The sequence below is a fragment of the Paenibacillus bouchesdurhonensis genome (assembly GCF_900155685.1).
Taxonomy (GTDB): domain Bacteria; phylum Bacillota; class Bacilli; order Paenibacillales; family Paenibacillaceae; genus Fontibacillus; species Fontibacillus bouchesdurhonensis.
On record NZ_LT732547.1, the window covers coordinates 749,727 to 807,397 of the forward strand.

The 57,671-nt window shown below is 46.1% G+C and carries 49 protein-coding genes, 1 tRNA gene, 3 pseudogenes and 1 riboswitch (2 of these 54 cut by a window edge); of the genes and pseudogenes, 35 read left to right on the plus strand and 18 right to left on the minus strand.

Annotation, left to right across the window (positions count from 1 at the left end; genetic code table 11):
- Positions 1-557 carry the 3' portion of an AAA family ATPase gene (locus CZ379_RS03015; protein WP_110930256.1) on the plus strand. The gene continues 202 nt to the left of window position 1, outside the view, so only the last 557 of its 759 coding nucleotides appear in the window; the start codon falls outside the window, past its left edge; it ends in the stop codon at positions 555-557.
- A gap of 38 nt (positions 558-595) precedes the next feature.
- Here CZ379_RS03015 and CZ379_RS03020 read toward each other — a convergent pair whose 3' ends face one another.
- Complete coding sequence (locus CZ379_RS03020; protein WP_110930257.1) at positions 596-1,102, minus strand: hypothetical protein; 507 nt, start codon at positions 1,100-1,102, stop codon at positions 596-598.
- A 296-nt stretch (positions 1,103-1,398) separates the two neighbouring features.
- Between CZ379_RS03020 and CZ379_RS03025 the strand changes: the two genes are divergently transcribed.
- Complete coding sequence (locus CZ379_RS03025) at positions 1,399-1,878, plus strand: class I SAM-dependent methyltransferase (RefSeq protein WP_234404787.1); 480 nt, start codon at positions 1,399-1,401, stop codon at positions 1,876-1,878.
- Positions 1,879-1,918: 40 nt separating this feature from the next.
- Here CZ379_RS03025 and CZ379_RS03030 read toward each other — a convergent pair whose 3' ends face one another.
- Both CZ379_RS03030 and CZ379_RS03035 read right to left on the minus strand, forming a co-directional pair.
- Entirely contained in the window at positions 1,919-2,152 is a 234-nt protein-coding gene (locus tag CZ379_RS03030) for a hypothetical protein (RefSeq protein ID WP_110930258.1), read from the minus strand.
- Between the two features lie 68 nt (positions 2,153-2,220).
- A complete protein-coding gene (locus CZ379_RS03035) occupies positions 2,221-2,976 on the minus strand; it encodes a hypothetical protein (protein WP_110930259.1) in 756 nt (251 codons plus the stop codon).
- A gap of 420 nt (positions 2,977-3,396) precedes the next feature.
- Between CZ379_RS03035 and CZ379_RS03040 the strand changes: the two genes are divergently transcribed.
- Positions 3,397-3,783: a YmaF family protein gene (locus tag CZ379_RS03040; protein ID WP_110930260.1), complete on the plus strand. Its 387-nt coding sequence runs from the start codon at positions 3,397-3,399 to the stop codon at positions 3,781-3,783.
- A 152-nt stretch (positions 3,784-3,935) separates the two neighbouring features.
- On the opposite strand, the gene CZ379_RS03045 is transcribed toward CZ379_RS03040, so the two are convergent.
- The 5 genes from CZ379_RS03045 to CZ379_RS03065 form a co-directional block, all read right to left on the minus strand.
- Positions 3,936-4,967 (minus strand): ribonucleotide-diphosphate reductase subunit beta, encoded by a 1,032-nt coding sequence (locus CZ379_RS03045; RefSeq protein ID WP_110930261.1) that lies wholly within the window; start codon positions 4,965-4,967, stop codon positions 3,936-3,938.
- A 661-nt stretch (positions 4,968-5,628) separates the two neighbouring features.
- Positions 5,629-7,962, minus strand: coding sequence for a ribonucleoside-diphosphate reductase subunit alpha (locus CZ379_RS03050; protein ID WP_110930262.1), 2,334 nt, complete (start codon positions 7,960-7,962; stop codon positions 5,629-5,631).
- 252 nt (positions 7,963-8,214) lie between these two features.
- Complete coding sequence (nrdG, locus tag CZ379_RS03055; RefSeq protein ID WP_110930263.1) at positions 8,215-8,733, minus strand: anaerobic ribonucleoside-triphosphate reductase activating protein; 519 nt, start codon at positions 8,731-8,733, stop codon at positions 8,215-8,217.
- On the minus strand, positions 8,730-10,706 hold the full coding sequence (locus CZ379_RS03060) for an anaerobic ribonucleoside triphosphate reductase (protein ID WP_110930264.1): 1,977 nt from the start codon (positions 10,704-10,706) through the stop codon (positions 8,730-8,732). The genes nrdG and CZ379_RS03060 overlap by 4 nt, the downstream gene beginning before the upstream one ends.
- A 173-nt stretch (positions 10,707-10,879) precedes the next feature.
- Positions 10,880-11,114, minus strand: a riboswitch (cobalamin riboswitch).
- 149 nt (positions 11,115-11,263) lie between these two features.
- The gene (locus CZ379_RS03065) at positions 11,264-12,094 is read right to left on the minus strand and encodes a MurR/RpiR family transcriptional regulator (RefSeq protein WP_110930265.1); all 831 of its coding nucleotides are present in this window, start codon (positions 12,092-12,094) and stop codon (positions 11,264-11,266) included.
- Positions 12,095-12,304: 210 nt separating this feature from the next.
- Between CZ379_RS03065 and CZ379_RS03070 the strand changes: the two genes are divergently transcribed.
- The 7 genes from CZ379_RS03070 to CZ379_RS03095 all read left to right on the plus strand — a co-directional run bounded on the left by CZ379_RS03070 (position 12,305) and on the right by CZ379_RS03095 (position 17,500).
- Entirely contained in the window at positions 12,305-13,177 is an 873-nt protein-coding gene (locus CZ379_RS03070) for a DUF8171 family membrane protein (RefSeq protein ID WP_234404788.1), read from the plus strand.
- A gap of 20 nt (positions 13,178-13,197) precedes the next feature.
- On the plus strand, positions 13,198-14,802 hold the full coding sequence (locus CZ379_RS03075; protein ID WP_234404789.1) for an ABC transporter ATP-binding protein: 1,605 nt from the start codon (positions 13,198-13,200) through the stop codon (positions 14,800-14,802).
- A 2-nt stretch (positions 14,803-14,804) separates the two neighbouring features.
- Positions 14,805-15,182 carry an ATP-binding cassette domain-containing protein gene (locus tag CZ379_RS26545; protein WP_234404790.1) on the plus strand — a complete coding sequence of 126 codons (378 nt, stop codon included), beginning with the start codon at positions 14,805-14,807 and terminating at the stop codon, positions 15,180-15,182.
- On the plus strand, positions 15,166-15,990 hold the full coding sequence (locus CZ379_RS03080) for an energy-coupling factor transporter transmembrane component T family protein (protein WP_110930266.1): 825 nt from the start codon (positions 15,166-15,168) through the stop codon (positions 15,988-15,990). The genes CZ379_RS26545 and CZ379_RS03080 overlap by 17 nt, the downstream gene beginning before the upstream one ends.
- Positions 15,991-16,035: 45 nt before the next feature.
- On the plus strand, positions 16,036-16,836 hold the full coding sequence (locus CZ379_RS03085; protein WP_110930267.1) for a PHP domain-containing protein: 801 nt from the start codon (positions 16,036-16,038) through the stop codon (positions 16,834-16,836).
- Between the two features lie 209 nt (positions 16,837-17,045).
- Entirely contained in the window at positions 17,046-17,348 is a 303-nt protein-coding gene (locus tag CZ379_RS03090) for an MTH1187 family thiamine-binding protein (RefSeq protein WP_110930268.1), read from the plus strand.
- 80 nt (positions 17,349-17,428) lie between these two features.
- A tRNA-Thr gene (locus tag CZ379_RS03095) sits at positions 17,429-17,500 on the plus strand.
- Positions 17,501-17,733: 233 nt separating this feature from the next.
- On the opposite strand, the gene CZ379_RS03100 is transcribed toward CZ379_RS03095, so the two are convergent.
- A complete protein-coding gene (locus tag CZ379_RS03100; protein ID WP_110930269.1) occupies positions 17,734-18,246 on the minus strand; it encodes an SMI1/KNR4 family protein in 513 nt (170 codons plus the stop codon).
- 62 nt (positions 18,247-18,308) lie between these two features.
- Positions 18,309-18,755 carry an HNH endonuclease signature motif containing protein gene (locus tag CZ379_RS25885; RefSeq protein ID WP_199925427.1) on the minus strand — a complete coding sequence of 149 codons (447 nt, stop codon included), beginning with the start codon at positions 18,753-18,755 and terminating at the stop codon, positions 18,309-18,311.
- Positions 18,756-19,045: 290 nt separating this feature from the next.
- On the opposite strand from CZ379_RS25885, the gene CZ379_RS03105 reads away from it, so the two are divergent.
- The 11 genes from CZ379_RS03105 (at position 19,046) to CZ379_RS03155 (ending at position 30,308) form a co-directional block, all read left to right on the plus strand.
- A complete protein-coding gene (locus CZ379_RS03105; protein ID WP_110930270.1) occupies positions 19,046-19,423 on the plus strand; it encodes a GntR family transcriptional regulator in 378 nt (125 codons plus the stop codon).
- 2 nt (positions 19,424-19,425) lie between these two features.
- A complete protein-coding gene (locus CZ379_RS03110; RefSeq protein ID WP_110930271.1) occupies positions 19,426-20,292 on the plus strand; it encodes an ABC transporter ATP-binding protein in 867 nt (288 codons plus the stop codon).
- The gene (locus tag CZ379_RS03115; RefSeq protein WP_110930272.1) at positions 20,289-20,939 is read left to right on the plus strand and encodes an ABC-2 transporter permease; all 651 of its coding nucleotides are present in this window, start codon (positions 20,289-20,291) and stop codon (positions 20,937-20,939) included. The genes CZ379_RS03110 and CZ379_RS03115 overlap by 4 nt, the downstream gene beginning before the upstream one ends.
- Before the next feature lie 60 nt (positions 20,940-20,999).
- On the plus strand, positions 21,000-21,755 hold the full coding sequence (locus CZ379_RS03120; protein ID WP_110930273.1) for a metal-dependent hydrolase: 756 nt from the start codon (positions 21,000-21,002) through the stop codon (positions 21,753-21,755).
- 319 nt (positions 21,756-22,074) lie between these two features.
- Positions 22,075-22,614, plus strand: coding sequence for a CueP family metal-binding protein (locus CZ379_RS03125; protein WP_110930274.1), 540 nt, complete (start codon positions 22,075-22,077; stop codon positions 22,612-22,614).
- Between the two features lie 194 nt (positions 22,615-22,808).
- Entirely contained in the window at positions 22,809-24,038 is a 1,230-nt protein-coding gene (locus tag CZ379_RS03130; RefSeq protein ID WP_110930275.1) for a cell wall-binding repeat-containing protein, read from the plus strand.
- 141 nt (positions 24,039-24,179) lie between these two features.
- Positions 24,180-24,893 carry a response regulator transcription factor gene (locus CZ379_RS03135; RefSeq protein ID WP_110930276.1) on the plus strand — a complete coding sequence of 238 codons (714 nt, stop codon included), beginning with the start codon at positions 24,180-24,182 and terminating at the stop codon, positions 24,891-24,893.
- Positions 24,883-26,283 carry a sensor histidine kinase gene (locus tag CZ379_RS03140; protein ID WP_110930277.1) on the plus strand — a complete coding sequence of 467 codons (1,401 nt, stop codon included), beginning with the start codon at positions 24,883-24,885 and terminating at the stop codon, positions 26,281-26,283. Before CZ379_RS03135 ends, CZ379_RS03140 begins: the two co-directional genes overlap by 11 nt.
- Positions 26,280-26,474, plus strand: coding sequence for a hypothetical protein (locus CZ379_RS03145; protein ID WP_110930278.1), 195 nt, complete (start codon positions 26,280-26,282; stop codon positions 26,472-26,474). Before CZ379_RS03140 ends, CZ379_RS03145 begins: the two co-directional genes overlap by 4 nt.
- Positions 26,475-26,893: 419 nt before the next feature.
- Positions 26,894-28,369 (plus strand): chitinase, encoded by a 1,476-nt coding sequence (locus CZ379_RS03150; RefSeq protein ID WP_407668591.1) that lies wholly within the window; start codon positions 26,894-26,896, stop codon positions 28,367-28,369.
- A 241-nt stretch (positions 28,370-28,610) separates the two neighbouring features.
- Complete coding sequence (locus tag CZ379_RS03155; protein WP_110930279.1) at positions 28,611-30,308, plus strand: cellulase family glycosylhydrolase; 1,698 nt, start codon at positions 28,611-28,613, stop codon at positions 30,306-30,308.
- Positions 30,309-30,401: 93 nt separating this feature from the next.
- Here CZ379_RS03155 and CZ379_RS03160 read toward each other — a convergent pair whose 3' ends face one another.
- The 5 genes from CZ379_RS03160 to CZ379_RS03180 form a co-directional block, all read right to left on the minus strand.
- On the minus strand, positions 30,402-31,385 hold the full coding sequence (locus tag CZ379_RS03160) for a hypothetical protein (protein WP_234404791.1): 984 nt from the start codon (positions 31,383-31,385) through the stop codon (positions 30,402-30,404).
- 223 nt (positions 31,386-31,608) lie between these two features.
- Positions 31,609-33,345, minus strand: a complete 1,737-nt coding sequence (locus CZ379_RS03165) for a SulP family inorganic anion transporter (protein ID WP_110930280.1) — start codon at positions 33,343-33,345, stop codon at positions 31,609-31,611.
- Between the two features lie 87 nt (positions 33,346-33,432).
- Positions 33,433-33,762: an ArsR/SmtB family transcription factor gene (locus CZ379_RS03170; RefSeq protein ID WP_110930281.1), complete on the minus strand. Its 330-nt coding sequence runs from the start codon at positions 33,760-33,762 to the stop codon at positions 33,433-33,435.
- A gap of 252 nt (positions 33,763-34,014) precedes the next feature.
- Complete coding sequence (locus CZ379_RS03175; protein WP_407668592.1) at positions 34,015-34,278, minus strand: DUF2642 domain-containing protein; 264 nt, start codon at positions 34,276-34,278, stop codon at positions 34,015-34,017.
- Between the two features lie 130 nt (positions 34,279-34,408).
- Positions 34,409-34,567, minus strand: a complete 159-nt coding sequence (locus CZ379_RS03180; RefSeq protein ID WP_110930282.1) for an asparagine synthase — start codon at positions 34,565-34,567, stop codon at positions 34,409-34,411.
- 145 nt (positions 34,568-34,712) lie between these two features.
- Here CZ379_RS03180 and CZ379_RS03185 point away from each other — a divergent pair, with 145 nt between their 5' ends.
- The 10 genes and pseudogenes from CZ379_RS03185 to CZ379_RS03230 all read left to right on the plus strand — a co-directional run bounded on the left by CZ379_RS03185 (position 34,713) and on the right by CZ379_RS03230 (position 52,107).
- Entirely contained in the window at positions 34,713-35,129 is a 417-nt protein-coding gene (locus tag CZ379_RS03185) for a MarR family winged helix-turn-helix transcriptional regulator (RefSeq protein WP_110930283.1), read from the plus strand.
- Positions 35,130-35,180: 51 nt separating this feature from the next.
- Positions 35,181-36,393 (plus strand): annotated as a pseudogene (locus CZ379_RS03190) (MFS transporter).
- A 121-nt stretch (positions 36,394-36,514) separates the two neighbouring features.
- Positions 36,515-38,326 carry a sensor histidine kinase gene (locus CZ379_RS03195; protein WP_110930284.1) on the plus strand — a complete coding sequence of 604 codons (1,812 nt, stop codon included), beginning with the start codon at positions 36,515-36,517 and terminating at the stop codon, positions 38,324-38,326.
- A gap of 25 nt (positions 38,327-38,351) precedes the next feature.
- The gene (locus tag CZ379_RS03200; RefSeq protein WP_110930285.1) at positions 38,352-39,863 is read left to right on the plus strand and encodes a response regulator transcription factor; all 1,512 of its coding nucleotides are present in this window, start codon (positions 38,352-38,354) and stop codon (positions 39,861-39,863) included.
- A gap of 117 nt (positions 39,864-39,980) precedes the next feature.
- Positions 39,981-41,258: an ABC transporter substrate-binding protein gene (locus tag CZ379_RS03205; protein ID WP_110930286.1), complete on the plus strand. Its 1,278-nt coding sequence runs from the start codon at positions 39,981-39,983 to the stop codon at positions 41,256-41,258.
- Positions 41,259-41,287: 29 nt separating this feature from the next.
- Entirely contained in the window at positions 41,288-42,172 is an 885-nt protein-coding gene (locus tag CZ379_RS03210) for a carbohydrate ABC transporter permease (protein WP_110930287.1), read from the plus strand.
- Positions 42,169-42,993: a carbohydrate ABC transporter permease gene (locus tag CZ379_RS03215; RefSeq protein ID WP_110930288.1), complete on the plus strand. Its 825-nt coding sequence runs from the start codon at positions 42,169-42,171 to the stop codon at positions 42,991-42,993. The genes CZ379_RS03210 and CZ379_RS03215 overlap by 4 nt, the downstream gene beginning before the upstream one ends.
- A 265-nt stretch (positions 42,994-43,258) precedes the next feature.
- A complete protein-coding gene (locus tag CZ379_RS03220; protein ID WP_234404792.1) occupies positions 43,259-46,480 on the plus strand; it encodes an RHS repeat domain-containing protein in 3,222 nt (1,073 codons plus the stop codon).
- Positions 46,481-46,520: 40 nt separating this feature from the next.
- Complete coding sequence (locus CZ379_RS03225; RefSeq protein ID WP_110930290.1) at positions 46,521-51,416, plus strand: RHS repeat-associated core domain-containing protein; 4,896 nt, start codon at positions 46,521-46,523, stop codon at positions 51,414-51,416.
- A gap of 19 nt (positions 51,417-51,435) precedes the next feature.
- Positions 51,436-52,107: a hypothetical protein gene (locus tag CZ379_RS03230; RefSeq protein WP_110930291.1), complete on the plus strand. Its 672-nt coding sequence runs from the start codon at positions 51,436-51,438 to the stop codon at positions 52,105-52,107.
- A 184-nt stretch (positions 52,108-52,291) separates the two neighbouring features.
- Here CZ379_RS03230 and CZ379_RS03235 read toward each other — a convergent pair.
- Both CZ379_RS03235 and CZ379_RS26550 read right to left on the minus strand, forming a co-directional pair.
- Positions 52,292-52,453: pseudogene (locus tag CZ379_RS03235) on the minus strand (IS3 family transposase); the annotation flags it as partial.
- 65 nt (positions 52,454-52,518) lie between these two features.
- Positions 52,519-52,665 (minus strand): annotated as a pseudogene (locus CZ379_RS26550) (IS256 family transposase); the annotation flags it as partial.
- Positions 52,666-52,945: 280 nt separating this feature from the next.
- Here CZ379_RS26550 and CZ379_RS03245 point away from each other — a divergent pair.
- Positions 52,946-54,112, plus strand: coding sequence for an outer membrane protein assembly factor BamB family protein (locus CZ379_RS03245; protein WP_110930292.1), 1,167 nt, complete (start codon positions 52,946-52,948; stop codon positions 54,110-54,112).
- 495 nt (positions 54,113-54,607) lie between these two features.
- Positions 54,608-55,099: a hypothetical protein gene (locus CZ379_RS03250; protein WP_110930293.1), complete on the plus strand. Its 492-nt coding sequence runs from the start codon at positions 54,608-54,610 to the stop codon at positions 55,097-55,099.
- A 688-nt stretch (positions 55,100-55,787) separates the two neighbouring features.
- On the opposite strand, the gene CZ379_RS03255 is transcribed toward CZ379_RS03250, so the two are convergent.
- Entirely contained in the window at positions 55,788-56,882 is a 1,095-nt protein-coding gene (locus CZ379_RS03255) for an FAD:protein FMN transferase (protein WP_110930294.1), read from the minus strand.
- Between the two features lie 252 nt (positions 56,883-57,134).
- On the opposite strand from CZ379_RS03255, the gene CZ379_RS03260 reads away from it, so the two are divergent.
- Both CZ379_RS03260 and CZ379_RS03265 read left to right on the plus strand, forming a co-directional pair.
- A complete protein-coding gene (locus tag CZ379_RS03260) occupies positions 57,135-57,530 on the plus strand; it encodes a NusG domain II-containing protein (protein WP_110930295.1) in 396 nt (131 codons plus the stop codon).
- On the plus strand, positions 57,514-57,671 hold the 5' end (the start) of the coding sequence (locus CZ379_RS03265) for a Gx transporter family protein (RefSeq protein ID WP_234404793.1). Its footprint extends 421 nt past the window's final position; 158 of the gene's 579 nt are visible here — the first part of the coding sequence; its start codon is at positions 57,514-57,516; its stop codon lies off the right edge, out of view. The genes CZ379_RS03260 and CZ379_RS03265 overlap by 17 nt, the downstream gene beginning before the upstream one ends.

A 57,671-nucleotide genomic window follows, 5' to 3' on the forward strand; every position in this document is an offset into this window, starting at 1 on the left:
TTGGCTTCAACCCGGAGGGCGGGACGCTGAACTTCAACTTCTCAACCGCCGAGACGCATTCCGAGCTGCATGAATATATTCGTCTGGTGAGAGGCGTGCGCAAGCCGAGAGACGGCTTCTTCTTCCGGGCGGAGAGCTACTATAATCTAGCCACAGAGATTGGACGGCTGGATGCGGAGGCGAGCTTCGGGCCAAATATCGTGGAATCTTATGGGGGCAGACCGCTGCATATGATGTCGCATGGCGAATCGTTTTTTGCGGCGTTTATGAACCGTTTTGGCGGACGGGGGCTGTATATTATGGACGAGCCGGAGGCTGCCTTGTCCCCGTATCGTCAAATGGCGATGCTGTCGCGGATTCACGAGCTTGTGAACGAATATTCGCAGCTCATTATTTCCACGCACTCGCCGATTATAATGGCCTACCCGGACAGCCTAATTTATCAGCTGACCCCGGAGGGGATTCGCGAGGCGACATTGGAGGAAACGGATCATTTCATCATCATGAAGGAATTTATGAATCATAGGGATCGTATGCTGAAGGAGCTGCTGAGGTGAGAAACTCCGGCGGCTTCTTTGTATCTATTTGATAGAGCTTACTGTAAATAAACGACTTTATTGGTACTATAGCTGAATGGCCTGATTACATCGCTTAATTTGATTTCCCCGACAATCTCTTTCGGTTCGCCGTTTACGGTATAATGAATTTCGACCTGAAGGGAATCACGCTTGCGAACGCGGATGTCTTGGATTAGATTGCTGGTATCTGAATATGCTTTGCCGTTAGCGGCATCTGGGAAAGTAAAGGGGTCGCCGGCTTGACTTAGGGACAGAATCATAGTTTCGCCAAGCGAGAATCCGTAACTGATTCCGTCAAAAGATTTATTTTCACCATTGATCTCCAGGAAATGCCCCGTAGTAAACAAAGCGTAGGGAGAAACCGCAACGAGATCAATGTCCCTCAAGTAGAGATCCTCGGTTGCTATATCGAAGGTATATACCGTCTGGCCGTAGCGGAGCTGGTATTGGCTGTAGAAAAAGGATATGGCTGCCCATAGGAAACAGATCGTTATCAGAGCTTTGATTAGTCTGCCTTTTTTCAATTTGTACGACTCCTATCTTTTTCATATTTTGTTAATCTGAGTATAGATGCTGGCTTGAGTCCAGGCAGTTAACTATTTAATACATAAAAGATTTATGAGGTGAGCGATCGATGATATTGGTAAGGGTGATCAAATACGGTACCTGCCCGGTGCAGCTGCAATGTAGCATGTAGCGGATAACCGATTGTACCGGGCGGAAGGGGCTTGTGAATGTTATCCGGCGGCTGCACCTCTCTGTGTTTCAGAATAGATGGACATTTTGCTTCAAAATGAGATGCATGAGAGAGGGATGCCAGATGAATCGTGAGAAATTTAGAGAAGCATGGAAGAAGGAAGAAGAGAGGGGCTTTCAGGGATGGGATTTCTCGCTGCTGACGGAGCGAATGGAGGAGGAGGAGCTGCCCTGGGATTATAAAGCCGCCGTGCTGGCTTATATGAGCGAAGAACGCGTGATGCTCGACATGGGGACTGGGGGCGGGGAGTTCCTTCGATCGCTTCGGCCTCCCAGAGGGAAGACGTATGCGACGGAGGCGTATCCGCCGAATTATGAGCTTTGTCGGGCCGTCTTGCCCGCTTACGGCATTGAGGTTAGGCTGATATCCGATGATGCGAGCCTGCCTTTTGATGACGGGTCCTTTGATTTGGTGATTAATCGCCATGAAGCTTATTCGGTTCAGGAGCTAAATCGAATTCTGAAGCCAGGAGGCTTGTTTATTACCCAGCAGGTAGGCGGACAGAACAATCGGGGGCTGTCTCGGTGGCTGGATTTACGGTGATGGAACAGCATGAGCGTCAGTTGAAGTAGAACAATCCTATTTAATGACCATTTTTCTTTTTCATACTTAAATAATATAAGTATAAACTTACAATAATCATTAACACACCACCAGCAAAAGTTAAATTAGTAATTAGCCATATATAGTTTGGTACAAGTACTTTCAATGAAACGATATCCCCCACTTTGTTAGAAAGCGTTAGATAAATGATAATTTTCTCTAAACCACTTAAAACTACCAAAAATATTCCCATAACAAAGATTGCTATATGCATAGTAATTCCTCCAATTCAAAAAATATGTTGGGATAAAGTCTGCTGACTTAATCCCAACATATCTTGTATTAAATTTCAAATGCTAAAGCAAATATTCCATCAGCATGCCCAGTTGATGTTTTTGTAGGCGATGCCCCCCAAACATCAGTCTTTGTCCCCATTGATTGGCAGCCAGTTATTGGGTAACAGCCGATATAGTGTATATCTCCTTTAACAAAAGTATATCTTGGAGCGAATGTTATATAACCCATTCTATCCTTTGGAATATATAGAGTATAGCTCAATTGTGAGGCAGATGATGATACCCATGTAAAGCCTGCATTTCCCTTAATAAAGTTTTTATCACCTGCAGTTAATCCTACTGACCAAGTTTCAGTAGAAGTAATTGTTTCAGTTGAACTAATTGGGCACGGGCTGGCTGAGCCCCTGCAATCAACTGAAGCGCTTGCCCGGCGAGGAGTCATTGCTTCAGTCCAACTTTGTTTTTTTTGAAAGTAGCTCGCATCCAGGACGTTTTGAGGAGTAAATTTATTATCTAAGGTTTTCTCAGTGCTTTTATTAATTTGAAGTTGATTTAAAAGTGAGCGACCTGATTGTAAGCTTGCCATGTATTCTTCTAATGTAATAGGTGTACCATCTGCTAAGAAAGCCTGTGTATAGACAAGACCATTTTGCGTATCTTTTAGTATTTTATCTCCCTTTTCATCATAGACAATACTTAAACCAAAGTTATCTTCTGCATTAATTTCTTGGAGATTGGCAGGGAGAATTATGATTCCAAACAATAAAGTAACAAGAAGGGTGTGAAATAATCTTTTTTTCATATACTTCTCCTTTAAGGGGATTTGATTGCCAGCCAGCAATATTGAGCGCTCATTAGAAATAATATACTTTCGTACATTTTTTTACCATAGTTAGGAAGTCGCTAATTCATAAATTCTAATTTTTAATCAATAGAATTATAACAAGATAAATATGGGAATATGGTAAATACGATAAATCAGAAAGAAAGGTGACCAAGATTGAAGAGAAATCTGATGAGTCATTGAGCCCAAATTTAGGAGTGAAATCATCTAATACTATTCTATGCCGCTACACTTTTTGCGATTTTCGATTTATAGACTCTTAACGCATGTGTTACATTGGATGGATGACGGCGAACTACCAGCAAAGCTTTAGGTTACTGCACCCTCCAATTCTCCTCAGCATACAATTCAGTATCTCAATGAAAAGGGGAGTTATTGTTGGAGATACCTGTGACTGGCTTTGTTGTTCATCGGGAGGATGGTTCCGATTCTGAGCACTCGCATAAGCTGTACATTACTTCTTGGAATGGGAGACCTGTGCATGTTCACCCTTTTGCAGGGGAGACATCCTTTGATGTTGGACATAAGCACCATTATGCGGGCAGAACGGAGCCGGCTCCAAGCGGAGTTCAGCACGTACACAATTACTGTGCAGTGACCTCTTTTAATGCTGGCCACGCGCATAAGATTAGAGGGACGACAGGACAAGCGATCCCACTGCCTGGGGGCGGACATTACCATTACTTCGAAGGATACACGACAGTAGACGGAAGTACGCCGCATCGGCATCACTACTGCGGGAAAACGGGCAACGAGGAAGGATAATTGCACATTAGTCCGGCATTGGCGAGCCAGGATATGGAGTCAACCTAGAAATCTAGCCAATTCTAAAAGCACCCCAGTGAAGCTTTATTGGAAATCCCTTGTAGCGGAAGTTGCCAATCTAAGCTCATGGGGTGCTTAATTATCGATTGCGATTACAAATCGTCGAATCCGTTGTCGTCGCCGACTTTGCCGTAGTTGCGGGATTTGGCTTCGAAGAAGTCCGTCTTCGTCGCGTTCAGCGCCTCGTCCGAGAACGGCTTGATCCATGGCATGCAGTTCACGTCCACACCTTCGTAGGCTTTGTCCAGGCCCATGAGGCCTAGGCGCTTATTGGCAATGTACTTGATGTAATCTCCGAGCTCGTTCAAATCGATGCCGCGGACTTCCTTGAGCGTGTAGTGCGCCCAGTTCGTCTCCAGCTCTACCGCCCGATCAATCGTACGGTATACGTAATCGATGTTTTCTTTCGTATTCAGCTCCGGATAGTCGAGCAGCAGCTGCTTGAACACCTCAGCGAAGAAGTAACAGTGCTGGTTCTCGTCCCGCTGGATATAGGAAATCATTTGGCTCGTGCCCATCATCTTCTGGTCGCGTGCCAGATTGTAGAAGAAAGCGAATGTGCTGTAGAAGAAAATCCCTTCTAGAATGAGATCCGCTACCAGCGATTCAAAAAACGTCTGAGGCGTTTGCTCATTACGGAAGTTCTGGTAAATTTCCGAGATGAACTTGTTCCGGTCGAGCAGTACAGGATCATGCTTCCAATATTCGAAAATCTCCTTTTGCTCCTGATCGGATACGATCGAGGATAGTACATAGGAATACGATTGGTTATGCACTACTTCCTGCTGAGCGATAATTGCGGAAATGGCTTCAAGCGAAGAATCCGTGAAGTAGCGTTTGACGTCCCCAACGAACATCGTCTGCATTGAATCCAGAACCGCAAGCAGCGAAATATTGATCTTGAACGTGCGCTGCTCTTCGGCATCCAATAACGGAAATTGCTGCGCATCCTTGCTCATTGGAATCTCGTCTGCAATCCAGTGGTTCAGCAGCAGTACCTTGTACAGCTTGTACATATGCGGCATGCGAATGTCGTTCCAGTTCAGAATCCCGGAGCACTCTCCATTAATGATACGAGTTGATTTATTCGGTGCCTCGGTATTAAAAATTGTTTGCAGTTGCAATGATCTCATCTCCTCAAAGCTTTGATGTTATTTGAAAATATACATGAAGTAGTCAGCCTAGGCCCATCGCGGGGATCGCCAGCAATCCCTCGAAGCTCATCCCTCACGCCCTGCACCAGTCCAAGCGAATCCCCGAAGGGGACAGCGCCACCTAGCACTCAGTCCCACAACGAACCGCCGTAAGCAGCACTCCGCTCAATCACCTCGAAGCATTAGCCAGCAATCCCTCGAAGCTGGCCCCTCACGCCCCGCACCAGTCCAAGCGAATCCCCGAAGGGGACAGTGCCGCCTAGCAGACCGCTCCACAACAAGCCGCCATAGTAGCAGTCCGCTCCCATGCAGAAGCGCGATCGTAGAGCGTGCCCGTCAGGGCGACAAGCGGCCCAGTTGCACGAACGACCTCGGGTGCGCTCGACAGCAGCAGTCTTCCGCAGCGTGTTTCCAGGTAGCCCGGGTGCGCCTAAAGTAAGACGTACCCGAAGGGGGAAAAGCGATCCACGCACCAGCCCATAGCGCATTCCCGAAGGGAACAGCGAGCAGGAGCGCCTCTATAACTCCAACGTTCCCCCAATTTGCGGGAGTCCCGAGGGCCGCAGGCCCTGGGAGCCCTCCCTTACGACAAGGGAGGGTTTGGGTGGGTTGGGATCCTGGTTGGGATCAATTAACTGGCGCAGCTCTCACACTCTTCAATCGTCAGCGCGCGGCTGCGAACATAGTAAGTCGATTTCAGGCCGGCCTTCCAAGCATGCAGATGCAGATCCAGGAATTCCGTCGCCTTGATGTCCGGGCGAACGTAAAGGTTGAAGCTTTGTGCCTGATCCACGTGACGCTGACGAGCTCCGGCCATATCGATCGACCAATGCTGGTCAATCAGGAAGGCCGTTTTGTAATACCAGATCGTCTTCTCGGATAGATCCGGCGCCGGGTTGGCGATTTTGTACGTCGTTTTTTCCTCATAAGAAAGCAGCTCATAGAGCGGGTCGATGCTCGCGGTAGAACCGGCGATGATCGAAGTCGATCCGTTCGGCGCGATCGCGAACATCCAGGCGTTGCGCACGCCGTTCTTGCTGACTTCCTCCGCCAGCTCGCGCCATTGCTCGGTCGTTACGAACTTGCCTTCACGAGTACCGTCGGTGTAATTCCGGTACGTGAAGTAGTTTCCGTTCTCCCAATCCGAGCCAGCGAACTTCGGATACCGGCCTTTTTCTTTGGCCAGCTCCATGCTGGATTTAACGAGCAGGTAGTTGATTTTTTCATAGAGAGCATCATTATATTGTACGGCTTCATCAGACTCCCAGCGGATGCCTTCCAGGGCCAGCAAATGGTGAAGCCCGAAGGTGCCGAGTCCAATCGCCCGGTATTGGCTGTTCGTGTACTGCGCTTGCAGTACTTCAATATTGTTAATGTCGATGACATTATCGAGCATCCGCGTCTGAATGGGTACGAGACGATCCAGCACTCCGGCTGGTACCGCGCGCGCAAGGTGGATCGAATTCAGATTGCAGACGACGAAATCGCCGGGGATTTTGGAAACGACGATACGAGTTTGCCCGTCTTTCGTCACGAGCTCTTCTTGCTCTACCACAGTAGGCGATTGATTTTGCATAATTTCTGTACACAGGTTCGAAGAGTAGATCATGCCGTGCGCCCGGTTCGGATTGGCGCGGTTGACGGTATCTCTATAGAACATGTATGGCGTGCCTGTCTCCAGCTGCGATTTCATGATCCGTTTCATGATATCGATGGCTGGCATCGTAATTCTCGACAGTGTTGGATGGTTAACAGCTTCCTCGTATCTTTGACGGAACTCGCCGCTGCCTACTTCTTTGTCGTAGAAATCTTCCAGCCCAAGCGGACGGCCGTTCTCATCCTTCCAGCCCATCGTCTTCTTCACTTCATGCGGGCAGAACAAGTTCCATTCGCCGCGAGCCTCGACGGCTTCCATGTAGAGGTCAGGGAGGCAGACGCCATGGAATACATCATGCGCGCGCATCCGCTCGTCGCCGTTGTTCAGCTTCAGGTCGAGGAAAGCGAGAATATCCTTGTGGAACACGTCCAGATATACCGCAATCGCTCCTTTGCGGGTTCCAAGCTGATCAACGCTAACGGCTGTGTTGTTCAACTGGCGAATCCAAGGAATAACGCCGGAGCTGGTGTTTTTGTGGCCGCGGATGTCCGAGCCGCGGGCGCGAACCTTGCCGAGATATACGCCGATGCCGCCGCCCATTTTGCTAAGGCGGGCTACATCCGTATTGGAATCGAAAATGCCTTCCAGCGAGTCGTCCACCGTATCGATGAAGCAGCTGGACAACTGTCCAGCGACTTTTTTACCAGCATTGGACATCGTTGGCGTAGCAGCCGTCATGTAAATATTGCTCATCGCCCAGTAGGCTTCTTTTACATAATCCAGACGCTTGTCCGCAGGCTCTTGGTGCATTAGGTACATCGCGATGACCATATAGCGTTCTTGAGGCAGCTCCATCGTGCGTCCGTCAAAATCGGTAGCAAGGTAGCGCTCGGCAAGGGTCAGCAGGCCGATATAGTCAAACAGCAGATCGCGAGTCGGGTCGATCAGTTGGCCAAGCTCCTCGATTTGTTCCTTTGTATAGCATTCAAGCAGCTCTTCCCGGTAAATCCCTGCTTTGCATAGCTCGGTAATGAGATGGTGGAATGAACCGTACGGTTCTTCCGGATAGGATTTATAGCGGCGGTTTACGGCTGCTTTTTTATAGAGTGAAGTTAGCAGGGAACGCGCTGCAGCAAATTTCCAATCTGGCTCATCCTTGGTGACGAGCTCCAGAGAGGACATCGTGAAGGCGTTGCTGATTTCCTCGCCAGTGACGATATCACTTCGCAGCTTGGCGGTCACGCCGCGCAGCAGACGCTCCTTACTTAGTGTATGTAATCCATCCAAAATTCGGTCGGCGTAAATCCCGAGACGGTCATTGTCGAACGCAAGTTGGCGGTTGTTTGGTTTGGTTACGAATGAAGGCATGTAAAAATTCCTCGCTTTCCTGACATAGGATATTCAATCTTGTCATCTCAATAGAATCTTAGATATAAAAATTATTAATTCTAAAATTGCAACTATTCGACGAAAAAAGAGGCGCTGCATATGCGGGCTCAAAAGATCAACAACTATACTCACATGATCGATAGAGGAGCTTCGAGCAACCACAATATGACTTGGCGCCAGTGACGTCAATAGAGTGAACACAAATCACAATTATACTAGAAAGGCAGTCAGCTAGAAAGAGAAAGTTGGTTGCCATTCGATAATGCCGCGGTGCGACAGGCTTGCCGGTATGTCGATCAGCCTTTGATTGGAGCTCCCGCGATAGAGCAGGGACGGATCCCGTAATTCATCGACGTAGCGCCCGTCCACTAACACATGGCAGCGGCTTAGCAGTCCATATTCCGGTGATTTCACGTCTTCGATTAACTCTTCAAACGTATAGCCGCTGTATATCCAAACGGATATAGGGCCTGCTGTTTCGCGCAAACGATCGAGGAATGCGCTGACTTCCGCCGCCGAGAAAAAAGGGTCTCCCCCCAGAATCGATAGTCCGCTTAATAACGGATTGCTAGCAATGTCCTGGATGATTTCCTGTTCCCGCTCAGGGGTAAACGGTTCGCCGTAATTAAAGTTCCAGGTGGCCGGACTGAAGCAGCCTTTGCAGTAATGGCGACAGCCGCTCACAAAAAGCGCTGCTCGCAGTCCTTCGCCTTCATTAATTGATTCCGGATAATAGCCGCAAATGTTCATGTCGAATGCTTAAGACGATCGCGAACCTCAGCCTGCTTGGCGGCATTAAAGCGTGTCTGGAAATCGCCGGTCAAATATCCGGTTACGCGCCGCAGGCGGCGGATATGGACGTCCTGTTCGCTGACGTTGCAGGATGGGCAAACCGCACCGATAATCCCTTCAAATCCACAGCCTGAGCAGCGGTCGATCGGATGGTTGATGCTGAAATAGCTGACTTGCTGCGACAATGCGTACTGAATAATACGCAGGAATGCGGCTGGATTGCTGCGGGCGTTGCCGTTAAGCTCGATGTAGGAGATGGCCCCCGCATTGCATAGCCCGTGAAAAGATGCTTCAAGCTCGATTTTTTTGGCAGCGCTGATGTCGTAATATACCGGTATGTGAAAGGAGTTCGTATAATATTCGCGGTCAACGATGCCCGGCACCTCGCCATAGTTAGCCCGGTCTTTCTTGGTGAATTTACCGGATAAGCCTTCGGCTGGCGTAGCGAACAGGGTAATGTTCAGGTTATGGCGCTCACTCTGGCGGTCGCAATAATCGCGCATGAAGGCGATCATATTATAAGCCTTCTTATATACCTCGGCATCTTCGCCGTGATGCTTGCCATACATGGCTTTCATACATTCCGCGAGCCCGATGAAACCGATCGAAAGACTGCCGTGCTTGATCAGTTCACCCACTGGATCTTCGGGATTCAGCTGCTCGCCGCCTTCCCATACGCCTTCGCGCATCATGAAATCGGACGCCTTCGCCTTCTGGGATGCTTGGATCTGGAAGCGGTGCAGCAGCCCGTCCAAGGCGATATCCATGTAATGCTCCAGTTCTTGATAGAAGCCTTGCTCATCTGCTGTCTGCCGCTGTCCTAATGCAATGCCGTGCTCCAGGCCAAGCTTGACCAGGTTCAAGGTGTTAAAGGACAAATTGCCTTTGCCGGAAAGATGGTTGCGGCCGAAGCGGTCGCTCAGCACCCGCGTGCGGCAGCCCATCGTAGCGAATTCGGTATCCGGGTTCTCCGGATCGTAATACATTAAGTTGAGCGGAGCATCCAGGTTGGCAAAGTTCGGGTAGAGACGCTTTGCGGAACATTCCGCCGCCTTCAGGAACAGCTCATAGTTGGGTTCGCCTGGCTGCTGGTTAACCCCCTGCTTACATTTGAAAATCTGAATCGGGAAAATCGGCGTTTCACCGCTGCCAAGTCCGCGCATCGTTGCGGTGAGCAGGGAGCGGATGACGAGCTGTCCTTCTATAGAAGTGCATGTACCGTAGTTAATGCTCGTAAACGGAATTTGTCCCCCCGCTCTGCTCGACATCGTATTGAGATTATGAATGAGGCTCTCGGCAGCCTGCAGCGTCTCGCTTTCGGTCTCTTTAACCGCATATTTAAAAGCTTTCGGATACAGGGTCTGAAGGTCGTTGCGATCCATCGTGATAAAGCCGTAATCCGCGTTCATGTCGCCTTCCTCGAAGTAATCCAGACCTTTGCGGAAATACTTTCCGAAGGATTTGGTCACATAAGGCGCCAGATCATGATCGAGTTTGTTGGCGGATACACCGCCGTATTGCGCATTTTGCTGGGATTGAAAAATGATCGCCACAAGCGCCATCGCCGTCATGATCGAGTTCGGCGGCCTTACGCTGCCGTTACCGGTGTTGAATCCCTCCCGCAGCAGCTTGTCGAATGGAATGAAGATGCAATTCGTCGTCCCAATCGCATATTGATCCAAGTCGTGAACATAAACAAAATTGTCTTGAATCGCCTGAACGAGCTGTTTAGGCATGACGAAGTGGCCTGCATACCACTTCGCGTATTCGCTGCCGAACTTGCTCAATTTTCCAGAGAAGCTTTCGCCGTTTAGATTGGCATTTTCACGCAGAACCTCAAGGTTACGGCTTTCCACGATTTCTTCTCCTAATGTAATAACTTCCTCCAGCATATCTTGGCGGCTTGTATAAACCTGATTCATAACTGCCATAACAAAGTTTACCTCCCGAAAAACTATACTTTAAAGGATATAAAAAGGCATTTCCGACCATGCAAGGTTGAAAATGCCCGAATGCGCGTTGAAATCCTCATCTTCTTATAGACAGAGATGAAAGTCTATGTAATCTGCAAGCGGACACCTACCTGTTCCTCGCAGGCTTATATGGTGTCAATTGAAAGCGGGCAGGTCTCCTGGCTTCCGGACTCTTCGCTAACGCCTTCCCGCAGATGGTTGGCCATCCCCAGTGGCTTCTTGTCAGTGAAGCATTACAGGAGCTTATAAAACAACTTCCTGAGCGTCCGATCACAGTGGCGGGACCGCAGCGGTTTTGCACCGCACTTCCCTTTTAAGCCCCAGCCTCGTATTGACGGCTGGATCACCCGATTCCACTATATTTGGTTGTCTGCAACCTACATTACCCCAATATGTAGTGTTTGTAAACAGGCATCTTCACTAGCAGACGGATGAAAAAACATGAAAAAACAGGTGAAAGCAATCCTGGTGCGGCAAGTGGGGGATGGAGGGAAACATTAAAAAAATGTGAACATTTATCGCGGCAGCTCATGGTCATATTTTTTGCGCAGCTGGTTCAATTGCTCCAGTTTTTGCAAGTGGAGATCTTGGTTTTTCATCCCGGCAGCAACGATTAAGTTCTCTACCATAAACGTCGGGGCGATCATGGAATGGAATTCCCAAATCTCGCCACGGCTGGCATACAGAGTAATATGGCTCTCTCCAGAGAAGTCAGAAACGAGACGGTCGGTGATGAGCAGTGTCAGATAGCCGGACTCCTTGGCATGCCGGGTAATGACCTTGGCTTCCGGCAGCAACCGGACGAATCCAAAGAGAACCACGACATCTTCATCCGTGATATGCAGCAAATCTTCGAACAACTCGCTTCCCCCGCGATGAAGACGGTGCATAGATAGACCAAAGCGACTGAGGCGATAGTGCATTAGCTCGACGAGACCGGACGAGGGGCCAGGTCCGTACAGGTATACTCTTCTTGCAGTGACGATAGCATTTACGGCTTCTTCAAACGACTCCTGGGAATAATGCTGCAGCGTGCTTTCCAAATGCTCCATGCTGGACGCGAGCAATTGTCCCGGAAGGAAGCCAGCCTCCGATTTATCCATGATGTTTTTCATTTTGGCGGCAGGGGTGACTTCCAAATGTTCACGAAGCTGATTTTTGAAATCTTTAATATTCTTGAACCCGACAGAACGCCAAAATCTCGATACAGAGGCAATGCTGAGTCCTAAAGCATCGGCGATTTCCTGCTCGGTTAGAAAGAGTACGGTTTGCATGTTTTTTTGGATATAGTCGGCAATTTTGTATTGACCCGGAGATAAGGAATCTGTATTCCAGTCCATGTTCATGAGGTTGGCCTCTCTTTCTATACCTGGTGAGTTGATAGCACTAGATTAACATAAAAGCGTGGAAGAGGTCAGGAAATTCAACTCGTAATGATATATTTTTTTCACTAGTTTATTTACTGAAATAAATTTTACATATGATTTACATGATATGGATGTTCACTTAATATTTCCTCATTATAGTGGAGCTATCTAAACTAGGAGGGGAAGTTAGTGGCTCAATTAAGGCAAAGGTACGTGCTAACCCAGTCTCAAAAAATGATGGTATTCATTCTGTCGATGTCGCTATACGGACTGTCGAATATGATTACCGAGCTTATTCCTTCGGTTCGGCTAGGGCCGATCGAGCTGTCAGTGGAATACTTCGCGTTTATTCCGCTGACGCTGTGTATTTTATTCCACCCGTTCTATGCGGCCATCGGTGCTGCGCTGGGCGAAGTTATTTTTGGCGAAATTATGCTGGGGCAGTTCGGCGGACTTGGCGAGCTGGAGAAGTTTATCGGCTTCTCGTTGGCGATGTTCATTGCTGGAACGCTTGTGAACGATCCGAAGAATCGCAGGCAGGTAGGCATTGCCGCCATGACCGGGGTAATAATTCACCAATTTATCAGTTGTTCGGTTGATATCGCCAAGGTATGGATCGGTGTCGAGGAGTTTGAGGCAGTACCGGGATTGGCGCAAAGCGTCATGGTGGTTGAAGGAGTGGCTTTTTTGAACGATGTGTTGTTCTCGGGCATACTGTTCGCATTGCTGCCGACACTGTATCTGGTGCCCCGGTTGTACGGCAAAATCGAACCGCTGCTTGGCATGAAGCCTAGAAATAATAAGATGAAATATTCGCTGGGTGAAATTATTGCCCCTAGGTTAATCGTAGCTTCAATTATATTAGCCGTGCTGGCAGCCGTTGCGGAGTTTCTCGCGGAATCCGACATGGCGCTCATCGAATGGGATGCGGATTTTCTGGATAGTATTGGCGGCTGGTTCATATGGGTCAGTATTGGGACTGCCGCTGTGGTGGCATGTCTTACAATTTGGCTGCTGGTTCGCAAAGGGAAGCGCTCTAGAGCAGCTGAAACCGGGATCTAGCGCATGATGGAGGTTAAGCTATGGTTGAATATGGGGCTCAATTGAATGAAACGGATATAGATGTAACGAAAAGTCCGCCGCTTGATTGGATCGTATCGATAGATAATGTCACCTTTACATATCCTGGTGCAGAGGCTCCTGTGCTCAACGAAGTATCCCTTCAGATTAAGCGCGGCGATTTCGTCGCCGTCATCGGCGGTAATGGCAGCGGTAAATCGACGCTGTGCAAGACGCTGAACGGGTTGATACCCCACTATTATGTCGGGGATTTCGAGGGGAGTGTCCGTGTGAACGGACTACAGACTCTGGAGCATGATGTTGCCCGTTTGTCGCGCCATGTTGGGTACGTGTATCAGGATTTCGAGAATCAACTCATACGTCCGACAGTGCTTGATGATGCCAGCTTCGCCCCGCTGAATTACGGGTTCGAGGATTATCAGGAGCGAGGGCTGCGGGCCTTGCGCTTGGTGGATCTTACGGTGGATACGAAGGAGTTCATCTGGCAATTAAGCGGAGGACAGAAGCATCAACTGGCACTTGCCGGAGCAATCTCGCTGGATCCGGATATTCTGATCATCGATGAGCCCGTCGCGCAGCTTGATCCTTGCCATGCAAGGGAGATCTATGATTTGCTGCGCCGTTTGAATGAGCAGCATGGCAAAACGATCATCGTGATCGAGCATCATACGGAGTTTATTGCGGAGTACTGCAGGCAGGTCGTGCTGATGGATCAAGGCCGGGCCGTATGGTCGAAGCCGGTAGAAGAGGCGCTATTGGAGCTGGAGCAGCTGCGTTCCAGCCAGATTTACCCGCCTCAGGTCACCCAGGCCGCCGCCGAGATTGCTAAAGCAAGGGCATGGGATTCTACCGGGATGGAGCGTAATTCGACTATTCCAATTTGGTTCGACCTTGGTTCACCTTATCCGATTACTCTTGACGAGGCGGCAGCTTATTTTCAGCGGCTGAGGCAGTTGGAAGGGCAGGAAGAGTGCGGGGGGCTGATTGGAATTACAGCCGATGGTGGTGCTGCAGATGCTTATATTCAGGAAGGTTCCGGCATTATGGCAATGAATGGGGCAGAAGCTTTGATTGGCGGGATTGGAAATGCTGAGGATAGACCGGATTGCCAAGAATCGGAGAAAGCGTCCGGGAATACTGAAGCTAATAGAGAGGCTGATCCGATCATTGAAGCCAAGCATGTTCGCTTCTCCTATCGGACGGTGAGCCGGGACAGGAAGATTGTGCTGCGAGATGTCAGTGTAACGCTTAGAGCAGGGGATATGGTCGCTCTCGTTGGCAATAATGGGGCAGGTAAATCCTCCTTCATGCGGCTGATCACTGGGGTAACAAAGCCTGAAAGCGGACGAATCGTCGTCAAAGGAATGGATACGGCAGCAACGACGCCCGAGCAGCTCGCTAATACGGTGACCTATATTTACCAAAACCCCGAGGAAATGTTCATTGAGGATTCGATCCGCAAGGATGTGGAGTTCTTTCTTAAAGCGCGCCGCGTGGACGGTTACGAGGCCAAGGTAGATGCGATTCTGGACAGCTTCGGATTGACCGGGCTGCAGCACAGGGACGGCCGGCTGCTCAGCGGCGGGCCTCTCTGGCGATTGGGGTAGCGATGAATCCCTCGGTGATCCTGCTCGACGAGCCGACTGCAAATCTGGACATCGCAACCCGCAAAGATATTACACATCTGTTGCAGCAGTTGAACCGTCATGTGGAAACCGTCATTGTGGCGACGCACGACATGCAGCTGGTGGCGGAATGGGCTAACCGGGTCATCGTTATGCATCAGGGCGATATTATCCGGGACGGTACACGAGAATCGGTGTTCGGCGATGCCGGGCTGCTGGAACAAGCCGGGCTGCGGGCGCCGCAAATTTTGGAGCTCAGCCGCAGGCTGGGGTTGGCGCCGCTCAGCTATACGGTAGATGAGTTTGCGCAGCGCTGGAACGAATCGGGAAAGGAGGCGGCAAGGCATGGAGTATGTTCGTAAGCTGATGGATCGCGTGTCCGTGGAAGGAGTCAAAATTGAATTGCTCAATACAGCCTACGGCAACGGCAATACGTTTTTGGCCAGGCTGGATCCGCGAACACTGTTCCTCTGGTATTTGTATTTCGGCATCGCTCCCTGGTTCATTCACGGCGAGGTGCTGCTGCTCGGCATGTTCCTGCTCTTGGTCGTCACGACGATGATGTCGAGGGTGAGCCCCTTGATTATATTCATACTTTGTCTTGGTTTACTGAGCCAAGCGGGATACTTACTCATCGTATCCTGGCTGTTCGGTGGGGGCGGAGAGACGATTTTGCCTCTATTAAAGCTGACGATGAAGCTGTCGGTCATTTCGATGGCGAGCATTACCGTATTTTGCTCGATGGATCCCGAGAAGCTGAGCGACGGACTGCTCCGCATCGGCGTACCGAAACAGGTGTCGTTCGGCATCGCATACGGGTACCGGATGCTCCCCAGCCTGGTGGAGGAATACCATCATATCTTTTTGTCTTTCCGGCTGCGGGGCGTGGCACCGAGGAAGCATGGATTGCTGTATTGGAGGAGTATCGTCTACTTTTTGAAAATAGCGGTGTTGTCTTTTTACCCATTAATTCTGAGCATTGCCAAACGCACGCGCACTACGGTGGAAGCGCTGGAAGCCAAAGGCTTCTCCTACGCCTACCATTCCCCGGAGGCCAAAAGAATCAAGCTCTCATACATGAAATTTACCGTCCGTGATGCCGTGTTTCTGCTTGGCTCGGGGTTGTACGTCGTAATGCTGCATGTTCTTGCTGCTCGATTTACTATATAGATATATTTTGCGGGTAATTGATGATTAAAAACAAAGGAGAAGCGGATGAAAATTGATTTGCATACCCATGTTAAGCTTGCTAAGAAAACAGCCTTTAGTCACGTTTATTTTAAGGAAATGATGACCGAAGCCGGAAAAAGCGGCCTGGATGCTGTCGCGATGACCGAGCATTTCAATACTTTGCGGTATGAGGATATTTACCGGGTGCTGGATCGGCATTATCCCTATGAGCAAGGCTACTATATGGCCGAGGGGATGAAGGTGTTTCCCGGCATCGAAGTGGACATTCAGGAGACCGGTCATATTCTGATCATTGGAGACCGGGAACGGATATTGGCACTGAGGCAGCGCCTGGAGCCCTATACGGAGAAAGGACGGTTCATCGATTTCCAGACGCTGCTGGACTGGAGCGAGGGTCAAGGATTTCTGCGCATAGGGGCGCATCCGTTCCGGCTAGGGACGCCACTGCATCATTTGCCGGAAGAACTGCTGGGGAGGCTGGACGCTTTTGATCTGAACGGCAAGGATATTTATGCGCAAGGTTTGGAGGCCTATCGCGCTCGAATCGATGAATTTGCGCTGCGCCTGGGACGCCCTGTTGTCGGGGGAAGCGATACGCATCAATATATGCAGTATGGCAGCGTCGTTAATAGCTTGAACGGGGAAGCGGAGACTGCAGAGGAGCTGCGAGACCTGATCCTGCGGGGGGCGTATCAGATTGAAATTTCGCCATGTCTGCATGCGAAGGTGAAGTCCGCGAATGTAATCAAGGCGCTGTTGAAAAAGGAAATGGCTGCTTCCGAAGAGAACAGCGGGAATTTGCGGGAGCTCGGGGAAATGGCATAGCGGAGATCAGTGCAAAGGCAAGGTTCAGGCCTCTTCCGGGCGCGGGAGAGGCCTGAACCTCATATCTCCATACAGATCACGCTAAGGCGCTGGGAGGTACAGCGGCGTGCCGCTTATTTGAAAAGAAGGAGCGGGAATTGTTACAATAAGAGGCAGTATGAATGTTATTTTAAAAGTATGGAACGTTATTATAAGAAGGGGGGAGCAGCATGGCGATTGCAGAGGTAACGGTGATTCCCATCGGGACGTGCACAACAAGCTTAAGCCCATATGTAGCCGAGCTGCAGCGGGTATTGGAGAAGCAGGAAGGCATTCGTTATACACTGACCTCGATGAGCACGATTATTGAAGGGCCGTTGGACAGTGTGTTCGCCGCTATACGGGCGATTCATGAGTCGCCGTTCCAATCCGGTGCCCAGCGGGTGTCCACCTCGATCAAGATTGACGATCGGCGAGACAAAGAGAGCTCCTCGGAGCAGAAGCTGCGCTCGGTTCAGGCGAAGCTGCAATAAATAAATTCCTGATTTTGAGGGCTTGCAAAATTTTCGGATCGAGTTATAATATTTTTTGTTTCAAGTTAAGCAGTGAATATGCTGGTGTAGCTCAGGGGTAGAGCAACGCACTCGTAATGCGTAGGTCGGGGGTTCAATTCCCTTCACCAGCATCTTGCTAAAATCAAGCGCAGAGCGGCTTCCGAGGTTTTCGGGAGCCGCGTTTTTTTGTGTTTTTATGCAAACTTCTAACATTCTTCTAACCTTTATTTGAGTAAAGTGGTATCTTAAATGAAATGGCCGCTTTTTGTCCCCTGCTTAATCTAATTTATCGGTATACCATGCATGCTAGCTGCTTTGGGACTCAGGTACAGGTATTAGAGCGTGTCGTTCACAAAATCTGCATTTATTCTCTGTCTGTTTTCCAATACCAGAATTTAGATCCCTGTGCAATTATAAATCGCTCTAACCAGGTTTCAAAGTTACAATAAAAACTGCCTGCTAAGTCAACAGGATTCATGCTCTCACAGAGCAGTAAATAATGTTCTTCGCCGTTTCGCCATCGACTCAAATCAATTACAATCCGATCATCGACTATATTTGCAACAACGATCTTATCGGGTTGGTAAGTAGTATCATTATAAAGAATGACGTCATCGATTGAATATATGATGTTTTCGCCACCATATTGAGGGTTCTCGAATAATGAAGCACCGTTACAGTATTTTAAAAATTGGATATAATCGTATGGAAATTCAGACGAAAAATGCATTGTTAGTTTCTGAATCTCTTCATTGATAGCTGGAGGATTGAAATGACTACACGCATTCACAATATCACCTCCGCTTATGATGATTTCATCACAGCCCCCGTGCATTTCTTGCCGTTTTTTTAAATGAAGAATTAGTTTCTGTAACATCTGTATCATCCTTTCAAAAAAACTGACTCCATAGGCTATAGCCCTGAAGTCAGTTTATCAGATTAATATGCAGCAAACCAAGGAGTCACCACGGATTGATGGAGCACAGTTGAGATCGGGATTAGATTATCAAAAGCATTGGTTCCGCCTAAGTTACGAGGTCTTATATGGTGTATATTTGTTACACTTCCCGACCAATTCCAGTTGTTGTTAGGATATAACTCACTATATTTTTTAATATAGTTCGCTCTATCTGTAGTTGTCCAATCAATGGAAGGCGTTCTCGCCCAATTTGCTTTTGCTGGTTCAGTCATTACTTTTCCCGAATAAGGATCCGCATGGAAAGGATAGATTGTTGCATTTTTATTCGTTAAAATCTGTCTAGTCTGTACGCTGTCTGTTCCCATGGATATGCCCAGTATGTTTTTGATGTTAGAATCTACTTGTCCAAAATAGAATCCTGTATCAGTGATGCTTTTTGTACATGTTACTTCTTTTCCAACTTTCACATCTAACAGAACTTTATAAAGCCGTACAAAACTATCTGACGACGCATTCGTAATGCGTAGGTCGGGGGTTCAATTCCCTTCACCAGCATCTTGCTAAAATCAAGCGCAGCGCGGCTTCCGAGGTTTTCCGGAGCCGCGTTTTTTTGCGTGGATTTTTTTGACTTTCAGCGGACCTGGGGTCGGTGAAATCACGAAAACAACTTATAAGTAAGGTCATTGACAGATATTTATAAGTGTTTAATAATGTACTTATACAACAAGTACACTATTAAACACTAGGGAGGGCGTTTGTGGAAATTATCATTAGTAGTAATACAAGTAAACCCATCTACGAACAAATCACTTCCCAAATAAAGGCCAAAATCATGAGCGGTGAATTGCAGACAGGGGATCTTATTCCTTCCATGCGTTCATTAGCTAAATCACTTCATGTAAGTGTGATTACGGTTCAAAAGGCTTATGAAGATTTGCAGCGGGATGGGTTTATTGAAACGACCGTTGGACGCGGCAGCTTCGTATCTGCTCAAAACAGGGATTTTATTCAGGAAGAACAGCAACGTAGAGCCGAGGAGCATTTACGTGAGGCTGCTGAAATCGGAAGATCAAGCGGTATTTCGGTTGAGAAGCTTGTCGAATTATTAAAACTGTTCTATCAGGAGGAAGATTGAGCATGCATACCCACGCTTTAGAATTAAGGGGTGTGACAAAAACATATCCCAACTTCACATTAGACAATGTATCCTTTTGCGTGCCAAAGGGGAGTATCGTAGGCTTAATCGGTGAGAATGGAGCTGGCAAAAGCACTACGATCAACGCCATTTTGGATTTGATCCAAAAGAATGCCGGAACAGTGACCTTCTGGGGAAAGGAGTTATCCGCAGATCCAAAGCAGCTTAAAGAAGATATAGGCATGGTTTTCGATGGCATTCATTTTTATGAGACACTCACACCAGCAAAAGTCGGCAAAATCTCAGCGCATGCTTACCAACAATGGGATTCTGCATTATTCGATAGCTACTTAAGTAAATTTCAATTGCCGCTGGATAAAAAAATAAAAACCTTTTCCAAAGGGATGAAAGTGAAGCTTGGTATCGCGGTTGCTCTATCCCATCATCCCAAAATCTTGATTTTGGATGAAGCCACTAGTGGGCTTGACCCGGTGATGCGAGACGATATATTAGATGTTTTTCTGGATTTTGTTCAAGATGAACATCATTCTATCCTTATGTCCTCGCATATTACAACTGATTTGGAAAAGGTAGCAGACTACATCACATTTATTCACCAAGGCAAAATCGTCTTTAGTAAGCAAAAAGATGAGCTTATTTACAACTATGGTGTTATCCGTTGCGGAGCAGCCATGTTTGATACCATTAACAAGAACGATATTTTGGCCTTCCGGAAGCGCGATTTTCAATGGGATGTTCTAGTGGCAGACAAGGAAAAGGCTCGTCGGACATACAAAAATGCAATCGTTGATGATGCTTCCATAGATGATATTCTGTTGCTCTATGTGAAGGGGGAACGAATGGGATGAAAAGCTTGATATGGAAAGATTTATATAACATCGGACATAACACATGGTCAATGCTGTTCATGCTTGTTGTGTTTGTTTTTATATTGGTTCCGCAAAACGGACCTATCAGTTATATTATTACTTCCGGCGTTTTATGTGGAATGATGGTGATTACGACATTTGCATTTGATGACCATGCAAAATGGACGAAATATGCGATGATCATGCCACTGACTAGGAAAGACATTGTACGGAGCAAATTTATCGTATTATTTATTTTTTCAATTATCGGTGTTGTTTCAGGAACGATTTTGGGTGTAGCGGGCGGAGCGATATTTAAGAAAATTAATCTTACGAGCATGAATGATTGGATGGGGTTGCTGGTTGCAGCTGGCATGGGATTAGTTATATCTTACTTCTTCGGATGTATGATCATTCCGCTGCTTTTTAAATATGGTGCGGAAAAGGCACGTGCTCTGTCTCTTGTTGCTTTTGTAGTCCCCGTATTAATCTTCCTTGGCATATACTATCTGCTATTGATGGCAGGGATTGTTTTAGATGATACTATGGTTTTGATCGTCATAAGTATTTCCCCAGTAGTGGTTCTGTTATGGGCTCTGCTGATGTATAAAGTCAGTTATGGCATATTTAGACGTCAGGAATTTTAAAGAATAAGGTGCAGTTTGGGAATAGGTGCTCAGTCAGCCAGAGAAGGGATGTGATAACAATTGAATAAACAGGGACACTCTGCACTAGCCTTTCTTGCTGGATCAGTTACATCTGTTGCTGCCCTAACGGCTTCCCCAATGAGTACCTCATTGGAGGTTATTGGCTTCGCAGGAGTAGTATGCGCAGCTTCGATCGTTGGCGGACTTGCCCCAGATTTAGATCATAAAACGAGTACGGCGAGCCAGAAGATCCAACTGTCACCGAGGAAAAGAAAGCTCATGCGGGCATTGTCAGGGATATTCTTATTCATAGGATTCGTGTTGATTCTGCTAGGTTATTCCATACAAGCTGGAGCGATTTGGATTGGCGCGGGTATTATTGCTGGCAGTTTGGCCCGGCTTAGGACGATTATACTTCTCGCTAGCGGTGCTTTGATGCTGATAGGGTATGCCGTATATGACTGGCATTGGATGGCTCTATTCACTGGGGCTGCCCTGCTGATTATGCCGTTCGTAAAACACCGTTGGATCATTCATTCGCCCGAGTTTGCAATCGTCCTAAGTCTGGGACTCTTTGTCTTAGGAAGTCAGTATCCGGGGCTGGTTATGGCAAGTTGTCTAGGATTTATCGTGGGCTGGTGGTCTCATTTATTTGGAGATATTTTTGGGAATGACGGGATACGTTCCTTGTTTGTTCCAAAGTTTAAAATAGCTCTACGTTTATTCGATAACGGAGGGGCTGCTGAACGAATGATTTCTAAGCTGTGTCAGTTATTCAGCATCCTGATCTGGGTACTTTATGGACTTGTCCTCTAAGCTGAGTCCCTATAGTATTTTCCTGAACACACATCCTTAACTTCAGGATAGAAATAAAGCCCTGGTCATTCGGCCGGGGCATTGCTTGTTTCCACGCTTCCACACAGAAACTACATAAATAACAGGTACACTTAAAGCGTATAGGAGTCAATTAGGGGAGGAGTGAATTCGAGGATGGGCGGTTGGACTTAGTTGGCGTTTCTACCCATTCTATTTTTTCGCATAGTTGAGTTTATTAGGATTTAGCAGTTATACTAAACATGAAATTAACCAGAATAGAACAAAGAACAAGTTGAAGAGAAAAGGGGATGAGTATAAGTTGAGGAAAAAGATAATGATCATAGCCGGATTGTTAATCGTTGCAATAGGGGGGTATATGATTTCTGAAATTTTCGGAAAAAAAGAGCCAGTCGTTCTTGAGTCGCAAGACATTAAGCAACTGGTTCATGAATATAGTATCGGCAATCTAAAGGATCAATCCGCTTCAATCACATCAAACCAACTCATTGTAAATGACTCGATTTTTTATGACCTGCCTGAAAACGAATTTTTTGTTTCTGTGGCGCCGTTTATTGAGGAAACCCATCCCTGTGCAATCCACAGCTTGACTGGCTGCCAAGGAGAAATGACGGATAAAGAATTTAACGTATACATCGACGACATGAATGGCAATGTGATACTGGATCAAGCATTAAAATCCCAATCTAATGGATTTATAGATCTATGGCTACCTCGTGACAAAACCTATCGCATTACAATCGAACACGAAGGGAAAATTGCTGAATCAGAGATTTCTACGTACCAAAACGATAATACTTGCATCACAACTATGCAGCTAATGGAGAAAAAAGGAGTCTAGTTGGGATCATTACAAAACGAATACAGGTTTGTTAAAAGCTGCCCAGTACTGAATTAGTACTGGGTATTTTATGCTTTAATGGAAATTTAAATAAAATATGTTGGTTTCTCCACAAAAAACACACAATTTCTACAAATAATAAGTTTAAGGTATATCAGCAGTAACTCAAATAATGAAAATCAGAGGAGGCCAACATGAAGAATTCAGTTAAGCTTGGTGCAGCGTTATTAGTCACTTTATTCGTAATATCGGCTTGCAGCGATTCACGAAGCAACACTATATCCCAAGCGGGGGATTCTAACCGAACACTCAATGAGGTAAAAGCTGCGGAATTCAAAGCTGTGGCTCCATGGATTGCATCTAAGAATACTACCCGCATTAATACAGACGATCCGGGGGAAGCCGCAGTTACGGTTTCACGAACTCTTTGGATGGCGTCCAGTGAGAACAACCGCCCTGGAAGCATTATTCTTACAACTTTGGATAACTGGCAAAATGCTGTTGTGAGTGCAAATTTGATTCATCACCCTAGCAATGGGCCGATACTATTTGTTGAACAGGATGAGCTCCCTGAGGCAACAGAAGCTGAATTGAAGAGACTCAAGCCTATAGGAGTGGAAGAGAATGGTGGAGTTCAAGTGATTTTAGTGGGTAATCTGGATCAAAAGGTCGAGGATCAGGTGAAAAAGCTTGGATTCAAAACAGATAAAGTTAGCGCTGGTAATCCAGCGGCGTTGGCTAAAGCCATAGATGCTTACTATGCTAAATTGGCTGGAGAAAATCCCTTTTCCGTCATTATTGGCTCCATGGAGAGCAGGGAGTACACTATGCCTGCAATTAACTGGATTGCTCACATGCCTGAACCGTTGCTGTATGTTAACCAAAATGAAATACCACCAGAAACTAAAGAGGCTTTGGAAACGCGGGAAGGAAAAGCAAATATTTATATCTTGGGTCCCGAATCTGTGATTTCAGCTAAGGTAGAGAATGAATTAGAGCAGTATGGCAATCCGATAAGAATATCTGGTGAAGATCCTTATGCGAATGCGGTAGCATTTGCCAAATACAAAGATCCAAAAACCGGATTTGGATGGGGGATTACGACACCTGGACATAACTTGTCATTTGTTACTGTTGATTCACCTGATTTAGCTATCGCGGGAGCCCCCTTTTCTCACTTAGGTAAACATACTCCGCTGATTTGGATGAATAAAAGCGGCATCCCCGAATCGGTCATGTCCTATGTGATGAGTCTGCAGCCTAAATATGAGAGTTCTCCAACGGAGGGGCCGTATAATCACGCTTGGTTAATCGGCTCTGAAGCTATCATTAGCACAAAGGTTCAGGGCGAAATCGATTCGATGCTTGAAATTGAATCTAAATTAGGGGGAGGGCACGGAAGTATGCCCGGAATGAATCATTGAACTCCTGTAGGGGGACTATTTTTAAATTATAATATGATGTATGCGCTATTGGGATCTCACTGGAATTTCTGCGGGGCAATGTGCCTCTTTTTTCAATCAGCGCATAATAATTATTAAAGGTTGCAAGGGGTGGTGGTAGCGGTGACCAGGCTACAAATTCTCGTGGTGGATGATGAATGGAATATGCGGAACTTGCTTCGGATCTATTTGACAAAGGAAGGATTTGATGTGAAAGAGGCTTCGAATGGTAACGAAGCTTTATCGATCGTGAGGAAGCATATCTTCGACATTATCCTATTAGACATCATGCTGCCGGATATGGACGGATGGCAGGTATGTAAGGCGATCCGCAAGGAGGAGAATGTTCCCATTCTTATGTTAACCGCGCGCTCTGAAACGAAAGACAAAGTGTATGGTCTGGGGATCGGTGCAGATGACTATCTAACCAAGCCGTTTGAACCTGAAGAGCTGCTAGCGCGGATTTACTCACTAATTCGCCGTTCTGCACTCACTCAATTCTCCGTGCCGCAAGAGCCTGTAATGGAATTCCCAGGCATAAGGATTTTTCCAGAGGGGCGTGAAGTTTATATCAATGATCTCCTGGTTGATTTTACGCAAAAGGAATTTGATTTAATTATGGTGCTTTCCAAAAGTGGACAGCGTGTTTTTACCCGAGAAGAACTCGTGAATATGATCTGGGGTAATGACTATGTTGGGGAATATCGAGTCGTTGACACCCATATCAAGAACATTCGGGAAAAGACGCAAAGTGCGGGGTTATCTTATAATTTGTTCCAAACAGTTTGGGGTGTCGGTTATAAATTCAATGGAGTAGGTAAATCCAATGAAAGATAGAATTGAATTTAAGTTAGGCATGATTATTCTTTCCGCTTTTGTTGTTGTAATTGTCTCGCTTGGGTTGACAATCGGCCGCATGTTTTCAAACTTTTATAATGCAGAAATGAGAACAGAGGTGGATGAGCTTACAACTCATTTCACAATGATGAGCGATTCATCTGATATCTCGACAGAACAAACGCTGCTTAAGTTTGCAGACTTTTCAAACGTAAGTATTTTATATATAGATAAACAAGGAAATGTGCTTGCGCATTCCGGTGATTATGATTTATCGGATCAATCATTTATTCGTCCAGGCGACGTGCAGAATCTTTTCTCCGGCAAATCTGTTGGTTTCGAACATACTAATAGAAAAGGTGAGCGCTATTTCGTAGGTGCAAAATCCATTCTAGAGGAAGATCGCGTTAAATCGGCCGTATACGTCTTGTCATCAACAAAACATATGGACGAATCTATAGCAGCCGTGCGTAATGTTCTGGTTCTATCAGGGATTGGCGCATTTTTGCTCGCACTTGGGATCGCTTGGATTATTGCACAAATCCTATCAAGACCACTGGTGCAAATGCAAGAGGCTACGCGAAAAATCGCCGCAGGTGAATTGGAAACGAGATTAAATATAGTGCGTAGGGATGAAATTGGACTGCTCGCCGGGGCGATTAATAATTTGGCGGAGGATCTTCAACGGTATCGGGATACAAGGCAAGAATTTTTCGCTAATATCTCCCATGAGCTCCGGACGCCGATTACCTTTTTGGAAGGGTACACGAAGGTCATCCAGGATCGTCTGTATGATACGGAAGAGGAAAAGGATAAGTATTTAGATATTATCCGCGGGGAGGCACTTCGTCTCCAGCATTTGGTGAACGACTTGTTTGAATTGGCCAAAATGGAAGAGGGAAGGATTTGTCTGTCTCTAGAGTGGGTCGATCTCTCGGAGATTACTGATAATGCAGTGCGAAAGATCCGGTTGAAAGCCAGTGATAAAGGGTTGCAGCTTAATACTCATATTAACTATAGCATTCCCCTAATTCTAGGGGACGGACTTCGTATGGAACAGGTTCTCATTAATCTGTTAGAAAATGCCATTCGATATACAGAGAAAGGGAGCATCCAGATCGAACTGAATGAAAATTCCTCGTATATTTATTTAGCTGTGACTGATACAGGAATTGGAATCCCGGAGGCCGAGCTACCGTTTATTTTTGAACGGTTTCACAGGGTGGAGAAATCACGTTCACGAGAGTATGGCGGAACCGGCTTAGGTTTATCCATTGCTAAAAAACTGGTAGAGCTTCAAGGGGGAGAAATTCTTGTTTCTAGCAAGATTGGGAATGGAACACGATTTGAGATCCGGTTTAAGCATGAAAGCCGAGGGGAACCGTCATGAAAAAGATGGAGTGGCTAGTTGCAATTTTAATTATGGCTATAGGAATGATTTGCTTAATTATTTCAGCAACGTCATTTCGTGAAATCTCATTTCTTCAAATGGGGGGTACTACAGGGAAGCTTTGTATATCTATGATTGCGGTCACCGGAACGGTTGGCCTTATTTATTATATAAAAAGTCGTAAGCAATAGGATAGAAAACGAAAAAATATTGCTGGTTTCCATTCATAAAAAGGCGAGAATGTAACGCTCCGGATCTATATTCAGCATTTCATCCGGGCGTAACTTTTTTCGCCTTAATTTTTTGTCCTCATGGGCTGTTGATACACGATTTTGGTGTACTTACAGTTGTATGTATTCGCAAAAAATAATCCCTCTGATCTATTGATAAATATTTACAAATCATATAGATTATGTGTATATAACGTTATAATGTTTTGGAAAGCCAATGCTTGTTATTCTATGAATGCAAATTAGGTAGGGCTGAACTGAAATGAGAGAATTTATTTTAAGTTATGTAAACGCTGTCATAGACGTGAGAGGGGGTGATGCCCACGTTCAGGGTGGAGATACAGAAACCTTGCTGATTATTTTTTTGAGGAGGAGTTTAATTGAGAAAGGGTTTATTTGGCATGATGGGAAAGCCAGGAGGAGTTGTACCGGTACTGATGGTCTTTGTTATGCTGGTCAGTCTGCTGCCTTTGACCGCTTCGGCCGCTGATCGTGGCGTTTGGGCGCCTAATGTGTCCTATGCGGTAAACGATACGGTGACGTATGGTGGGAATACCTACCGTAGCATTCAGCCCCATACCTCTTTAGTAGGGTGGGAACCGCCTAATGTGCCTGCTTTATGGCAGTTGGATCAAGGCAGTGGTGGTGGCGGAGGCGACACAGAGGCACCGACGGCTCCCGCGAGCTTAACAGTGAGCGGCGTCACATCCTCCAGCGTTACCTTGTCCTGGTCTGCGTCTACCGATAATGTAGGCGTAGCCGGATATGACGTGTATCAAGGCCCGTCGGTCGTTCTATCCGTGACAGGCACAACGGCTACAGTCACGGGACTTGCAGCCAGCACGGCTTATTCCTTTAAAGTCGTGGCCAAGGACACTGCCGGAAATCGTTCGCCGGCAAGTGCAATTGTCGACGCGACGACGTCGGCAGGAAATGGAGGAGGCGGAGGCGGGGGGCAGCTTCCAAAGCATACTTTAACGGGATACTGGCACAACTTTATTAATAACTCTAGCAATTTAAGAGTAAGAGATGTCCCTGATCAGTACGATATCATTGTATTGTCGTTTGCCAATATGGACCCTGCCAAGCCAGGCGGAGTTACCTTTAATGTGGATTCCTCATTGTCCTCTGCTTTGGGAGGATATTCGGATGCAGATCTCATTGCCGATATCCAGGCTAAGCGTGCACAAGGGAAAAAGGTCATTATTTCCATTGGCGGGGAGCTGGGCAATATTAATTTAAATAACGCTTCCCCTAATGTAACGAATTTTGTGGACAGTATGCATGCGATCATCACTCAATTTGGTCTGGACGGCGTGGATATCGATCTGGAGCATGGCATGAATGTAGCTAATTTAACCAATGCTATCCGCCAGCTGCAGCAAAGAATCGGAAGCGAATTTATTCTAACGATGGCGCCGCAGACAATCGACATGCAGAATCCGAATACATCCTATATGCAGCTATATAACAACCTGAAAGACATTACTTCTGTCATTAATGTCCAATACTATAATTCAGGCTGCATGCTGGGGCGCGATGGTAAATGTTACTCACAAGGAACGGTAGACTTCTTAACGGCTCTTTCCGATTTGACATTGCAGTGGGTAGAGCCGTCCCAATTAGGCATCGGTGTTCCGGCTACGCCATCAGCTGCTGGGGGAGGATATGTCTCCCCGACGGTCGTCAACAACGCGCTGAACTGCCTGGCGACCGGCAACGGCTGTGGAAGCTATAAACCAGTTGCCCAATACCCGGATATTCGGGGAGCCATGACATGGTCGATCAACTGGGATGCGACCACGAATTATAGCTTGGCCAATACAATCAAACCTTTCTTGAATTTACTTCCTTAAACCCGAAAGTTGAAATATAAAGACAAAGCCCCGGTCAATCGACCGGGGCTTTGTTGGTCTCCAAGGGAATAAGCTTATTTATCCAGCTTTATTTAGAAGGAAGAGTCAGAATCGCTAATTTACACATGATTTATTCTCTAATTATGATGGTGCATGCCATATGGAAAATGTGGTAAATTAGTCCTCGAAACCGCTTTCATGACAACAAATGTTAATTCAAAAAAGGTAAAGGAGAATTCAGATGAAAAAACGTAGAAGCAGTAAGGTTTTTCTCCCACTGGCCATCGTTGTTGCGTTATTGGCCGCTGTCGTTCCTGGTGCCGCTTATGCAGCGGCTCCTCAAAGTGCAATGCAGTCCTATGTTGAGGCGATGCAGCCTGGATGGAACCTTGGCAATTCTCTGGATGCTGTCGGTGCGGATGAAACGGCATGGGGCAATCCGCGTATCACCAAAGAGCTGATTCAAAATATCGCGGCTCAAGGCTATAAGAGCATACGAATTCCGGTCACCTGGGATTCACATATCGGCGGGGCTCCCAATTATCAAATCGAAGCGGCGTATTTGAATCGGGTACAGGAGGTTGTCCAATGGGCTTTAGACGCCAACCTCTATGTCATGATCAATGTCCATCATGACTCCTGGCTATGGATCAGCAAAATGGAGTCGCAGCATGATCAAGTGCTGGCCCGGTATAATGCCATTTGGAGGCAAATCGCCGATAAGTTCAAGAACAGCCCGAACAAGCTCATGTTCGAGAGCGTGAACGAGCCTCGCTTCACGGATGGCGGAACTACAGATGAAGCCAAGCAGCAAAAAATGCTGGATGAGCTCAACGTATCCTTTTTCAACATTGTCAGAAATTCCGGGGGTCAGAATGCTACGCGCCCGCTCGTACTTTCAACACTTGAAGCATCTCCAACCCAAGAGAGAATGACGGCGCTTTATAATACGATCTCCAAGCTGAATGACAAGAATATTATCGCTACCGTGCATTTTTATGGATTTTGGCCTTTCAGCGTAAATATTGCAGGACACACTAAATTTGATGCGGAAACACAAAATGATATTACAACAACCTTCGATAATGTGTATAACACATTTGTAGCGAAAGGAATTCCGGTGATTATCGGCGAATATGGCCTGCTTGGGTTCGATAAGCACACAGGCGTCATTGAGCAGGGGGAGAAGTTGAAGTTCTTTGAGTTTTTCGCCCAGTATGTGAAGCAAAAAAGCATGGCCACCATGTTATGGGATAACGGACAGCACTTCAATCGGACGAGCTTCAATTGGGCTGATCCGGATTTGTTTAATATGATCAAGGCCAGTTGGACGGGGCGTTCATCGACGGCTTCCAGCGATCTGCTTCATGTTAAGCAAGGAACTGCTGTCAAAGATACCTCGGTTCAGCTCAATCTGAACGGAAATACGTTAATCTCGCTTTCCGTGAACGGAACAACACTGAAGTCAGGCACGGACTATACTTTGAACGGAAGCACTTTGACTTTTAAAGCAAGTCAGCTGAGCAAGCTGACCACCTCGGGGAAACTGGGGGTAAATGCGACGATTGTGGCAAAATTCAATAAAGGCGCCGATTGGAAATTTAATGTAGTACTGTACAACACGCCCAAGCTGAGCAGTACGACAGGGACTACTTCCTCCTTTGCGATTCCTACCGCTTTTAATGGTGATCAGCTTGCCACGATGGAAGCGGTTTATGTAAACGGAGGCAATGCCGGTCCGCATAATTGGACCTCCTTTAAAGAATTCGAGACCACTTTCAGCCCGGCATATAGCGAGGGCAAAATCAAACTGCAGCAGGCATTTTTCAACGAAGTGAATGATGGAACAATAACGCTTAAATTCCACTTCTGGAGCGGGGAGATCGTCAACTATACAATTAAGAAGAACGGCTCGACCGTGACGGGTACAGCTTCATAAGCGAGCTTGGAAAAGGATTGGTGCTCCTACGATTCAAAATGATAACAGCCTCGGTTGAAACGACCGAGGCTTGTCATATATGATTTTGTAAAGTTATGCCGTACTGTGCTGTCCCATCCAGACATATACCGCCATCATAGCAAACAACAGCACACAGAAATTGACAGTAACAAACAGATAGCGCAGAACAGGGCGACGGTGGAATTTGAACAGGGTTTTAAAACTATCATTGCCCTCAATAATGAACATTACTAAAATCGTATGCATTATTGTATGTCCTACAATTTCAGTAAATCCAAAGACAGTCGTGGTAGTCATGAAGATTCCTGTCAATAAAAATGAGATAAAGCGGTTCATTAGACCGACTATTAAAGCCCAGGCTAAGCCAAGTTCAATAAACCCGCTGATTAATACAAAATCCTCCACGGTAAATCCAAACGATGGTATCCCATATTCGTGCATTAATGAACATGCTAGCTTGGCGATCGTTAATTTCTCCATGGCTAACCAGGCAAGAGATAGCCCGGTCCAAAAATATAGCATTGGAGCAACTGTTCTTTGCAGCTTAGCGCTATTTACAGCAAACAGGTAGTATATGATCCCAATATAAAACATGTAGTCGAGAAGGTGGAATATTCCATAGGATAGGATGGCAGTCATGTACAGGATGGTTAGGGAGGTTCCACTGACAATTAGGAGCTTGCGATTCAGCAGTCCGATCATGGCTATGAGAAGCAAAGCGTATATAGACCAATGATCGGCTGGAAAAGATGGAGCAAGGTAGGTTCCGGTAATAAGTTGAAGGATAAGGCCGATTCCGACTCCGACGCGCAGGATTAATAGTTGGAAGCGTTTTAAATTATTCAGAAACTGATGGGTTCCGCGAACAATTCTAATACGTTCAAGAGGCTCGCTGAGGATCGCGGCTAAAAATAGGATAATTAATGTGAAGCTTAACCAGAAAATAAAAGCAGGTGTAATCACTTTGGCAATAGGAAGTGGATACCAATGAGTATCTTCCGTGAACCATTTGACGTGCATGGATACGGAGAACCACTTCAAAAGCCAAGAATTCATAAATAGCACAACTCCTTTACCTTGAAATGTAAATATCCTCCAGAATAATCGTCTGTTTGTAAGCACCTCCTCTTAATATGACCGAACACATTATACCAATTTATAGGATTACATCCAATCAAAATTAAATTATTAAAATATTAGGGTTCACACAAAAGGTAGACCCTCCCCTGTTAATTTCAGTGGGAGGGTCTACCTTTTGAATGCTTAATCAATAATAAAATCAAGAAATATGCTGGCGCAGGCTGCCGGTGCTGCTGAGCCCGGTGCACTCGCGGAACGCGAATTGCTTGCAGCCGAGGCATTTGTTGAATTGCAGATTTTCAAGGGCATAGTTCAGCGCTTCGCCCGTATGCTCGAAGAAGCGGTCTTTGCCAATCATCGCATAGCTGCCAGTCTTGACGAGAAGCTCCTTAGGCTGCGATCTCAAGCCAGAAATAACGACGATAACCCCGCGCTGCATTAGGCGCTCGACTAGGCTGATAAAGTTGGATTCCCCCGTCGTATCCATAAAGGGCACCCTGCCCATGCGAAGCAGTACGACCCGGAGGTCTTGATCCGCGAGCAGCTTTTGCCCCAAGTTCTCCAGCACATGAGAGGCCCCGAAGAACAAGGTTCCTTCAACGGTATAAATGCCGAGCTGCGGACAATCTCTTTCTTCGGTTACTCTATGCGCTTGCACCTTCTCTTTGTCCGAGGAGTGATCAGGCAGTACCTTGTCTACGGCGAGCATGCCGCTCATCCGCTTGAGAAACAGAATGATCGCCAAGGCTAGTCCGGCTTGAACGGCAACCGTCAAGGTCGTGAATACCGTCAATAGGAAGGTGACGAGCAGGATCAGCGAATCCCCGGTTCGCGTTTTGAGCATATGGGTGAAAGTCTTATACTCACTCATATTCCAGGCGACGACCATTAAAATAGGAGCCATGCTTGCCAGCGGTATGCTGGAGGCGTATGGCGCGAACAAAACAACAATCAACAGCACGACGATGCCGTGGATGACTCCAGACATAGGGGAGGCGGCGCCATTTTTAATATTTGTTGCCGTCCGGGCAATCGCTCCGGTAGCCGGGATGCCTCCGAACAGAGGCGCCGCGATATTGGCTACACCTTGACCAATCAATTCCCGATTGCTGTTATGGCGGGAGCCCGTCATTTCATCCGCTACCACGGCGGACAATAACGACTCGATGCTCCCAAGCATAGCGATAATGAGAGCGGGCTGCAGCATCGTGATAATGCGCTCCCAGCTCAAATCAAGGGGAGTGAAGCTCGGCAGCCCTGCGGGAATGGCCCCATAAGCCGAGCCGATCGTCGTTACTTTGTCCGGGAACAGCCAGGTAGCAACCAATGTCGAGACGATAATGCCGACGAGAGAGCCGGGAACCTTCGGCAAATATTTAGGAGTCAGAATAAGTGCAGCTAGACATATGCCAGCAATCAATACGCTGTATAGATTCAATGTGGATATCTGCAGGAAAATCTCTTTCATGTTATAGAAAAAATATTCATGCCGCTCCACACCCTCAAGTCCCAGAAAGTTAGCGATTTGTCCGCTGAAAATAATGACGGCGATCCCGGAGGTAAAGCCGATGGTAACCGGCTTCGGTATGAACTTGATTAATGACCCTAGCCGGAGAAGCCCCATCAGTACTAGAAATACACCCGCCAAAAATCCGGCGATCAGCAGGTTTTCGTATCCATACTGCATGACGATCGCCAGTAGAATCGGAATAAACGCCCCTGTCGGGCCGCCGATCTGAAACTTCGACCCGCCAAGCAGGGAGATCAAAATCCCGGCAATGATCGTCGTATACAATCCATACTCGGGCTTCACACCCGAAGCAATGGCAAAAGCCATCCCTAACGGAATGGCGACAATTCCGACGATACAGCCCGATACTAAATCCTTGCGAAACGAATCTGTAGAGTAACCACTAAATCGTCCTATCCATTTCATTTGTTTACCCTTCTTTTCTAATAGTTTGTTGCCTAAAATTTCAAATAACCCCGCGGATAGCGGGGAACTTGATCGTGCTTGCTCGTCTTAGGATTGCTTGTTGATATCCTCCAGCAGTGTGATAGATTCTACCAAATGATTGTTAAAAATTTGCCGGGCTACCCCTAGCAGGTCGCTGATCAACGGATCGCGAAGCGAATAAATAACGGTGGTTCCTTCCTTCACGGTATTAACCAGGTTCTTAGCGCGAAGTACGGCCAACTGCTGGGATACCGCAGAGCCTTCGGACTCCAGCAACGTTTGCAGCTCGTTCACGTTGCGTTCCCCCTGGCTTAATATTTCCAGAATGCGAATTCTCATCGGATGAGCGAGCGCTTTGAAAAAGTCGGCCTTAAACTGCTGTATGCTTCTGTCCATTACAAATGGTTCTCCTTGTTTCATATATTCATATATCTGAAGTTTTGAATATTTGAATCAAAGTCTATAATAGCATGATACACGTGGTTTGTAAATGATGATGTAATTGAGAAGGGAACGAGAAGGAGCGGCTGAGCCGCCAAGTCGATATAGACCACAGTGGATAGCTAGGCGCAAAACTGGATATTTTCTGAAAAGTGCAAAAGAAAGCTGCGGATGGCAGCTTTCTTTTTGTCCCCTTTATGCTTTTCGCTATTTTGGCATGATCCACACAATTTCGCATATGCGAACCAAGAACTTTTTGCCTCGCGCATCCAAGACGACATGATCCGGTTTAACATCGGCGATGCAGCCGTCAATTCCTCCGCGGGTCGTCTCCAGCACCACATAGTTACCGACATTGGCTTTCAGCGCATCGACCACGCAGGGGTCGACAAGGGTTACTGGAAGAGGCTGCTGCATATGTCCTCCGTGATGCGGCATGTAATGGTGGTGCATTGGATAATAATGATTCAAGAAATTCACTCCCATTTCGATTGATAAGACATTCTATGCGAATGACTAGTTTGGGGTATGGGCATCAGCCCAAGGAGTGAATAATTAGCCCGGGAAGACAAGCCTCCCGGGTGATCCTTCACAATTTCGGCTACCGATGCTCGATGAGATCAATCGTGCCGAGCACGATATGGGCCAGGCCGAAGCCGAGAGCGCCGGTCGCAGCAAGCTTGTACTTGCTTCTAAGCAGTGAGGCGGCTGAAGCAGATACTACGGCTCCAAGAACAGTAGGAATCAAACCTTCGCGCATAGATAACACTCCTTAGGATTTCAATTGGAAAGACATCGTTATTCTGGTTCAGACTGATTCATAATATGCAATACGGTTGACAAAAATTAATTGCCATATCTATAATTGTTATACATATGAATTATATTGTGAGGAGGCGCTATCGTTGCGAATCAAAGATTCCCTTGGTTATATCATTACAAATACTGGCCGGAAAATCACTCAGCATTTAACTCAAAAGTTCCATGAATATGGCATCACTTCCGAACAGTGGGGCGTGCTGCAGACGCTGACGGAAGAGGACGGCATTACGCAAGCGGAGCTGTCCCGGCGCACCGAGAAAGATCCGACGAACGTAACCCGCATTCTTGATCAACTGGAGAGAAAAGAGTTCATAAGAAGAGCGGCCAATAAGGAGGATCGGCGATCCTATTTAATCCATGTCACCGAGAGCGGACGAAGCTTGAGCCAGAAACTGTTGCCGGTTGAGATCGAATTTACGCAATCGTATTTAAAAGACTTCACCGAGGAAGAACTGGCAGCGATCCGCCGGGCATTTCACAAAATAAACGAACGATTGTAACGCCTGCAGCAGACTCACTTCCAAATCCAACAAAGAAAGCAGGAAAAAGGTTTGAAAGAATCATCATTATGGAACAAGAATTTCTTGCTGATTTTGTTTCAGCAGTTTTTTTGTGTTTATGACGTTTTATATTTTGGCAGTAACGCTGCCTGCCTTTGTGCTGGAATCGCTGCGAGGCAGCCAGAAGGGGATCGGTTTAGTTACAACGGTATTTGTCATCGCTGCTGTCATCTTCCGTCCACTGGCCGGAAAATGGTTGAATGAACTGGACAACCGCAAAATCATGAATGCTTCGCTCATTTTGTTTGCGGTTTGCAGCGCTCTATACTTGGCTATTCAAGGCTTCGCACCGCTGCTCGCATTACGCGTCATTCACGGGGCTGCCTTCGGCGTAGCGGCGACCACCACCTCGGCGATCGCCATCAAGCTGATCCCGGAGAAACGCAAAGGCGAAGGGATCGGTTACTTTACGCTTTTCATGAGCCTTGCGATGGTCTTCGGGCCGTTCCTTGGTCTAGTGGTTATCTCCCATTTCAACTTCCCTCTGCTATTCGTAATATGTCTCGTGTTCTCAGCACTTTCTTTGGTTTGCGGCCTGCTGCTGCAAATCCCGATAGAGCAGGTGAAGAAGAAGGGGACGGCCTCATCATGGCACTGGAAAACCTTCATTGAACCGAGGGCCATTCCAATTTCTATATCCGGCTTTATACTGGCATTTTCTTACGGAGCCATTTCCACATTTATTTCCGTCTACGCAAAAAGCCTTGGCATGGAGCCGATGGCCAGCTACTTCTTCATTGTTTTCGCCGCTCTCATATTGATTTCCAGGCCATTCACGGGAAGGCTGTTCGACCAAAAAGGCGAGCATATCCTCGTGTATCCCGGTCTATTCTTCTTCGTCATTGGCATGATCTGGCTCAGTCAGGCGAGTAGCCCCTTTGCCTTTCTTGCGGCTGGCGGGGTGATCGGCCTAGGCTATGGAGCATTGCTGCCAAGCTTCCAGGCCATTGCCATTAAATCCTCTCCGATTGAGCGCAGCGGACTGGCCACCAGCACCTATTTTGTGTTCTTTGATGCAGGCTATGGAGTCGGCTCTTACGTGCTGGGGGTTATAGCGGCCATGACCAGCTATGGAACGATGTACTTTATCGGGGCGATTGTGGTTGCTTTTACAACGATCCTGTACTATGCGCTTCATCACCGCAGACAGCGTAGAGAGCAAATGAAAGAATCTGCTGCCTCCCTTCCAACTCCGACGGAATAGTCTCTCCCCGGATTCAAAAACTTTGGCTTGAAAGAGGTGATTTCTTTCAATCTACTTTGATCTTTTTCTAAAATGCATTAGGATGAATGTGGAGAATGATCAGCTATCGAGGGAGCTATGTATGGACAGAATACTACGATTTTTACGCCGTTTCGTGCTGCAAAAGACGATTTATCGGACGTTCCTCATTTACTATTTGCTTGGTAACCTGCTGCTGCTTGTACTGCTCGGGATGTTGTCGATTCGCGATTCGACCCGAATGATTACGGAAGAGGTGATCCGGTCAAGCAACAAGGTGATGGAGCAGGCTGCCCAAGGCTTGAGCTTCAACCTGGAGGAGACGAAGCGGTCGCTGCTGGTGCTGGCGAGCAACCAATCCGTCGGAGCGATTATGCGGCATGCTGAGGTGCCCGATATGGCCTATTTGCTGCAGCATGAACGGAATATTTCTGAAATTACACAGAGCATCAATACGTACCAGTCATTAATCAGCGATGTTCTCATCCTAGGGAAGAACGGGTATGTCAACAATTTGAACGGGCGGAGCTCGCTTTGGTGGGAGTATTCTTTCGGGGCGCAGCCTTGGGTACAGGAATCCTTTCAGCCTCGTCAGGGAGATTACTTTTTTAGCCTAGGCATACATCGTCAGGATTATTATTTAAGCTCGGACATATCTCGTTATGGACGTCCCACCTTGTCCGTAGCTATGCAGGTCAAAGGCTTTCGCCGCGAGGTTATCGGCTCGGTCATTGCCAACCTGGATTTGCAGAAAGTAAACAGCATGTTCGAGCGCAACAATTATCAGAACAATGGAAGCATCTTTCTGATTGACGAGAACAGGAGAATTATCGTTCACCAGAACGACGATGAAATTGGCCAAATCATGGACATTGATGGGATCGATGAGATATATGAGCAGAAGTCGGGCAATTTTCGCACGCCATTTTACGGGGAGGAGCATTTGATTATTTACCAGCCGACGGCCGTTGAAGGCTGGATGATGATCTCCGCTGTGCCGATGCGTGAAATCACAAGCCAATCGGCTCCACTGAAGTCGAATTTGGCACGAATCCTTTACTTGTGTCTGATTCTAAATGTGCTGATCAGCCTGGCGGTCACCTTTCGCATTTCCCGGCCGATGCAAGGCCTGCTGAAGACACTGGACAAAATCGGAACCGACGACATGCTGTACATTCGCGATAAGAACTACCAGTATCACGAAATCAATCAGATCGGGATGAAATTTAAAGAGCTTATCGATCGAATTGACCTGCTCATTCAGCAAAACTATTTGACTCAGATCGCGCTAAAAGAAGAAGAACTGAAGGCGCTGCAAGCCCAGATCAATCCTCATTTTCTCTTCAATACGCTGCAGCTGCTGCAGACGGAAATTGTATGCGGTAACATTGAGTCCTCCAATCATATCGTGCTTTCCCTAAGCCACATGTTCCGTTATTCGATGAGACAGTCGGGTGAGCTGGTGGAGCTTAGAACGGAGCTGGAGCACATAAGAAATTATCTTTATATCATGAATAAAAAATACGATGACCGCTTGCAGGTCGACGAGAATATTCCGGATATGCGCGTATTGGCGTGCAAAATACCCAAGCTATTGCTTCAGCCTGTCGTGGAGAACTGTATCCGGCATGGATTTGGCGAGGATCGACGAGAGGGTGCCATTCGCATCAGCGTAACCACAGTGAAGAGAGGTCTGCTCATCGCTATTGGGGATAGCGGCAGAGGGATGAATGCGAATGAGCTGAGACGGCTTAGGCGGCAGCTGGACAAGCCGGAGGAGAAGAACGGGAATATCGGCCTTTATAATATCAATCATCGGATTAAGCTGAACTTCGGACAGGACTTTGGAATCCGTGTTCGCAGCACAAGAAATGCCGGCACTTGTGTATATTTAGTTGTGCCGAGGATCGAATAAGCTCGTTTTACGAGGGGGACATACCATGAAATTACTAATAGCGGATGACCAAACTTCCCTGCACACTTTTTTGGATAAGACGATGGATTGGACCACCTTAGGGATTACGGAAATCAAACATGCTTACGACGGCCGGGAAACCTTGCAGCAGCTTGGGGAATTTCTGCCGGATATCGTCATACTGGACATTCAGATGCCTTTTATGAGCGGGATCGAAACCTTGCAGCAGTTGGATCATTCCGTGAAGAAGCCGAAAACGATCATTGTCAGCGCCCACGATGAATTTGCCTATGCCCAGGAAGCGCTGCGTCTGGATGTCTATCAATATTTGCTGAAGCCTGTGGATGTCGTATTGCTGAAGAAAACCATTCATGAGCTCTCATCCGCCATACAAGCAGAGCAGCAATCCATTTTGGCCCATGAATTCGGAAAGCTGGTGCATTCCAAGTCTATGCATGCAAATAGCCTCGCCGCCGTCGGGAGAGCGAGCTGCTTGCTGAAGCTTAAGCAATGCGCCGTTCTCCATGTTGAGGGGGAAAGCCTGAGCGAGCCGATGCTTTCGGAATGGCTGCTGCAGGCGGAGCCGACGCTGATCCCGGTAGTTTACCGAAAGAGCCGGGATAAATACAGCTGCCTGCTGGGAATAACTACTCCTCTATCAGAATCCCGGTTGCTGGAGCTGTGCCAGGAGACGTTATCCCGTATACAAGAGAGTGCATCTGACCTCGCGGTAAGCATCGGGGTAAGCCGAAGGATGAACGGATGCCATGCCGACAAGCTTCCTAAGCTGCTGGAGGAGAGCGAGGAAGCAGGCATGCTGAGCTTCTACACCTGTAAACCCGTGAATGCATATCAGGGGGAGGCGTTCAACAAGGCATGGGGCGTGCAGCACTTTCAGACCTACGAGCAGGCCTATCGGGAAATGGTTGTCCACGAATTCGCCCCGGAGGCCGCCAGGGAGCTGACGGCAGAAATGTTCGATTATTTCCGCAGCTCATGGATTCCGCCGGAGGATGTCTATTCCCTAGTTCTTCATTTTCTATACGTCATTGCCCAGTCGATTCCGCCTATGGGCAGGTCAAGTGCGAAGCTCGATAATATTACCATGGATGACCTAAAGAGCTATCGCAATGTCCAAGAGCTGGAGCTTTTATTTATGAGCTTAATCGATCATATCGCCAGCATCATGAAAGGCCCGAACCTAACGGAAGATATGGTCATGAGAGTGAAGCAATATGTCGACCTCAACTATGGGGAAGATTTGTCTCTGCAGATGGTGGCGGATCGATTTGGCGTAGACCGCTTCCAGTTAAGCAGGCTGTTCAAACAGGAGATGAATGTGAACTATTGGAACTACGTGATTCAGATCAGGATGGAGAAGGCCGCCGAATTGTTGCTCCGTACGGAGGAGAAGAACAGCATGATCGCTTCCGTGACTGGATTTGTGGATGAGAGTCATTTCAGCAGGACGTTTAAAAAATACTATGATGTGTCCCCTAAGCAATATCGTCAGCTCCATCGAGGCGAGAAACTTTAAGCTGTGCAACGAAATACAAGAAGTTGCGCAACAATATGAATTCCGCCGCGAAGGGAATCGGAGTAAGCTTTGAATGAGTGTAAGTGCTTACAACGTTGAAAAGAGGGGGAACTACACGTGAAAAGAAAGTCACTGCTGTTGGTCATGGTTATGATCGTCACGATGGTGCTCAGTGCCTGCGGAGGGAAAGACAGCTCTGAAAGCGCAGTCGGCAGCGCCGAGGGCGGGCAAAGCAAGGAAAAAGTGAAGCTGAGTATTCTAGCCTGGAACAATGAGTCCGAAATGAAGCCGGTGCTGGAAGGGTTCAAGAAGAAATACCCGCATATTTCTTTTGATTTCCAATTTGCTCCGCCGGTGAAAGACTATATTTCGAAATTGCAGACGATGCTATTGTCGGATTCCGCGACGGATATTTTTATGATCGCTGCCGAGAACCGCAATGAAATTATCGACGGCGGACACGCGATCGATCTGACCGACTATCCGTTCATGGATGTGATGCTCGACAGCAATAAACCAATGCTGAGCAAGGACGGAAGAACCTACGCCTTTACGCAAAACGGCTGGGTAGGCGGCTGGTTCTACAATAAGGCGCTATTTGAGCAAGCGGGTATTACGGAGCTCCCTGAAACCTGGGATGAATTCATCGCCGTGTGCTTAAAGCTGAAAGAGGCAGGAATTGTCCCGATTTATGATACCATGCAGGATTTAACGCAAATCCATTCAGCTCTATACGGTAACATGGTGCTGTCCCAAGACCCTGAGTTTGACGATAAAATCTTTGCTGGCGAAAAAACATTTGCCGATGGATGGACAGAAGTGTTTAAAGTGTGGAAAAGAGACTTGATTGATACGAAAATTTTGACCTCCGACATGATTGGCCTGACTGGAGATCAAGTCGAAAGCGAGTTTGCACTCGGCAATGTCGCGATGTTCTTCAGCGGCCCGTGGGTGATGGATAAATTGACGCAGGTGCCGGATCTGGATTTCGGAGTCATGGGTCTGCCTGGATTCGAGAAAGGCCAGAGCTACTATGTCGGGGCACCAGGCGTGGGATTTGCGGTGAATAGCAAGACGACGAACAAAGAGGAAGCGCTGCTGTTCCTAGAGTACCTAAGCAGTGAAGAAGGCCTGCAGCTGTTCTATGAGGGCACGAATTTAATCATGACGGCCAAGGGCTTCGAGGCGGAAGTGCATCCTGCCCTGCAAAACGCATATGAGGAAGGCTTGATGCAAGGCAGAATCTATTTGCCCATGGTCACTTGGCCAAGATACCAGGAAGCGCTAAGAAACCAATTTGTTGTTTCGACCCAGGATATGGCTGTAGGTAAGATTACGCCGGAGGAAGCTGTTCAAGCCATTGATAAGAAATTCATTGAGATGGAGAGTTACTAAGGTCTAGCTCACTGAAAGGAAGATCAATCTTGGGTAAATTTATGCGACAGCTGCAATACCAGGTGTTTCTGATTCCGATTCTGATCATCTATACCTTGTTTACGATTTACCCGTTAATTCGCTCATTTATGCTTAGCCTGACTAATTTTAACGGGTACTCAACGAACTATGACTTTATCGGCTTGAAAAATTATGCGCGCTTGTTTGCTGACAATGCGATTGTATCGGGGATTTCATTTACGATATTGTTTGCGGTCGCAACAACGGTGCTGGTCACTTTACTTGCGATTCCGCTAGCGCTTATTCTGGATCAGAATTTTTTCAGCAAAAATGTACTGCGGGCGGTCTTTTTCTTCCCGTCCATTCCGAGCGGCCTGCTGTTGGCCTTTATCTGGGGCTTTATCTTCGCGCCGATCCCGTCGGGGATTCTAAACACATTCCTGCGCGAACTGTTCGGGATGTCGGCACAGCCATGGTTATCCGATCCTGTGCTGGCAAAGATTTCGACGATCGTCGTCGCTGTTTGGGCCACGACCGGCTGGCACGCGGTCATTTATCTGGCCTTCCTTCAGTCGATTTCCAAGGACTTCTTCGAGGCAGCGGCGATCGATGGCGCCAGCAAGTGGCAGCAGATTCGCTACATTACTATTCCGCTGCTGGCTCCGGCGATGACGGTGAGCGTGCTGCTCTTAATCACTAACGGCTTGAAGGTTTATGAGATTCCGTTTGCTTTGACGAACGGCGGACCTGGATTTGAGACGCATACGATTACGCAGGTGATCGTGCTCCGAGGGATTTCGGAAGCTCAGTTCGGCCTCGCGTCTGCGATTTCGGTCATCTTCTTCCTTATCGTACTAGTGATTGGCTTCGTCCAATTCAACCTGATGCAGAAAAGGGAGGAGCGTATGCAATGATAGGATCCAAACGGAAATTATGGATACTGGATGTTCTTATGCTTCCTTTCGGACTGCTCACCTTTTTCCCTTTTTACATTATTATCGTCAACACGTTTAAAAGTGAATTCGAGACGGCGACAAAGCCGGTCAGCTTGCCTTCAAGCTGGAACTTCTCGAATTATGCCAGAGTATTTGAGGAGACACCGATACTGCGCAGCTTCGGCAACAGCTTGTTTCTAACCGTAACGGCCGTTATCCTGATGGTGCTGATCGGAGCCATGGCAGCGTATCCGATCGTGTATAACCGGACTCGCGTAAATCGGGTCGTTATGGGATATTTGTTGCTCGGGTTCATGGTTCCTTTTCAGACGCTGCTGGTGCCGCTGTTCCAGTTGATGACCAACTTGAAGCTGGTAGATAAGCTGTATGGATTAACGACGATGTATTTAGGGGGCTCGGTGTTTGTCTTCTTCCTGATCCTGGGGTATATGAAGACCATTCCGAAGGATCTATCGGAGGCGGCCATTATCGATGGCTGCTCGGTCTGGGGCATATTCTGGAAGATCATCCTGCCCCTGCTGCAGCCGATTACGGTCACCTGTGCCGTACTGCAAACGATGTGGATCTGGAACGACTTCCTGTCCCCGATGCTGTTCCTAAGCTCTCGGGAGAATACAACGCTTGTTCTGGAAATTTATAAAGCCAAGGGAGAATTCGCGGTCAATTGGCCAATGTTCATGACGATGACGGTCATTACGCTTGCTCCTGTGTTTGTATTCTTTATCGCCATGCAGAAGCAAATCGTAGAGGGGATCGTTGGCGGGGCAGTGAAAGGATAAGAGGAAGCCAGGCAGTAAGAGACAAAATCACGAAGCCCGAGCTGTGAAAAAAATCCAGCAGAACTGGGGCAATTTGGGCGTGGAAATAGGCTGGAAATTGAATGGGAACTACAAGCTGGAAGCTGCCTTCAACGGGATGTTGGGGGCAGCTTCTTTTTGTTGTTATTAGAACCAAATAAGGTGCTTTATTCCTATAAAAGAAAAGTTAGGAATTAGACGATAACAAATATATATATTATTAAATATGGGAAAAGGAGGAAGAGGATTGAGCCTTAGAAAATTAATTCTTTTTTGTTTAACTGTTCTGCTGTTTTTAGGAAGCTTGGGGCCAGTCTCAACATTTGCCGAAGGAGGAGCACTGCCTATAGAAGTTATTGACCAAGAACAAGAGGATAATAAATCCGTCTCTCTGGATGAAAGAGTTACAGATTACAAGACGATAGAGATTGAAGATGGAACGTTGATACCAGAGGATTTAACGGTGACGGACAGCACCTATATGTTTATGCTCGCTACAAAAGTTAGCTTGGTTATTTATCCGGGAGAGAGCGTCCAGTTTACGAATGATACTTCCACTACCACGAGTTTGAGTACGGATGCCAAGTCAACTAATAATATTCGTTTTGACTATGTCTCTTATAATTCGGATGGGAAAGTATTGTCCGATGACCTGGCATATACGGGAAATCCACTCGTTTACTCTAAGGGGGGGTATACCGTTATTTCTGCAGACTACGGTTACCCAGTGACGGTAAGTTTTAACGACGTATTAACTTACTCTTACTTGCCAACCCCGGCTCTTTTGAAAAAGACATTGTATCGCGGCGAGAGCTATTTATTTTCTAATGAAGCACTCGCTTCTAGAAGCATCATAAGCGATGCAGCATCCTCTAACGGGATGCGCTATGATTATGCCGTTTATAAAAGCGACGGCGCTTTGGAGAAATCAAGTTTAGATTCATCTTCCAAGCCTTCTTTTAGCGTAGGGGATACGATTGTCCTTACAGGAGCATCCGATATACCGGTTACCGTTGCTGTTCCATACGAAGGTTTCTATGGTTATGAAACGGATGAGCCGGCATACGATAGTCTCGTATTATATCCCGGAGAAAGTCATGAATTTACCAATGTTGGGACGAAGTCAGACCGTCCGGAGCATGCAGGAACCTCCAAAGATAAATTTGATTACGTCGTTTACTCGCCGGACGGCTCAGAGGTTTCCAGGGGAACGAATACGACCTCATTGCCGTTAGTGGCGGTAGGAAGACGTGTAGCTCTTACTTTGGTTACCGAGAACCCGGTTCGTGTTGGAGCCCCATACCGCTCCTTTATGGGAGGAAATCGTACTGATGATGCACTCAGCAGGGTCACTGCGGAACCGGGGACATCTTATATTTTTACGAATCACGGTACGCTTCGGAATAGCGTTAAGAATGATGCTAGAGCAGTAAAAGGCCGGTACGATTACGCCGTTTATGACGCAAATGGAAAGTATGTTTCGCAAGGGTTTAATTCTCTTGCTACACCGATCTTATCCCCTGGCTCAATCGTCATATTTACGGTTCGGGACAGCGCTCCAATTACCTTTGAGTATGCGGATGATTTCTCGGCAGAGCTTAGCGATGAACCATCACATTTCAGGGCGACTTTATCCAAGGGAGAGAGCTTCGAGTTTATAAACATCAGCTCAGCTGCTAGATATTTGTATACTACTGCTTCTTCCAAAAGCCGCTTCGACTGGGCGGAATACTATCCGGATGGCACGCAGCAAGGAAAAAGAGAAAATACGTATACCAATCCGCAAGTATCTAGAGGAAATCACATTGTTGTGACTGCGGTGTCAGATATACCGGTTACCTTTGGAGCTATATATCGTTTGTTCGATTGGAAGGACAAGCAAGGCGAGGCAATCTCCAGGCAAATCGTGCATGAAGGGGAATCATACCTGTTTACGAATATCGGCTCCAAGCTCAGAGCGATCACCAGCGATACGGCTCAGAGCGGAGGGAAATTTGACGTTGCTATATACAACAATGATGGAAGCGTGGATCGGGGAGGCTTTGATGAAAAAGGGAGTGTATCCATACCTGCCGGAGGTTATGCGATCGTAACGGGACAATCTGTAAGCCCGGTAACATTCTCCTACACCGATTCTTTCCTTATCGAACGATCAACATATCCGGCGATGTTAAGGGCTGCGGTCATGCCAGGTAATTCCTATACGTATGTAAATATTAGCGGTAAATCGGAATATTTGTACAGCGACGCAACCCCGGCAAGGGAATTCGCTTATGTACTACGGCGTCCTGATGGAACGATTCGAGGAGAGAATCCGAGCCGTATTACTCCCGTTTCAGTACCAGCGGTACATTCTATTACAGTTACACCATTAACTGAGATTATAAACTTTGGCGGGGTCTACACTTCCTTTACGGGAACGCCTGGTGAAAACCCTACGATTAACCAAGTTACACTATCTAAAGATGAAAGCTATTTATTCGTAAATTTACAATCATCATCTCAAACCTTAACGAGTAACGCTTCTAAAGATTCATTATCTATGTTTGATTATGCTATTTATGCTGCAAATGGAGAGCCGCTAGAAGCTGAATTTGATCATCAAGGTAATCTGTCCGTTCCTGGCGGGGCGGAGGTGGTTATAACGGTGTCAACAGATCGGCCAGTCACAATTACCTACGGGCAAGCTTTTCAGGCTATGCCTAGTCTAGAGCAGGCGTTACTGAAAAGTACATTGCCCACAAATCAGAGTGTGGGGTATAAGAATAAAGGCAGCTTTCCCACGAAATTGACTACAAATGCAAGTACATCAGGCAATCGTTATTTTGATTATACCATTCTGGATTCAAACGGCTCGGTGATCAAGCAAGGAGAGAAGGCGACCGTTTCTTACCCAATCCCTGCTAGCGGAACTACTCAAGTGAAAACGACATCAGGCAATCCGGTCACTTTTGCGGCTCCTTACCGGACATTTGAAATCGTCGACGTACAGGAGTATATCTTTGAAGATCTCTTGCATCGTCAGGTTGTCTACGTGTATAAAGCAGCCGGACAAAATGGCTACTACCGCTTTGTAGCACCAGAAACGGGGCGTTACCGCTTTGCTACAAAGGAGCTGCTGGAATTCTCTCAACAGCCTGAACTGACTTTATATGATCAACCGGAGCTGGTAACTCCTGAATTACCTATTGAGAACAGCGAGCAGGAATTCGGGATTGATTACACCGTATGGGAGTTCGACCTAGAGGGCAGAAAGTCCTACTACGTGAAACTAGCCGAGAAAAATTCGCACCCACTCGAATTGCAAATTATGGTGGCCTTAATGGAGATAAGACCGGAGGCGTCTTTTCAATATAGGCCGGATGGACGGCTGACTCAAATCATTTATCCTTCAGGAGATATCCTTATTTACGAATATGACTCTAAGGGAAATTTAAAGCGAAGAACGAAGAAAGTATATCCGTTTTGAGGTTCGGAGGCTTTTTTAACAGAATAATTGAGGTGAAATCATGAAGAGAATTCTATGTTTCGTTCTATGTTTGACCTTGGTCAGCGCCAGCCTGCTGGAAAATGTCGTATATGGAGCATCGGAACAAAATAATAAAGGCACGCCTGCCGTTGCATCAGCTGAAGGAAATGTACTTACGGTACCCGGAATTCTTCGGCAATTTGAAGTCAGTGAGGATTGGCTGGATGAGCAGTTGTCTAAAGGTTATACGTTGTACCAAATCTACACGGCGTTGCAAGGGGGGAAAGAGGGGTATGAGACGGCTGTTTCCCGTTTCAATGTATCGCGAGCTATAGAAGAAGCAGATCTCCTTGTGCTAGAAGCAGAGAGTAGCCCTAGCGAATCTTACTCTGCACTAGCAGATGACTTCTCTGCGACTGTCCAGTCCCTTGAGTATGATCAAGCGGCAGTGGAGCACTATTCCTTGCAGGATGATTCCTCTTTATATGAAATAGGCTATGGAACGAATTCAATTGCTACGGCTACCGGGGAGATGAAGCTCCGTTATATGGATTTCTCACTGCCGGGGGCCCTCTCGTTTCCGCTGATCCGTGTGTATGACAGCGCTAGGGCTAATGACGAAATCGGCGTTAAGCTCGAGAATGATTCCTATATCAATGAGTCCCGCATCCGTAGGGAGGAGCTCGACACGGCTATTGGCAGAGGGTGGAGATGGGAGATCCCGTATATTGATACCTACGGCGGCTCGCGGATTTTGGATTTCCCTGGTACAGGTCGTTACAAACTGTCTGAAGATTTGCAGTTGGAAGGCTATTTATGGAACGATCTAAAATTTACAACTGACCGCACGCAAACAGTCGGAAATTCGACAAGCGAAATAAAGTTATCCGTTCGCAATGGAAATCAATTTTATTTTAATTCATCAGGACATCTTATCTTGACTGCTGATAATTATGGGAACAAAGTATATTTTCATTATGCAGCCCAGGGCGAAGGTACGATTTTGTCACGTATCGTCAATAGCGACGGCAATGAATTGATCTTCACCTATTCAGAAGACCGGGTAACGGTAACTCAATCCGGTACGAATCGAAAAATGGAGTATTTCCAGGAGGAAGAATACGGCCAGAAGGTTCTTAGCGAGGTAAAAGACGCCGCTGGACGCAGCACGAAATACTTTTATTTTTACCCAGAATCCCGGTTTAACTTCTTATCTTCATTGACCAATCAAGAGGCACTCCAACCGGTTAAATCATCTGCGCTGCTGCTCCGTATCGTTCGTCCCGGTTCAGGGGTGACTGATTTTGATTACCTGCCAGCGCGGAAGCAGATCGGGGATTACGCCACTGACTTTGTATTTAAAGTTAGTTCTCGTCAGGACTCATACTCTACTACGGCTGGCGACGAAGTTCTGCACCCGGTAACATTCAGTTATTCGGGTGAGGACTTGAATAGTTATGGGGATTCAGCAACCTGGACAACGACGATGGAAGCTTCACGCTCCAAGGATACGCGAGTCTTTAGTAAGGTCTTTCAATCGAGCAGCAAGCCGGATATCCATTTCTTAGACGAGCAGCGCAGCGAGGATGGAAGCACGCAGCACAAGCAGCAATTCACTTACGACGAATCGAAGGGCTGGAACGCTCCTATTCAGATCGCAGCAAGTTATGCGCAGGGAGGGAGTACATCAGAGCCTTTTTCCGTTAACTATCAATACAATGATGAGGGACTGGTGACGGCGGAAAATTGGAGTACGGGACAGGAGATCAGCTATGAATATGCCGCATCTGCTGCTCCGTTCTACTGGGCGCTGCCAAGCAAAATCAGCACCAAGCTCAGCAGTAATCAGTCAAGGGTGGAGCAATATCAGTACAATAACCAGGGGAGCGTGCTGCAATCCAGCGTTAGAGAGAACAGTGCCAGCGGTAAACTGTTAGCCCAAACGGAATTGGTTTATGATCCTTACGGAAACATAACCTCATCGAATGTAAAAGATGATAAAAGAACAAACACGGTGAACTACACATACCAATCCCCTTACGGTAAGCATTTGCCTACAAAGCGGTCGATGGTCGTTCATTCCGTAGATGGATTTCCTACCGAGGTTAACCAACAATATGAATATACTTCAGCAGGTGAATTAAAATCGGCAGAAGATGAGTCGGGTGCGTTGACCACATTTACTTATGATGTACTTGGCCGTCCGATCCAAACGCTTTATAGTGATCAGACCACGAAGACGGTGAGGTATGACGATGAGCTGAACACGGTCACGACTACGGGCACCGAAGGCATCGTCATCGTTGAAAAGTTTAGCCCGCTAGGATTGCTAGTTCAGGAGAAGGTGGATGACGCTCTTTTCCAATACGCATATGACCAAGAAGGGAATATGAAAGAGTCTGTAGACGCCGAACGGAATAAAACCAGTTATGTCTATGATGGCTTCAATCGCCTTACGGGCACTATATTTGCAGACGGTTCTCAGGATAGAATCGAGTACGATATGGTTGGCCGCACGACGACTTACACCGACCCTGCTGGCGTGAAGCATCAGGAGAAGAAGGATCTGCTCGGAAATGTATTGTCGTTCGAGGAATCGAGAAACGGGGTTTATGTTCCTTTGGAGCAGACGGCCTACGATTTGGAAGGTAATCCGGTGATCGTCACGGACGGAAATGGCGGACAGAGCCGATTTGAATATGATGCACTTGGTCGAATGGTTTCCGTTACCGATCCTGGGCAGCGCTCAACACGTTATACGTACAGCTTGGCAGGCTATCTGACCAAAATTCAATATCCGGATAATACGTATGTGGAGAAGGAATATAACCAGGCAGGCAACCTGATCCGGCAAATTAATGAGGAACGGCTGGTTAAGGCTTTCTTTTACGATTCAAGAGGAAATCTGATCAAATCGCTGGATCACGCGAGTCAATTTACGGAATACGAGTATAATAGCGATAATTTGCTTACCCTGATCAAAGCGCCTGGCCAGCAGATAAAATATAGTTACGATGCGATGGGGCGCCGTACCGGAATGACCGATGCTACAGGGAATACGACGTATAACTATGATCCACAAACCGGGTTGCTAACGAAAATAGCCTATCCTGACGGCACACAAATCGAATATTCCTATAATAAACAGATGCGGGCGGGATACACACTGAAGGATGCTTCCGGTAATACGACAGGCGCTCAATATACATTGGATGCCATGAACCGGGTTAGCGCTCTGGATGTAGCCCATGATGCATCAAGCAATGGAAGAATGGCGGCTTTTGCTGCCGGGTCCGGGTCACCCGTTGATCGGATGACCTTCGACTACCAAGCGAACGGACTGCTGCAGATCCAGTCTTCCAGTAATGGACTAAGCACCTCATACACGTATGAAGGTTATGACTTGACGGCGATGACACTCGCGCCTGGTGCGGCGGGAAGAACGCTGAGAAGCAGTTCTGCAGCTCTTATGAGTGAGATGAGTGAAAATGCAGAAGTACGGCGTGCTGCGGGCCAGCAGTTCACTTATCAATACGACGACAATAAGAACATTATTTCACGAAGCCAGGACGGAGCCGCCGATACCTTCGCTTACGATTCGTTGAATCGAATTCAAGAGGAGAATGGACAAGACATCAGCAAGAAGTACGTCTACGATGAGCGCGGCAATCGCCTCGAGGTAGAGGGCCAGCAGGTTCGAGGCATGACGAATGCCGAATTCACCTTCGATAGCCTTAACCGTTTAACGAAGGTAACAGGTGAAGACGGCACAGAAGTCAGCTACAGCTATAACGGCGACGGCTTGCTATACGAGCGGGCTGAAGGAACCGAGCGTACCCGCTATTACTATGATGAACAAGCGAAACTGATTGCAGAAGCGAACGTAAGCAATGGCACCCCAAACTTAACCTACACCTATATTTACGATTTAGCCGGCCGGCTATGGTCTCGGGTGGCTCAGGCAACCGGAGAGGTCCAGTATTATCAATTTAACGGACATGGCGATGTGGTAGGTCTGGTCGATAGAGCGGGGAACCAGCTGAACAGCTACACTTACGACATTTGGGGCAACCCGGAGCATGAGGAAGAGACCGTTCCGAATATCTTCCGCTACTCTGGAGAGTACTGGGATGAAGCGACGGATTTGCAGTATCTCCGAGCCCGCTGGTATGACCCGAATGCGGGAAGATTCGTGTCGAAGGATAGCTATGAGGGGGACATTACTAATCCGCTGAGCCAGAACTTGTATACGTATGTGCATAATAATCCTTTGATTTATACGGATCCTAGTGGGATGTGCGTAGCTGGAAAAGACGCTGGATGTTACGTTGATTCATTTAGTGGTCTTGATGGATTGATTGATAATCCGTTACTAGCTAATAACAAAATGATGTGGGATGATATACAAAAGTATATTGTAAAATATTGCAAAAATACATCTTGTGTTACAAAGCAGAAAAATAATCAAAGGATATTAGAAAAAGCAAATGATGAAATTCGTAATAATGTTTGTAGTTATATTGATTGTTCGATAGGTGAAGCAAGTTTTATTTTAAAAGATAATGAAGCCATAGGTATTCGAATAAAAGTAGAGATTATTGAGCCTAAACCTAGTTTTTGGGATAATGTTGATGATTTCTTGTTTCCAACTGCTTATGCAACTGAGCTACCACCAAAGGAAGTTGGAAGAAATAATTTTGGTTATATTGAACATTATTATAGAAGTGGTGATCATGCTCCCCCCCATGTTCATGTTGTTGATAACAAAAAAAATGTAGTAAGAGTGGGACAGAACGGAAAACCATTGGATGGAGAACCGGAATTAAATCGTGCACAACAAATGCTCGTTACTCAGTATAAAAAAGAAATCAGAAGTTCAGTATCTCAGATAATGAAATGGCATAAGTATAGTAATTCAAAAAAATATGGAAGATAATTAAAAAGGAATGAGAAGTATGAACAATAATCTTCTTTTAAAAATTAGTGAATCGTTGGATAGTGATCGGTTAGATTTAAGTGAGTTGGCTGCCGAAATTAATCATATCATTTCGAAGCATGAGCTTAGTGAACAACTAGAGCTAAATGGAAAAATTAATAAGCAACAATTAAATCGGCTCTTTAGTGTTCTTAACTTGGTTGATATGGATCCATCAGTTAAAGAGCATATAACATGGAATTATTTCAAAAACAAGTGTGATGAAACTGATACAACGTATATCAATGAAGAATTGCTTGAAGAAATTATTGCGAATTACATGGAGAATCAGTATTTAGGGCTGGAGAGTGTAATTATTGATGCATTGAAAACAGACAGAATACAATTAAATCAAATCTTAAATTTAGAAAAAATCTTTTTTAGTAAGGCATTTATAAAAGAATCGGTTGCTTATAAGTATAGAGAAATTGTCCGAAATGGAGGAATCCTTGACAAGGAACAGGTTGCAACACTATTAAAATACCGTGCGTATACATCGCTCGAATTTGCAATAGAGCAGCATGCAGTTTCTAAGGATGGTTTAAATGAGATTCATAAACCTAATAATCATGAAAATGATAGAAGGCTGAGAGAGAAATTGTTTTATAAGGCTCAAAAACTCTACAGCCTTTCTGATAACAGGGGCGATTAAGATTCATCGACCTCAACCCTAGAGGGGAGGATAGATATGTTTTAATTTTTGAATAGACCAGACGCATGGGTGAATATCAATGCGAATAATGAAAAAAATTATAGTTCTCATTAATTTAAAAAATTTTATATCAAAAAGACCACTACTACTTTGAAGTGACCCCGAAAAGTTAGACAGTTATTTATTAAGCGAAACTCTGGGAATGAGTTCGGTACTGGACCGGGCTCATTCCCTTTAGTTTTGCCTTGATACGCTTGTGAGTGTAGTACTCGATATAAATGAAGAGCTCTTGTTTAAAATGCTCAATACTATTGAATTCTTTTAAATATAGGAATTCAGATTTCATTGGGTCTGTCAAGAATTATGTGTAAACAAATGTAGAGGGTGATGCTTAGAGTGGGATTCCGCCCCCTACCTCAAGTGCTGACCCACACGATCAGGGAAGAAAACTGAAAACTGTAGCAGCATTTGTCCCCAGTTCTGAACGCGCCCCGTCCATTTCCGTACAACGTCCATTGTGGATAAATACAGCATTTTAAGGAGTGCCTCGTCGCTCGGAATTTGGGGCAACCCGAAGCTTCAGGAAGATATCTACACGAAAATTGAGTTTCCAGAAAGAGGATACGCATTATATTCTTTTTATAAAAAGAAAGGAAATAAAGAGGTTTCTATAAGTTCATCCAGAGTGTATCAAATAGTTAAGGATAACCTTGGTGAATTTGAAGACGGAATTATTCAGCCTCTGGAGAATATGATGCCGATCCCTGTGCCGGGATCTAAATGGGTACCTTCTCCCGTTCCTGCGTTTCGTTAATAAATAATCAAAGTAGGTGAATATATGAAAATTCTCTTTGATCAGAATCAAGAAACCGGCGGTTTTATGGAAGGAGGATATGATCCATATGCTTACCAGCCTTCCCAAACCAATTGGATCAGGCATTCGCTAATTGATGCTCCATCTGAACTAAAAATCCAGTGGAAGTTAAAGATTCCATCTAGTCTTCAGCAGTGCTCCGCTGTCATTGGAAGAAACGGCGAGATTTATTTTGGATCACGGTCGGGGGATTTGTATTGCTATACACCTGAAGGGAATACCAAATGGAAAATACAACTGGGATCAGAACTTAGCACTCCAGCAATTGGTGCAGACCAAAGAATCTATGCCGCTGCTATGTTGAATGATGATTCAGGCAGAAGCTATCTTTATGCCATTTCTTCAAATGGAGAAATAGAATGGAAAAGTGAACTGAACCAAATGATTTCTTATCCTCCTATCTTGGATAGTGAGAGGAACATTTATGTAGCAACCTATGGGGCTCAGGTATACCGCATAAATTATAATGGAAATATCGAATGGACGTTTAATACAGATTTCTTATCATCGTGTTCACCAGTATTAACCTCGGAAGGAAATATTCTAATTGTTGAGGGAGATACTTTACACTGTATTAATTTGAGTGGGCAAGAGATTTGGAGGAAGGAAACGCAAGTTGGTATGCTAGGAGTGATTCCGGTTATTTTGTCCGACCACTCGCTTCTGACCACGGGGCCTATTGATGAAAATATGAAACTTTTGAAGTTAAATGGTCTAGGGGAAAATGTGTGGGTATACCCAGAACATGACGACTACTCTTTATGGGAATCTCCTGCTGTAAGTAGAAACGGATTAGTGTACATCGCAGGAAGTGAATTTAGGCTACAAGCAATTGATTTAATGAGCCAATCTCTGTTGTGGGAGAGTAAAATTGAAGGAAGCATAGGCCCCCCTCCGCTGATATCAAATGACAATAAATTGATTATTGCATCCTCGGGGGGAAATATTCCAAAAGACGCCAAACGAGGTTTGGTTTCAAAAATGACTTTATTAAATGAATCTGGCAAGGATATTAGCAAAATATACCTTCCTGGGGAGATAACAAGCCCGTGTCTTGGAAAAGGTAATAAAATTTATGTCACGGTAAACATCCCTAGGAAAAATCATGGGTACCTGTATTGTATCGGGTAATTTAATTAGGTTGCATTTTTAGCTGCAAAAAAGCAGACTATTTTTTCATGGTTTTGATATGTATGATGCTTTCGTAGAGTTCATCAATACCTTCACTTATGATTTGTTGAATAGAATGACAAAAATGGTTTTATTTGAGATTCGCAAATTTCGCAAATATAGTAATCTAATAACTTGAAAATGATAGAAAATGATAGGAAGTGAAAGAGAAATTATTTAATAAGGCTCAAAAATTCTACAGCCCTTAACAAATTGATGTGTAAAAAGGGGCTGTCCCATAAGTCCCTAAAATAAAAAAGGTTGGAGGGAAAACTTAATGTTTCCGCTCCAACTTTTTTTGTGACACTACTTTTGAGGAAAGTAGCGGGACGAATCCCTGCTACTTTCAGGAGGTTATCCACAAGTTTAATTTATAAACCTGTGGTTCCTTTTTGAGTATATGCCTAGAGTCATAATGTCTAAAATTGTTTGTCCGTAAAACTATGATAACCAGAGGTGATTAAGATTCAATATTTTACAGACGAATTGTGGTCTAAGATAAACAATGAAGATGAAGAAGAGCGAAACGAAGCGAACCGCAAATGGGATGAAAACGAAGCTCTATACCACCAGCGATTTCAAAAGTTAAAAGATAAATTGCCTAGGCAAGTATTTGATTTATATAACTCTAGGAGCTTTCATGATTCAAATCTGATTGAAGTTAAAATTAATCAACTAGATACAAACACTACAAGACCGATTAATGTAGAAATAACATTAACGGACGGAGAGAGTTGTTGGCGTATTATTTATAAGAAGATTATCAAACTTCAAGTTGATTATTCTGAGAATGATACTTTATTTAGATTTCAAGGCTTTGGAGATTGGGGGTATGAGGAAATACTAGATGTAAACGAGGATGTCCTATCTCACGAAATTCTTTTTTCATCAGGCTCTAAAATACTCATACATTTTAGTAATAAAATGATTGAGATATCTAAACAATGAACTTCTGGAGGTACTTTATGGGGAGTCTGATTCCCGAATTATGATCCAACGTTTCTAGAAGTCGAAGTTCAATCAGTATCATTTACATTTGATAATTTTCCCGAATTTAATTACAATCATGTTCATGTTGTCATCCCCATAAGATACAAGGGTAAGAACATTGGTATGTATAAGGTCTTGTTTACTTTTGATGGTCATATAGAAGATGATTTTTTTATAATTGATTAGTAATAAATTTTAAAAAAGATTACATAACCAAAACGCCCGTTACCACGGCTAAAGTGGAAACGGGCGTTTATGCAGTTATATAGTTAATGTTCTCCTGTACACGGGAAGAACAACTTTGGTTCCTGCTCAGACTACAACCACAATCATTTTCTAAAACAACAAAAGCCCTACCTCTCTTTTGTCCTTGCGGCTCCGATGACCGCGCCAGTGTGAATCAGAAATACATTAAATCCTTACTTTGGGTCATTCAAAGGAATTTTCATTTACCTGGTCAGGTATAGGAGGGCTATAATCTTGTGAGGAACTGTTTGAAACTATTTTGCAACTCAAATTTATATTATACGATATTGCCAGAGAAAAGGCAAGGGTGTCATCTCAATAGAATCCGCCTCAGTATTTACTGAGGCGGTGAGTAGAATGAGGACTGCCGCTGCCCCTGACAGGAGCAGCGGCCACTTGCTTAGTCGGCAAAGGTATAGTTGTTGTTTGTCTTGTTCAGCAGTGCTTTGAAGCCCGATGTCGCGTAGAGTTTCTGCTCTTTGGAAATGAACAGTGCCTCCGTATCAGGAGTATCCTCGATAAACTTGAGTCCGTCCTCAATGCCGAGAACGAACAACGTCGTGGAGAGGGCATCCGCATCCGTGGAGTGCTTCGTCACAACGGTAACGCTGCTGATGCCGTTGTCTACCGGATAACCCGTTCCGGGATCAAGTATATGCTGATACAACTTGCCGTCTTCAATGAAGAAGCGTTCATATATACCGGAGGTAACGATCGTCTTATCTTCTACCTGAATCGTGCCGATCGGATTGCCACGTTCTTTGTCGGGATCCTGAATGCCGATGTTCCATGCTTTTCCGCCCGGCTTTTGGCCCATCGCATAAATATTGCCGCCAAGATCGATGATCGCGCTGCTGAAGCCCTGCTCCTCCAAATAGTCGTAAATCGCATCTGCTGCATAGCCTTTACCGATTGAACCGAGGTCGATAGCCATGCCTTCCTTCTGCAAATAGATTTCCTGCGTGTCCTCATTCAGCTCGATTAGACGATAGTCGCTAAGCGCCTTGGCGGCTTCGATCAGATGGATATCTGGCACTTTGGCGCCCTCATGGCCGATATTCCACAGCGTAACTAGATTGCCGATAGCCGGATTGAAATTCCCGTCCGTACGCTTGGCGTAATCTAGAGCTTTATCGACCAATTCGAAGGTTTCAGGAGATACCTTTACGGCCGATTTGCCGGAGTTTGCGTTAACCTGATAGATTTCACTGGTCTCCAGCGTACGGCTGATTTTGCTGTCGATGTCATTAAGCAGGGCTTCGATCTCGTTAAAATGCTGTCTGGTCGCGCGGTTATCATATATTTTCACGCTAACGACGGTATCGAATATAAAGAATGTTTCCGCCATTGGCTTAACGGTTTCATGCTCATTTGCCGCCTTTTGGTTCGTAGAGACGGAACCGGACAGCGGGCCCGAATTCGTACCGCATCCAGCCAATACGGCCATGGATAGCAGCAGGATTAACCCGAAAGTGATCAGTTTGTTATGCTTCATTTGTGCCGCCTCATTTCATTTGTTTCTAAATTTATTCATTCAAATTTATTGTATCAAGAATAGTAAAATGTTAAAAGTAATATTTTTCACAAAGTAATGATTATCCCATTAAATTCCTTATAAAGTGAGGGTTTTGTGACAACCGGAAAAATGAGAGAAATCGCACATGTTAGTCATTGAAGGATTAGAAAACAGGGGTTATAATGAGTTCGTCTAGAATTTATACAATTAAAAAATAAGGGAGTTTTCTCTATGAAACGTGGAGATGTCCTGCTGATCGGCTTGATCGTCGTTATTGCTCTGGCATTTCTTATTCCAAGATGGTTTTTCGAAGATTTAAGTGAAAAAAATCACAATAATAATCCGCTTGTAGCAAATATCAAAGTAGATGGAAAACTGGTTCGATCCGTGGAGCTTACGGAGGAGGAGCAAATTATTGAAATTGAAACCGAGGATGGCCTCAACATTTTGAAGGTACATGATTATGGTATAGAGATGATTGAGGCGGACTGTCCTGATCAGTTATGCCTGACCTTTGGATTTGTTAAGCGCAATGGCGGGACGATTGTTTGCCTCCCGCACAAAATGATTGTAGAAATTGAAGGAGACTCGGGGGAAGGAGATGATGTTGATGCCATCGTTAAATAAGCAGACTACAGCGAAGCCGCTGGGCAGCGAATCGTCCAGCCTGATGTTGAAAAGAACGGTCATCGTCGCTATTTTCGCTGCGGTTGCAGTCGTGTTAAGCCTGATCGAGTCGCTCATTCCTATTAATATGGGGGTTCCTGG

Bases quoted from the DNA above. Each gene is read 5' to 3' on its own strand.
- CZ379_RS03100 (WP_110930269.1), bottom strand. From the start codon at position 18,246: ATGTTACAGAAACTAATTCTTCATTTAAAAAAACGGCAAGAAATGCAC.
- CZ379_RS03180 (WP_110930282.1), bottom strand. From the start codon at position 34,567: ATGCGCGAAGGTTTGATTCCTACTGTTCTTGGAGCCGTAGTATCTGCT.
- CZ379_RS03195 (WP_110930284.1), top strand. From the start codon at position 36,515: ATGGACAGAATACTACGATTTTTACGCCGTTTCGTGCTGCAAAAGACG.
- CZ379_RS03245 (WP_110930292.1), top strand. From the start codon at position 52,946: ATGAAAATTCTCTTTGATCAGAATCAAGAAACCGGCGGTTTTATGGAA.
- CZ379_RS03230 (WP_110930291.1), top strand. From the start codon at position 51,436: ATGAACAATAATCTTCTTTTAAAAATTAGTGAATCGTTGGATAGTGAT.
- CZ379_RS03165 (WP_110930280.1), bottom strand. From the start codon at position 33,345: ATGAAATGGATAGGACGATTTAGTGGTTACTCTACAGATTCGTTTCGC.
- CZ379_RS03025 (WP_234404787.1), top strand. From the start codon at position 1,399: ATGAATCGTGAGAAATTTAGAGAAGCATGGAAGAAGGAAGAAGAGAGG.
- CZ379_RS03255 (WP_110930294.1), bottom strand. From the start codon at position 56,882: ATGAAGCATAACAAACTGATCACTTTCGGGTTAATCCTGCTGCTATCC.
- CZ379_RS03160 (WP_234404791.1), bottom strand. From the start codon at position 31,385: ATGAATTCTTGGCTTTTGAAGTGGTTCTCCGTATCCATGCACGTCAAA.
- CZ379_RS03200 (WP_110930285.1), top strand. From the start codon at position 38,352: ATGAAATTACTAATAGCGGATGACCAAACTTCCCTGCACACTTTTTTG.
- CZ379_RS03050 (WP_110930262.1), bottom strand. From the start codon at position 7,962: ATGCCTTCATTCGTAACCAAACCAAACAACCGCCAACTTGCGTTCGAC.
- nrdG (WP_110930263.1), bottom strand. From the start codon at position 8,733: ATGAACATTTGCGGCTATTATCCGGAATCAATTAATGAAGGCGAAGGA.
- CZ379_RS03065 (WP_110930265.1), bottom strand. From the start codon at position 12,094: ATGAACATGGACTGGAATACAGATTCCTTATCTCCGGGTCAATACAAA.
- CZ379_RS03260 (WP_110930295.1), top strand. From the start codon at position 57,135: ATGAAACGTGGAGATGTCCTGCTGATCGGCTTGATCGTCGTTATTGCT.
- CZ379_RS03075 (WP_234404789.1), top strand. From the start codon at position 13,198: ATGGTTGAATATGGGGCTCAATTGAATGAAACGGATATAGATGTAACG.
- CZ379_RS03155 (WP_110930279.1), top strand. From the start codon at position 28,611: ATGAAAAAACGTAGAAGCAGTAAGGTTTTTCTCCCACTGGCCATCGTT.
- CZ379_RS03030 (WP_110930258.1), bottom strand. From the start codon at position 2,152: ATGCATATAGCAATCTTTGTTATGGGAATATTTTTGGTAGTTTTAAGT.
- CZ379_RS03215 (WP_110930288.1), top strand. From the start codon at position 42,169: ATGATAGGATCCAAACGGAAATTATGGATACTGGATGTTCTTATGCTT.
- CZ379_RS03170 (WP_110930281.1), bottom strand. From the start codon at position 33,762: ATGGACAGAAGCATACAGCAGTTTAAGGCCGACTTTTTCAAAGCGCTC.
- CZ379_RS26545 (WP_234404790.1), top strand. From the start codon at position 14,805: ATGAATCCCTCGGTGATCCTGCTCGACGAGCCGACTGCAAATCTGGAC.
- CZ379_RS03140 (WP_110930277.1), top strand. From the start codon at position 24,883: ATGAAAGATAGAATTGAATTTAAGTTAGGCATGATTATTCTTTCCGCT.
- CZ379_RS03130 (WP_110930275.1), top strand. From the start codon at position 22,809: ATGAAGAATTCAGTTAAGCTTGGTGCAGCGTTATTAGTCACTTTATTC.
- CZ379_RS03110 (WP_110930271.1), top strand. From the start codon at position 19,426: ATGCATACCCACGCTTTAGAATTAAGGGGTGTGACAAAAACATATCCC.
- CZ379_RS03225 (WP_110930290.1), top strand. From the start codon at position 46,521: ATGAAGAGAATTCTATGTTTCGTTCTATGTTTGACCTTGGTCAGCGCC.
- CZ379_RS03080 (WP_110930266.1), top strand. From the start codon at position 15,166: ATGGAGTATGTTCGTAAGCTGATGGATCGCGTGTCCGTGGAAGGAGTC.
- CZ379_RS03090 (WP_110930268.1), top strand. From the start codon at position 17,046: ATGGCGATTGCAGAGGTAACGGTGATTCCCATCGGGACGTGCACAACA.
- CZ379_RS03085 (WP_110930267.1), top strand. From the start codon at position 16,036: ATGAAAATTGATTTGCATACCCATGTTAAGCTTGCTAAGAAAACAGCC.
- CZ379_RS03115 (WP_110930272.1), top strand. From the start codon at position 20,289: ATGAAAAGCTTGATATGGAAAGATTTATATAACATCGGACATAACACA.
- CZ379_RS03145 (WP_110930278.1), top strand. From the start codon at position 26,280: ATGAAAAAGATGGAGTGGCTAGTTGCAATTTTAATTATGGCTATAGGA.
- CZ379_RS03060 (WP_110930264.1), bottom strand. From the start codon at position 10,706: ATGGCAGTTATGAATCAGGTTTATACAAGCCGCCAAGATATGCTGGAG.
- CZ379_RS03035 (WP_110930259.1), bottom strand. From the start codon at position 2,976: ATGAAAAAAAGATTATTTCACACCCTTCTTGTTACTTTATTGTTTGGA.